Source organism: Burkholderia sp. SCN-KJ (assembly GCF_024656005.1).
In the GTDB taxonomy this organism is placed as follows: domain Bacteria; phylum Pseudomonadota; class Gammaproteobacteria; order Burkholderiales; family Burkholderiaceae; genus Burkholderia.
This window is the reverse complement of sequence record NZ_JANKOG010000040.1, coordinates 1-43,413: the sequence shown is the minus strand read 5'-3', so window position 1 is coordinate 43,413 and position 43,413 is coordinate 1. Positions and strand designations below refer to the sequence as shown.

General features: G+C 61.9%; 34 protein-coding genes and 8 pseudogenes. 19 read left to right on the top strand and 23 right to left on the bottom strand.

Going from position 1 to position 43,413, the window contains the following annotated elements; genetic code table 11:
• The 7 genes and pseudogenes from NQV17_RS35285 to NQV17_RS35255 all read right to left on the bottom strand — a co-directional run.
• Positions 1-224 (bottom strand): annotated as a pseudogene (locus NQV17_RS35285) (DDE-type integrase/transposase/recombinase); the annotation flags it as partial.
• Positions 225-568: 344 nt separating this feature from the next.
• On the bottom strand, positions 569-1,717 hold the full coding sequence (locus NQV17_RS35280; RefSeq protein ID WP_257775787.1) for a branched-chain amino acid ABC transporter substrate-binding protein: 1,149 nt from the start codon (positions 1,715-1,717) through the stop codon (positions 569-571).
• A 394-nt stretch (positions 1,718-2,111) separates the two neighbouring features.
• The gene (yddG, locus tag NQV17_RS35275) at positions 2,112-3,038 is read right to left on the bottom strand and encodes an aromatic amino acid DMT transporter YddG (protein ID WP_257775786.1); all 927 of its coding nucleotides are present in this window, start codon (positions 3,036-3,038) and stop codon (positions 2,112-2,114) included.
• A 125-nt stretch (positions 3,039-3,163) separates the two neighbouring features.
• A complete protein-coding gene (locus tag NQV17_RS35270) occupies positions 3,164-4,666 on the bottom strand; it encodes an aldehyde dehydrogenase (RefSeq protein ID WP_257775785.1) in 1,503 nt (500 codons plus the stop codon).
• Entirely contained in the window at positions 4,666-5,577 is a 912-nt protein-coding gene (locus tag NQV17_RS35265; RefSeq protein WP_257775784.1) for a dihydrodipicolinate synthase family protein, read from the bottom strand. The genes NQV17_RS35270 and NQV17_RS35265 overlap by 1 nt, the downstream gene beginning before the upstream one ends.
• 82 nt (positions 5,578-5,659) lie before the next feature.
• Entirely contained in the window at positions 5,660-6,991 is a 1,332-nt protein-coding gene (locus NQV17_RS35260; protein WP_257775783.1) for an MFS transporter, read from the bottom strand.
• A 120-nt stretch (positions 6,992-7,111) separates the two neighbouring features.
• The gene (locus NQV17_RS35255; protein WP_257775789.1) at positions 7,112-8,314 is read right to left on the bottom strand and encodes an FAD-binding oxidoreductase; all 1,203 of its coding nucleotides are present in this window, start codon (positions 8,312-8,314) and stop codon (positions 7,112-7,114) included.
• A 638-nt stretch (positions 8,315-8,952) separates the two neighbouring features.
• On the opposite strand from NQV17_RS35255, the gene NQV17_RS35250 reads away from it, so the two are divergent.
• Complete coding sequence (locus NQV17_RS35250) at positions 8,953-9,708, top strand: GntR family transcriptional regulator (protein ID WP_257775782.1); 756 nt, start codon at positions 8,953-8,955, stop codon at positions 9,706-9,708.
• A gap of 591 nt (positions 9,709-10,299) precedes the next feature.
• Here the strand turns inward: NQV17_RS35250 and NQV17_RS35245 are convergent.
• Positions 10,300-10,638 carry a DUF1932 domain-containing protein gene (locus tag NQV17_RS35245; protein ID WP_257775781.1) on the bottom strand — a complete coding sequence of 113 codons (339 nt, stop codon included), beginning with the start codon at positions 10,636-10,638 and terminating at the stop codon, positions 10,300-10,302.
• A gap of 81 nt (positions 10,639-10,719) precedes the next feature.
• On the opposite strand from NQV17_RS35245, the gene NQV17_RS35240 reads away from it, so the two are divergent.
• The 10 genes from NQV17_RS35240 (at position 10,720) to NQV17_RS35195 (ending at position 22,759) form a co-directional block, all read left to right on the top strand.
• On the top strand, positions 10,720-11,265 hold the full coding sequence (locus NQV17_RS35240; protein ID WP_257775780.1) for a hypothetical protein: 546 nt from the start codon (positions 10,720-10,722) through the stop codon (positions 11,263-11,265).
• A complete protein-coding gene (locus NQV17_RS35235) occupies positions 11,250-12,539 on the top strand; it encodes a glycine betaine/L-proline ABC transporter ATP-binding protein (protein WP_257775779.1) in 1,290 nt (429 codons plus the stop codon). The genes NQV17_RS35240 and NQV17_RS35235 overlap by 16 nt, the downstream gene beginning before the upstream one ends.
• Entirely contained in the window at positions 12,536-13,423 is an 888-nt protein-coding gene (locus NQV17_RS35230) for a proline/glycine betaine ABC transporter permease (protein ID WP_257775778.1), read from the top strand. The genes NQV17_RS35235 and NQV17_RS35230 overlap by 4 nt, the downstream gene beginning before the upstream one ends.
• 153 nt (positions 13,424-13,576) lie before the next feature.
• A complete protein-coding gene (locus NQV17_RS35225) occupies positions 13,577-14,458 on the top strand; it encodes a glycine betaine ABC transporter substrate-binding protein (RefSeq protein WP_257775777.1) in 882 nt (293 codons plus the stop codon).
• A gap of 153 nt (positions 14,459-14,611) precedes the next feature.
• Positions 14,612-15,907, top strand: coding sequence for a serine hydroxymethyltransferase (glyA, locus tag NQV17_RS35220; RefSeq protein WP_257775776.1), 1,296 nt, complete (start codon positions 14,612-14,614; stop codon positions 15,905-15,907).
• 161 nt (positions 15,908-16,068) lie between these two features.
• The gene (locus NQV17_RS35215) at positions 16,069-16,956 is read left to right on the top strand and encodes a dihydrodipicolinate synthase family protein (protein WP_257775775.1); all 888 of its coding nucleotides are present in this window, start codon (positions 16,069-16,071) and stop codon (positions 16,954-16,956) included.
• A 6-nt stretch (positions 16,957-16,962) separates the two neighbouring features.
• Positions 16,963-18,294, top strand: coding sequence for an FAD-binding oxidoreductase (locus NQV17_RS35210; protein ID WP_257775774.1), 1,332 nt, complete (start codon positions 16,963-16,965; stop codon positions 18,292-18,294).
• Positions 18,295-18,310: 16 nt separating this feature from the next.
• Positions 18,311-19,804 carry an aldehyde dehydrogenase gene (locus tag NQV17_RS35205; protein ID WP_257775773.1) on the top strand — a complete coding sequence of 498 codons (1,494 nt, stop codon included), beginning with the start codon at positions 18,311-18,313 and terminating at the stop codon, positions 19,802-19,804.
• Positions 19,805-20,634: 830 nt separating this feature from the next.
• Positions 20,635-21,642: a LysR substrate-binding domain-containing protein gene (locus NQV17_RS35200; RefSeq protein ID WP_257775772.1), complete on the top strand. Its 1,008-nt coding sequence runs from the start codon at positions 20,635-20,637 to the stop codon at positions 21,640-21,642.
• An 85-nt stretch (positions 21,643-21,727) separates the two neighbouring features.
• Positions 21,728-22,759, top strand: a complete 1,032-nt coding sequence (locus tag NQV17_RS35195) for a GlxA family transcriptional regulator (RefSeq protein ID WP_257775771.1) — start codon at positions 21,728-21,730, stop codon at positions 22,757-22,759.
• Between the two features lie 60 nt (positions 22,760-22,819).
• Here NQV17_RS35195 and NQV17_RS35190 read toward each other — a convergent pair.
• A pseudogene (locus tag NQV17_RS35190) lies at positions 22,820-22,912 on the bottom strand (hypothetical protein); the annotation flags it as partial.
• A 138-nt stretch (positions 22,913-23,050) separates the two neighbouring features.
• On the opposite strand from NQV17_RS35190, the gene NQV17_RS35185 reads away from it, so the two are divergent.
• Entirely contained in the window at positions 23,051-24,214 is a 1,164-nt protein-coding gene (locus NQV17_RS35185) for an IS3 family transposase (protein ID WP_257775770.1), read from the top strand.
• A gap of 7 nt (positions 24,215-24,221) precedes the next feature.
• Here NQV17_RS35185 and NQV17_RS37975 read toward each other — a convergent pair.
• From NQV17_RS37975 to NQV17_RS35175, 3 genes and pseudogenes are all read right to left on the bottom strand, one after another.
• Positions 24,222-24,311 (bottom strand): annotated as a pseudogene (locus NQV17_RS37975) (IS4 family transposase); the annotation flags it as partial.
• A gap of 44 nt (positions 24,312-24,355) precedes the next feature.
• Positions 24,356-24,739, bottom strand: coding sequence for a helix-turn-helix domain-containing protein (locus NQV17_RS35180; protein ID WP_257775788.1), 384 nt, complete (start codon positions 24,737-24,739; stop codon positions 24,356-24,358).
• A 15-nt stretch (positions 24,740-24,754) separates the two neighbouring features.
• The gene (locus tag NQV17_RS35175; RefSeq protein ID WP_257775769.1) at positions 24,755-25,282 is read right to left on the bottom strand and encodes a hypothetical protein; all 528 of its coding nucleotides are present in this window, start codon (positions 25,280-25,282) and stop codon (positions 24,755-24,757) included.
• A gap of 296 nt (positions 25,283-25,578) precedes the next feature.
• Between NQV17_RS35175 and NQV17_RS35170 the strand changes: the two genes are divergently transcribed.
• Positions 25,579-26,166 (top strand): FAD-binding protein, encoded by a 588-nt coding sequence (locus tag NQV17_RS35170; RefSeq protein WP_257775768.1) that lies wholly within the window; start codon positions 25,579-25,581, stop codon positions 26,164-26,166.
• Here the strand turns inward: NQV17_RS35170 and NQV17_RS37970 are convergent.
• Positions 26,060-27,235: pseudogene (locus NQV17_RS37970) on the bottom strand (M24 family metallopeptidase). The gene NQV17_RS35170 and the pseudogene NQV17_RS37970 overlap by 107 nt on opposite strands.
• Before the next feature lie 281 nt (positions 27,236-27,516).
• Entirely contained in the window at positions 27,517-28,437 is a 921-nt protein-coding gene (locus NQV17_RS35150; protein WP_257775764.1) for a LysR substrate-binding domain-containing protein, read from the bottom strand.
• A gap of 274 nt (positions 28,438-28,711) precedes the next feature.
• Here NQV17_RS35150 and NQV17_RS35145 point away from each other — a divergent pair, with 274 nt between their 5' ends.
• The 4 genes and pseudogenes from NQV17_RS35145 to NQV17_RS38225 all read left to right on the top strand — a co-directional run bounded on the left by NQV17_RS35145 (position 28,712) and on the right by NQV17_RS38225 (position 32,098).
• Complete coding sequence (locus tag NQV17_RS35145) at positions 28,712-29,971, top strand: aromatic ring-hydroxylating dioxygenase subunit alpha (RefSeq protein WP_257775763.1); 1,260 nt, start codon at positions 28,712-28,714, stop codon at positions 29,969-29,971.
• A gap of 8 nt (positions 29,972-29,979) precedes the next feature.
• Positions 29,980-31,131 carry a hybrid-cluster NAD(P)-dependent oxidoreductase gene (locus NQV17_RS35140; RefSeq protein ID WP_257775762.1) on the top strand — a complete coding sequence of 384 codons (1,152 nt, stop codon included), beginning with the start codon at positions 29,980-29,982 and terminating at the stop codon, positions 31,129-31,131.
• Positions 31,132-31,183: 52 nt separating this feature from the next.
• Positions 31,184-31,423: pseudogene (locus NQV17_RS38230) on the top strand (GlxA family transcriptional regulator); the annotation flags it as partial.
• A gap of 264 nt (positions 31,424-31,687) precedes the next feature.
• Positions 31,688-32,098 carry a hypothetical protein gene (locus NQV17_RS38225; RefSeq protein WP_374692797.1) on the top strand — a complete coding sequence of 137 codons (411 nt, stop codon included), beginning with the start codon at positions 31,688-31,690 and terminating at the stop codon, positions 32,096-32,098.
• On the opposite strand, the pseudogene NQV17_RS35130 reads toward NQV17_RS38225, so the two are convergent.
• Both NQV17_RS35130 and NQV17_RS35125 read right to left on the bottom strand, forming a co-directional pair.
• Positions 32,096-32,248, bottom strand: a pseudogene (locus tag NQV17_RS35130) (transposase); the annotation flags it as partial. The gene NQV17_RS38225 and the pseudogene NQV17_RS35130 overlap by 3 nt on opposite strands.
• A 772-nt stretch (positions 32,249-33,020) precedes the next feature.
• Positions 33,021-33,818, bottom strand: a complete 798-nt coding sequence (locus NQV17_RS35125; RefSeq protein ID WP_257775761.1) for a Crp/Fnr family transcriptional regulator — start codon at positions 33,816-33,818, stop codon at positions 33,021-33,023.
• A gap of 343 nt (positions 33,819-34,161) precedes the next feature.
• On the opposite strand from NQV17_RS35125, the gene NQV17_RS35120 reads away from it, so the two are divergent.
• On the top strand, positions 34,162-34,812 hold the full coding sequence (locus NQV17_RS35120) for a TetR/AcrR family transcriptional regulator (protein ID WP_257775760.1): 651 nt from the start codon (positions 34,162-34,164) through the stop codon (positions 34,810-34,812).
• A 219-nt stretch (positions 34,813-35,031) separates the two neighbouring features.
• Here the strand turns inward: NQV17_RS35120 and NQV17_RS35115 are convergent, their stop codons facing one another.
• Positions 35,032-36,729, bottom strand: coding sequence for a tannase/feruloyl esterase family alpha/beta hydrolase (locus NQV17_RS35115; protein WP_257775759.1), 1,698 nt, complete (start codon positions 36,727-36,729; stop codon positions 35,032-35,034).
• Positions 36,730-37,166: 437 nt separating this feature from the next.
• Positions 37,167-37,699: pseudogene (locus NQV17_RS35110) on the bottom strand (integrase core domain-containing protein); the annotation flags it as partial.
• A gap of 376 nt (positions 37,700-38,075) precedes the next feature.
• Between NQV17_RS35110 and tnpB the strand changes: the two are divergent.
• Entirely contained in the window at positions 38,076-38,216 is a 141-nt protein-coding gene (gene tnpB / locus NQV17_RS38220; protein ID WP_374692796.1) for an IS66 family insertion sequence element accessory protein TnpB, read from the top strand.
• A 431-nt stretch (positions 38,217-38,647) separates the two neighbouring features.
• Here tnpB and NQV17_RS35100 read toward each other — a convergent pair whose 3' ends face one another.
• From NQV17_RS35100 to NQV17_RS35080, 5 genes and pseudogenes are all read right to left on the bottom strand, one after another.
• A complete protein-coding gene (locus NQV17_RS35100; protein WP_257775758.1) occupies positions 38,648-39,670 on the bottom strand; it encodes an NAD(P)-dependent alcohol dehydrogenase in 1,023 nt (340 codons plus the stop codon).
• A gap of 201 nt (positions 39,671-39,871) precedes the next feature.
• Positions 39,872-40,885: a branched-chain amino acid ABC transporter permease gene (locus tag NQV17_RS35095; protein ID WP_257775757.1), complete on the bottom strand. Its 1,014-nt coding sequence runs from the start codon at positions 40,883-40,885 to the stop codon at positions 39,872-39,874.
• Positions 40,886-40,896: 11 nt separating this feature from the next.
• Positions 40,897-41,784 (bottom strand): branched-chain amino acid ABC transporter permease, encoded by an 888-nt coding sequence (locus NQV17_RS35090; protein WP_257775756.1) that lies wholly within the window; start codon positions 41,782-41,784, stop codon positions 40,897-40,899.
• 10 nt (positions 41,785-41,794) lie between these two features.
• Positions 41,795-42,424 (bottom strand): annotated as a pseudogene (locus NQV17_RS35085) (ABC transporter ATP-binding protein); the annotation flags it as partial.
• Between the two features lie 27 nt (positions 42,425-42,451).
• Positions 42,452-43,263 (bottom strand): IS5 family transposase gene (locus NQV17_RS35080; protein WP_257775755.1). Its coding sequence is split into 2 segments (ribosomal slippage): positions 42,452-42,924 and positions 42,924-43,263, totalling 813 coding nucleotides; the frame shifts between segments, so codons are not numbered across the junction.
• Between the last annotated feature and the right edge of the window lie 150 nt (positions 43,264-43,413).

Here is a 43,413-nt window from a genome sequence, read left to right as displayed (position 1 = left end):
TATCAAAGTCCCGTCGTCGCCCGGCTGGCGAGAGTACAACGCCTGCTCAAGTGCATCCAGAGCGAAGTCCGTGGTCATCGATGAACTGGCGCGCCAGCCACCGATGCGACGGGCGAACACGTCAATCACGAATGCCGCGTGCAGCCAGCCCTGCCACGCCAATACATGGCGAGATCCGACACCCACTGTCGATTTGGCCGCTCAGCCTTGAACCGCCGATCGACCCATCGAGCCTGACGCGTTGGCGTAAGCGCCCGGGCGAAGCGGGCGTTGAAGAATTGCTGGCCGAGACGATCGAAGCCGCAGCGCGGGATTCTGATATCGGCACTGGAATTGAATGGTGAAATTGCCCGGTGTCAACCTTCCGGAACACGGCCGGATGAACATCCACAAGTATGCCCTGCTCGCATTTGCGCGGTGCCTCTCGCGCGGTCGATCGCGGATGGCAGGGCGGAACTGCAGCCATCGTCGCGTACCGACATAACCGCCGTCAGAGGACGCTCATCAGTCAATGGCTGCGGTCACGTTCATCGGCAGACGCCCGGCTCAACCATAACCGCTTAGTGAGTCATTCTGCGCTGATAGTCGTCACAGGTTTCCACTTGGCGCCTTTCACCTGATAGAGCGTCGACGTCGGGTGTTTCAGGTCACCGTACGAATCGAATTCAATCTTCCCCGTGATGCCGTCGTACTGAATAGTTCGCAACGCAGGCATGAATACCTCCGTTTTTGCGGAATTCACCTGTTTCATCGCGTTGATAGCCACCCACGCACAGTCATAGGCGAATGGCGCGTAAGTCAATGTATCCGCACCAAATCTCTTTTTGAATTTTTCCGCAAACGCTTTGCCTTGGGGAAGGGACTCGACAGGCCGTCCATACTCCCACGCCATTGCGCCCTCTGCGGCACTGCCCGCAACTCCGAGGAAGATGCTGTCGGCAATGCCACCACTTCCTACGAACTGCGTCCGCATGCCGAGTTGTCTCATCCGCTTGGTCAGGAGCGCCGCCTGGTTATCAAGGCCGGCAAAGTACAGAAGATCTGCGTTCGCCGCCTTGATGTTAGTGAGCTGCGCGTTGAATTCGACGGCCTTGTCGTTGGTGTATTCCGATGCAACGATATGGCCGCCGGCCGCGATGACTGCTTTCTTGAATTCTTCCACGGCTCCCTGGCCAAATGCCGTGCGGTCGTCCATCACTGCAATGCGCTGCGCCTTGGTGACCGTTACTGCGTACTTTCCTGCATTGCCGGAGTTCTGTGCGTCGGTGGCGATAATACGAAAGACGTTCTTCAGCCCTTGCTTGGTTATGGCTGGGTTCGTGGCAGCCGGGTCTATCAACGGAATGCCCGCCTTGGCAAATATCGGCGAGGAGGGCAACGCAACTCCGGAGTTGTAGTAGCCCACCACGGCGACCACTCCGTCGTCGACGAGTTTCTGGGCTACTTGCACACCAATGCGCGGGTCGCCCTGATCATCGACGGAGTCCAGCTCGAAGCGCACCTCCTGCCCGCCCAGCTTTGTGTGCTGGGCGTTGGCTTCTTGGATGGCGAGGCGAACACCATTCTCGATGTCCTTTCCGTTGGCAGCTCCGGCGCCGGTCAGCGGGGCTGAAACGCCGATCTTCACGACCTGCTGCGCAATCGATTGGCTGCTTGCAAACAACATGGCGACGGCAGTCAGGCCAGTGGCAAAGCATTTTCTAGAGGGGTTAAGCATCACTACACTCCAGGATGTGACAAGAATCGGCGCGAGAGATCAAACACGCCCTGACAAAGCGATTCGACTGGTTACGTTTGTAGCATCCTGCAGCCTGGCAGCCTGCCCGAAAGTGCGATGTTCTCGCTCAAAGCAGTAACAGGAGACCTGGCATTGCAGCGTAGCAAGCCAAATTGACCGCTCAAGCTACATTTTCTGCGCACATTCCCATACCTTTGGTAATGCGAGGCGTTGTGTAGTGTAGTGTTCGCAGATTGGAATCCGAAAGGATGGGACCCGCGACACCATTATTGGCGCGGGTTTGCGGCCATAATGACCTCAATAGCTGGGCGTCAAAACCCTCCGACCCCTGATCGTCGAGGCTGGCTTCCTAGGGAATGTCCTATGGATGCCTTTACGTGCACTGCTCCGCCTGTGCCGACGCGGCGGCACGCGGCGCCCGCTTGCGCGTCGCCAGCCAGCACAGTATCGAGCCGCCGCACACGCAGAACGCACCGGTCCAGAAGCCGGACGAGAGCGATGCATTCAGCAGCAGGGCGGCGAGGCCGGCGGAAATGACCGGAATGAAGTACGACACACCGGCCAGGATCGCGACGTTGCCGCGCATGATGCCGATGTTCCAGGCCGAATAGCCGAAGCCCATTGCCGCAGACGCGAGCACGAAGCAGGCGAGCGCATTGAAGCTGAACACGATCGTGTGCTCGCCGTCGAGCAGGTATTTGATCCACAGCGACAGCGCGACGAGGATGAAGAACGGCGTGATGCCGTTCTTGCCCTTCGCGATCTTGATCGTGACCGTGCAATACGCGGCCCAGATCAGCGAGCCGGCGGAAGCAAGCCCGTAGCTGAGCGGGTTGTCGACGACATTGGCCACCATGCCGGCCGTATCGAAACCGTGCTCGCCGCCGAGCACCCAGCCGACGCCGGCCATCGCGAGGATCACGCCCGGCACGATCAGCAGGTTCGCGCGCTGCCGGAGAAAGAGGATCGCGAACACCATCGTGAAGGTCGGCCACAGGTAATTGACCATGCCGACCTCGATCGCCTGGCGCGCGGTGTGCGCGTTGCCGATCGACAGCGACAGGCACCATTCGTATGCGACGAACAGCACGCTGCCCCACAGCAGGTAGCGGCGCGGGAAATCGTCGAGCCGCGGCAGCCCGGTCGTCACGAGCAGCAGCGCCGCCGCCCCCGTGTAGATCATCGCGGCGCCGCCGGTTGCGCCGAAGCTGTCGCTGACACCGCGAATCAACCCTACCACCGAACTCCATAAAACGATTGCGACGAATCCGATCAGCGTCGCCCTGTTCCTGCTGTTCATGCCTGTTTCCTGCCAATACCGGGTGAATACGTTGCGCCGGGCCGATTGCCCGGCAGATGCGACAAACCGGCCGCGATCGCGCGTGGCGATCGCGGCCGGCATGCGGGTGCTGCGTGTCGATGAGATTATGCGGCGCGGGTCGGGACGTCGATCCAGATGGTCTTGATCTCGGTGTACTGGTCGTGTGCCCAGATCGACTTGTCGCGGCCGCCGAAGCCGGAAGCCTTGTAGCCGCCGAACGGGGTCGTGATGTCGCCTTCGCCGAAACAGTTTACCGTCACCACGCCGGCCTGTATCGACCGCGACAGGTGAATCGCGTTGTTCAGGTTGCTGGTGTAGACCGATGCCGCGAGGCCGTAGACCGAATCGTTCGCGAGCGCGATCGCCTCGTCGGTGTCCGTGAAGGTCGTGACGGCCAGCACCGGCCCGAACACTTCCTCCTGGAACAACGTGTGGTCACGGCTCACGCCGTCCACCACGGTCGGCTCGACGAAGATGCCGTTTTCGGTCGAGCCGCCGAACACCACGTCGAGCTTGTCCGAGCCGGCCTGGTCGAGGAACGAGCGGACCTTGTCGAAGTGCGCCTTGCTGATCAGCGAGCCGACGCGGTGCGCCGGATCGAGCGGGTCGCCCATCTTCCATTCGCGCATCTGCACGCCGATGCGCTCGAGCAGCGCCGATTTGATGTCGGCGTGCACGATCAGGCGCGACGACGCCGAGCAGTTCTCGCCCATGTTCCAGAACGCGCCGTTCACCACATGCTGCGCGACCGCGTCGAGGTCCGCGACGTCGCGCATCACGACGGCCGGGTTTTTGCCGCCGCATTCGAGCACGATGCGCTTCAGGTTCGATTCCGCCGCGTAGTGCAGGAAGCGCCGGCCGGTCGCGGTCGAGCCGGTGAAGCTGACCATCGCGACGTCCGGGTGGCGGCCCAGCGGCTCGCCGACGTCCTTGCCGCCGCCCGGCACCACGTTGAACACGCCGGCCGGCACGCCGGCTTCATGGGCGAGTTCGGCCACGCGCAGCGCGGTCAGCGTGGTTTCCGTCGCCGGCTTCACGACGATCGAGCAGCCCGCCGCGAGCGACGGGCCGATCTTCCACGCCAGCATCAGCAGTGGGAAGTTCCACGGCAGCACGAGGCCGACCACGCCGATCGGCTCGCGCACCACCAGCGCGAGCGCGTTCGAGCCGACCGGCGCGGTGTTGTCGTAGATCTTGTCGATCAGCTCCGCGTGCCAGCGGATCGTGTGGATCGTTTCCGGCACGTCGATGTTCTGGCATTCGCGGATCGGCTTGCCGCTGTCGAGGCTTTCCATCGTCGCCAGTTCGTGCGCGTGCTGTTCGAGCAGGTCCGCGAACTTCAGCAGGATGGACTTGCGCTGCGACGGCGGCAGCTGCCGCCAGCGGCCGTCGGCGAAGGCGGCCTTCGCGCGTGCCACCGCATCGTCCACGTCGCTGGCGTCGCACGCGGCGACATGCGCGAGCACCTGATCGGTGGCCGGGTTGACCGTCGCGAAGGTCTTGCCGGAGTTGGCGGGGCGGAACGCCCCGTCGACGAAGGCCTGAGTCGGCAGCTTCAGTCCGGCCGCGAGGGCCGCGTATTGCGACGCGCTGAGCAGTTCCGCCATCAGGCCTGGCCTCCGACGACCGCCGCGATCTCGCGCTTCACGTCGGCGACGATCTGTTTGAGGGTCGCCTTGTTCGCTTCGTCGAGCGGCTGCAGCGGTGCGCGCACGCCGCCGCTGCGCAGGCCGGCGAGTTCGCTGCCGTACTTGATCGACTGCACGAACTTGCCCGCGTCCTCGAGGAAATCCATCAGCGGCATCATCGCCGACATGATGCGGCGGCCCTTGCGGAAGTCGTTCTCGACCACGCACGCCTGGTGCAGCGCGACGTGTTCCGCCGGCAGGAAGTTCGAGCCCGCGCAAACCCAGCTGCTCGCACCCCACGCGAAGAATTCGAGCGCCTGGTCGTCCCAGCCGCACGACACGCTGATGTTCGGGAATTCGCGCGCGAGCATGTGCAGCTGGCTGGTGCTGCCCGAGCTTTCCTTGATCGCGACGAAGTTCTTCGACGCGGCGGTGACGGTGCGGAAGAACTCGCGGCCCATCGACACACCCATGCGCGCCGGGTAGTTGTAGAGCATCACCGGCAGGTCGGCGGCGCGGTCCACCGCGATTGCATGCGCGGCGTTTTCCTGCTCGGTCGGCAGCGCGTACGGCGGCGAGCCGACCAGGATCGCATCAGCCTTGATGTCCTTCGCCGATTTCGCGTATTCGATCGAATCCTCGGTGCGGATCGCGCCGGGGCCGATCACGAGCGGCACGCGCGTGCCGATCACCTGCTTCGCGTACGTGCCGAGCTCGATGCGCTCCTGCATCGTGTGCGCATAGTACTCGCCGGTCGAGCCGCCGATGATGATGCCGTGCACGCCGGCGCCGATCAGGTATTCGAGGACCTCGGCGAACGCCGCCTTGTCGATGCCGCCTTCGGCGGTCAGGGGCGTGATGGCCGGCGTGTAGATGCCGTTGAATTGCATGGTGTGCTCCCGCTGGAATGAAAGTAAGCGTTGCGTGGGTAATGCCGACGCCGCGACGGGCGCGGCGTGCGTGAAATGCGTGTCAATGACTGAGCGAGGCGGCTTCCTGCAGCGACAGCGATGCCGTTTCGGGTGCGAGCGCGACCGAGGCCAGCAGGCCGACGAACGACACGGCCGCCGCCGCGTACATCGTGTTGCCGATGCCGATGTTCTGCAGCGCGATCGGGACGAGCCACGTGCCGACCGCCGCGCCGATGCGCGACAGCGACGCGCCCATGCCGACCGCGAACGCGCGGATGTCGGTCGGGAAGATTTCGTTCGGATAGACGAGCTGCAGCACCTGCGCGCCGCCGATCAGCAACGCGTATGCACCGAACAGTACGAGGATCAGCAGGGCCGAGCCATTCGAGCACGCGCCGAGCGCCAGCAGCGCGAGCGCGGACCACAGGAAGCTGTGGATCACCAGCGCGCGGCGGCCGAGCGTATTGATGACGCGCGTGGCGAGCGCGCAGCCGACCACGAACAGCAGTGTGATGGCGACCGAACCGTACGCTTCCCAGTCGCCTTCGAGGTGCAGCGCCTGCAGCACACGCGGCGCGAACGAGTAGACCGCGAACACCGGGATCACCGAGCAGGTCCAGAACAGCACCACGAACAGCATCCGCTTGCCGTAGCCCGAGTGCAGCAGCGCGCCGAGCGAGATCTTCTGGTCGACCGGCTCTTCCGGCAGGTTGCGGATCGAGAACGACGGGCCGTACACCTTGCGGATCACCGCGTCGGCTTCCGCCTTGCGGCCCTTGTTGAGCAGCCAGCGCGGCGATTCCGGCGTGCCGATGCGCACCAGGAACAGCGCGACGCCGATCACGGCCGGGCTCGCCAGCACCCAGCGCCACGCGTCGGGGCCGCCTTGCGCGAGCAGGACGTTGCCGACGATGTACGCGAGCGCCGCGCCGAAGAACCAGATGATCGTCAGCAGCGCGAGGCGCGGGCCGCGGTACTTGCGCGGCATGAATTCGGTCAGCAGCGAGCCGGCCACCGGGTACTCGATGCCGACGCCAATGCCGGTGATGAAGCGCAGCACGAACAGCGCCTCGCCCGATTGCACCCAGAACTGCGCGATCGAACAGACGATGAATATCACGGGGCCGAAGAAGTAGGGCCGGCGGCGGCCCATCAGGTCGGTCAGCCAGCCGCCGAGGAAGCCGCCGACGAAGATGCCGAGCAACGCCGACGCGGCGATCATGCCTTCCCAGAAGCTGGTCAGGTGCAGCGCGGCCGAGAACTGCACCATGGCTACGCCGATGATGCTGAGCACGTAGCCGTCCATGAGCCAGCCGCCGCCCGAGCGCACGGTGAGCAGCTGGTGAAATCGGTTGAGGGGTACGTCTTCGATGGATACCGTCGTTTTTGCCATTGGCAGTCGTCTCCTTCCTTCCTGATGAAATGGGCGCGATCTCCGTGGGGCGCGCGGTGTTGGCGCGGTGCCCGATCGCTGAATCGTGGATTTGGGTGGGGGGCGTTCGGTGTGGCCGGTTCAGCTCTCCAGGCCCGCCTTGCGCTGGCCCCACCAGAGCGTCGCGTTGACGCCGGCCGACAGGAACGGCTCGGGCGGCGTGCGGTTCGGGCCCGACGTCGCCAGCAGGAAATCGGTCAGCGCATCGCGCTTGCCGGCCAGCCAGTCGGCGAGCAGCGTGCCCGTCACCGTGCCGCGCGTGATGCCGAGGCCGTTGCAGCAGAGCGCGCCATAGACGTTCGGCGCGAGCTGGCCGAAGAAGCCCTTGTGGTTCTGCGACAGCGCAAGCGAGCCGCTCCACGTGTAGTCGAACTCGACGTCCGGCAGCATCGGGAAGCGGCGCTCGAACGAGAGCCGGTGGCGCGCGAGCGCGCGTTCCCGATGACGGTCGTTCGGGCGGCCGTTCGGATTGAAGCTGAAGCTGTTGCGGATCAGGATGCGGTTGTCGTGGGTGCGGCGCACCGTGCTGCCGAAAGGGTCGGCCGGAATCACGCCCCAGAACGGCTGGCCGCCCAGTCGCGCCTGCTCGGCGCCGGTCAGCGGCCGCGTGAGGCTCGCGTACAGGAACACCGGCAGCATCGTGCGCTGGAGGAAGCCGAAGCGCATGCCGAACGCGTTGTTCGAGAGCACCAGCTTGTCGACGACGATGCGGCCGCCGGCATGCCCGAGCACGATCTTGTCGCCGTATTCGACGTCGGTGATCGGCGTGTGCTCGTGCAGCGTGACGTTCGGCGGCAGGCTGTCGGCCAGACCCTTCACCAGCGCCGACGGCTGCAGCAGCATCGTGCCGGGCGTGAACAGCCCCTTGCGGTAGAAGCCGGTGCCGATATGCGCGGGCAGATCCTTGCCTTCGATCACTTCGTACGGCTGGCCGAGCTTGTCGAGACCGCGCCGGTAAGCGTCGAGCACCGCGACGCCGCGCGGTTCGACGGCCGCCTGGTACTTGCCCGACGCGCGCAGGTGGCAATCGATCCCGTGCTCGTCGACCAGCGCGCGCAGGATCGACTGGCCGAGCAGGTTCAGTTGCAGGGTCGTCTTCGCCGTATCGATGTCGCCGATGTAGTCGTCCGCGCCGATGTCGTGTGGCAGGTCGATCGCGAAGCCCGCATTGCGCCCCGACGTGCCGAAGCCGACTTCCTGCGCATCGACCAGCACGACTTCGTCGTCCGGGAAGTTCAGCGCGAGCTGGCGCGCCGCGGCGAGCCCGGTGAAGCCGGCGCCGATCACGCCCCAGCGCGCCTTCGTGGTGCCGGTGTGGCACGGCCGCGGCACGCGCGGCGGGCTGGTGTGGTACCAGCCGCACGCCTCGTCGTCGGCAGGCAGCGCGCCGACCCTGACCTTGCGCGCATCGCGTTGAGGCTGCGCAACCGCTTCTACCGTCGGCGAAGTAACCCTAAGCATTCCTGAATCCAGTGTCTCGTTGATTGAAACGACACGTGCGTGCGAATGCGCCCGTGTCCTTATTGGTGATGTCAGCCCTTGGCCGTGCCGGTGATGGGGGCGATGGCGTCGGGCCGTCGGCGGCGGTGTCCTGGTGCGCCATCCGCCTGTCCGGAAAGAATTATGTTGCCGTGCGTCTAATAAACTATACTTAGTAGACAAACTATAGTCTAACAATCGGATCGCGGGAATTGAGGGTTAACCCGCGACACATCGAGACGCACGACTGACGATGGAGGGAGACGGAGAAGAGGGGGAGCCGGCCGCGCGACGCATCGGATGCGGTGGCGGCGAGTTCTTCAAAACGGGAAGGAGGAGGCGACGGCGCACGCATCGCGCGCGGGCCGTTGGGACAGGGGGCAGCGCTAGCCATGGCCCCGGGCGGGGCCGTATAGTACGCGCTTCAGATTGACGAGGGCGTTATGAAAGGAACGGGTGGGGAGTCGGCACCGGCGGACGTGGCACAAACGGTCGATCGCAAGTCGGCCTTGGGCGAGGCATTGCGGCGCCGGATCGTGAACATGGAGCTGGCGCCGGGCGCGCTGATCGACGAGGCGGCGCTGGCCGACGAGTTCGGCATGTCGCGGCCGCCGATTCGCGAGCTGATCCGGCAGATGGCCGCGGAAGGCTATATCGAGCTGGAGACGAATCGGGCGCCGCGCGTCACGTCGATGAATTTCCAGTCGCTGCGCAGCTTCTTCATTGCCGCGCCGGTCATCTATATCGCGACCACCCAGCTGGCGGCGCTGAACGCGACGCCCGACGACATCGCGCGGCTGCGGACGATACAGGCGCATTTTCGCGCCGCGATCGAAAGCGGCAACGTCGCGAACCGCGTGTTCTACAACGACGAATTCCATCTCGAGATCGGCCGAATCGCGCAGAACGATTACCTGATGCCGAGCCTGCGCCGCCTGCTGATCGATCACGCGCGGCTCGGGAAGATGTTCTACCGCTATCCGACGACGGACACGATGCAGCACACCCTCGAAAGTGCCGTCGTCCAGCACGACCAGATCATCGATGCGCTCGAGCGGCAGGACGCCGACGCGGCGGGGCAACTGGTCCGCGACCACTTCGAGCTGTCGCGCCGCCGGATGACCGAGTACGCCGCGCCGCAGGGAATGGCGGTTGCCGTGAACCTCAGCGATCCGGTGTTGGCGCAAGACAAGAGATAGCGCAAGAGGGGTCCATGGTGTCATGGTCGCCAATTAGCTGGCGGACCGGCAATCATCTGCGCTGCGAGCCGGCAGGCGACTTTGCAACGGAGGCCCGCTGGATTCACCGTACGACGCATCGCATCTTGTATTGGAGGCATTCCCCATTATCTCTTCCGATAATGGCGGCGCGGCGGGCGCTCTATCGAGAGTGGCGTCATCGCGACGCCGCTTCGACGCCGCCGTTGCTAGCCGTCAGTCTGACTCGCAAGCTGCAATATTCAAATAATTGAAAGGTTTGCGATGAGACGACCCGCGGGCAGCCGGTGGGGCTGCAGACGACGGGTTCGTCGACGCAGCGTACGACCTCAGTTTTGAGAGTGAATGCCATGTCGAAGAAGCAGCTATTTGCAGACAGACTCCTCGGGGTGACTTTGATTTCCACGCAAATTTCCGGTGTGGGGCACCTAAGCCTGGCGCGGACCTGCCTTGCGTCCCTTTATAAATTGCTTTTGCAATCAAACACCTGCTGACTACCCTGCGTGGCCAATTTGCAGATTGAACCGCCCCGGGTTTGGTGTAAGCGTCATTTCGTGACCGCATGGACAGAGCCTAAGGCGGTGTCCAAGGCTGGTCGTTCAGCAGGTCAAGCACCCGGGTCCAGTCGAACGGCAGCAGCGCTTCGTAGTCGAGAGCGCGCGCGGCCATGCTGTCGCCGAACCGATCCCGCACACGTGCACACGCGTCGCTCATCTCTGGCTCGACGCCGCCCTCGCGCAGCGTGTCGCACACTTCCCGCATCTCCGCCGCACGCCGGCGGCCGTGCTCGGCGACACGGCTGATGAACACGTGCGGTGCGAACGCGCGCGCGGCGGCGGGCAGTTTTTCCGACTGGAACAGTTCGCTGTCGATCCGGACGAAATCCGCGATGTGCTTCGGACGTTCATGCATGCTGCTTGCCGCTCCCTGAGTAACGTGGGCCAATCAGCGAAAGGCTAGGCAGAAACCTGCCGATGCGGGCAGCGAAAAAGCGTGACCGGCTTGGCATTGGCCGCCATCTGCGTGCCGCGGTTGCCGTTCGGCCCGCAGCCCGCCCGCGAACCGCGCGGTCTTCACGGGCACTGCCCCGCCCACGCCGGCGCGGCCGGCCGCGGTCATCACGTCCAAAGCCGCTCGCGCAATCGCGGGCCTGATTTCTCGGTAGTTTCCCTTAAGTCCTCGCGTCGGGATTTTCCCCTAGCGGACGCTGCCGCGCGCTGCACGCGCCGCCGGGCCGCCGTTCCCGAAAAATACCGCACAGCCGCGCCGGCATTGCGTTTCGCATTTTTCGCACCGTTTTGCGGCGATCACCCCTTTTCGCCCCGAAACGATGCATTACCAAAGGTATGGAAAAGCGCACAGAAAATGTATCTGGAGCGACGAAATTGGATTGATACGCTGCAATCACTGAATCAGCGCCGTCAACCACGCGATAGCGGCATCGACCTCGGCAGCAAACGGGCAATCGATGGCGACACGTGCGAAGTTCGCGGTTTCCGTTACCAGTTAGTCGGGATGACAGAATGGCCCCAAATCTGACGTTTGCACCGGGCGACGTACTTCCCCCCGGAGCAATCCACACCGACGGTGCGCCGTCGGTCGCCCGGTCGAGTACCGCGACCGGAACCGACATCCTGACCGTCAAGCACCTGTCGAAGATTTTCGGTCCGAAGCCCGAGCGTGCGATCGAGATGATGAAGCGCGGCATCGGGCGCAACGAGATCTTCGCCGAAACCGGCAACATGGTGGCGGTCGACGACGTGAGCCTGAGCGTGCGGGCCGGCGAGATCTTCGTGATCATGGGCCTGTCGGGCTCCGGCAAATCGACGCTGGTGCGACTGCTCAACCGCCTGATCGAACCGACGGCCGGGCAGGTGGTGCTCGAAGGCCGCGACATCGCACCGATGTCGACGCCGGAACTGCGCGACGTGCGGCGCCAGAAGATGGCGATGGTGTTCCAGTCGTTCGCACTGCTGCCGAACCGGACCGTGATCGACAACATCGCATACGGGCTCGAGGTCGCGGGGATCAAGAAGGCGCAGCGCTACGAAGTTGCGCGTGCCGCGCTGGAGCGCGTCGGCCTGGGTTCGTACGAGAAGCTGCTGCCGAGCGAGTTGTCCGGCGGCATGCAGCAGCGCGTGGGGCTGGCCCGCGCACTGGCGGTGAATCCGTCGGTGCTGCTGATGGACGAGGCATTCTCCGCGCTCGATCCGCTGATCCGCTTCGAAATGCAGAACGAACTGCTGCGCCTGCAGAAGGAGGAGCAGCGCACGATCGTGTTCATTTCCCACGACATCGAGGAAGCGGAGAAGATCGGCGGCCGCATCGGCATCATGAAGGACGGCTGCCTGATCCAGGTCGGCACGCCGGCCGAACTGATCCAGACACCGGCGGATGCGTACGTGCAGGACTTTTTCCGCAACGTCGACGTGTCGCGCTTCCTGAAGGCATCCAGCATGATGACGCAGGTCGAGCGCGGGCTGCTTCGATGCGATGCCGGCACGTCGTCCGACCGCTACCTGAACCAGCTGATCGACAGCGGCGCGGAATGCGGTTACGTGTGCGACGAGGCCGGCCACTATCTGGGCTGCGTCACGGCCGCCACGCTGCACCGGTCCGGCACGCGGCCGATCCGCGAGGCATTCATCGATGACGTCAACGCGGTGTCGATCGATACGGATCTTCACCAGCTCGCGTCGATCGCGCTGACCCAGGATCACGACGTGCCGGTGACGGACGCGGCGGGACAACTGGCGGGCGTCGTGTCCTGCCGGACGATACTCAAGCAGATGATGCAACGGAGGGCAGCATGAATTCGTCGGTGATCGGGAAGTTCGCGGAAAATTTCGTCAACTTTCTGTTTCTGCATTTCCGCGGTGGCTTCGACACCTTCTCGGCGGGGCTCGGCGCGGTCGTGAAGCTGCTCGAGGACGGGCTCGCCGCCGTGCCGTTCATCGCGATGGTCGTGATCCTGGTCGGACTCGCGCTGTGGCGCCGCGGCATCGTGTTCTCGATCTTCGTCGGCCTCGCGCTGCTTGTCATTCACTACATGGGCCTGTGGGCGCAGACGGTCTCGACCCTCGCGCTCGTTACCGCGGCGACGTTCTTCAGCCTCGTGATCGGTGTCCCGCTGGGCATCTGGGGGGCGCGCAACAACCGGATCGGCATGATCCTGCGCTCGCTGCTCGACTTCATGCAGACGATGCCCGCGTTCGTGTACCTGATCCCGGCCGTGATCCTGTTCGGCCTCGGACGCGTGCCGGCGGTGATCGCGACGATCGTGTTCGCGATGCCGCCCGTCGTGCGGCTGACGACGCTCGGTATCCGGCAGGTCCGCGAGGAACTGATCGAGGCCGGCCGCTCGTTCGGCAGCACCGACTGGCAGCTGCTCTGGAAGATCCAGCTGCCGAACGCGTTGCCGTCGATCATGGCCGGCGTGAACCAGACGATCATGATGGCGCTGTCGATGGTGGTGGTCGCATCGATGATCGGCGCGGGCGGCCTCGGCGAATACGTGCTGAGCGGGATCCAGCGTCTCGACATCGGGATTGGATTCGAAGGCGGGCTGGGCGTCGTGCTGCTCGCAATCGTGCTGGACCGCCTGACCGAGAGCTTCGGCGTGAAGGCGAAGAAGAAGGTGAAGAAGCCGATGGTGCGTGCCGGCAAGGCGGGCCCGCGTGGCGCCGCACGCACCTGACGGATGCGGCAGTCGGAGGCAATTGAAGGACGATGAAGCGCCGCGGCCACGGTGCCGCGGCGGAGCCGGTGTAGCAGTGCGTGGAGACCAGAAACGCCGATCGAAGGCGTTCCTCATCCTTGAAAGACTCGCGTGATTAAAAAGGAGTACTAGATGAATACCCATACGTTCAAGTCGCTTCTGGCGAAACTTGCGGTATCGACGGTGGTTGCCTGCAGCGCAGGTGTGGGCGCAGTGTCGGCTGCCGAGCCGGTCAAGATTGCGGTCACCAACTGGGCGGACGTGCTCGCGGTGGCCAACGTCGCGAAGTACGTGCTCGAGACGCAGCTCAAGCAGCCGGTGCAGTTCGTGCAGGCCGACATCGGCATCCAGTACCAAGGCGTCGCGCGCGGCGATCTCGACATCATGGTCGGCGGCTGGCTGCCGGTCACCCACGGCACGTACTACGCGAAGTACAAGAATGACCTGGATGACGTGGGCATCATCTACACCGGCGGCAAGAACGGCTGGGCCGTGCCGACCTACGTTCCGGAATCGGAGCTGTCGTCGATCGCCGACCTGAACAAGCCGGAAGTCAAGAGCAAGCTGAACGGCACGATCCAGGGCATCGAGCCGGGCGGTGGCCTGATGCAGGCGTCGGAGAAGACGATCAAGGCCTACAACCTGGAAGGCTACAACCTCCAGGCATCGAGCGAGGCCGGGATGCTGGCCAGCGTGTCGCGTGCGTACCAGTCGAAGCAATGGATCGTCGCGACGGTCTGGAGCCCGCACTGGCTGTTCCAGAAATGGCAGATGCGTTACCTGAAGGACCCGAAGGGCACGCTGGGCGGTGAAGAACAGGTCCACGCGTTCGCGTCGAAGAAGTTCGCCGGCAAGTTCCCGCGCGCCGACGTGTTCTTCAAGCACCTGAAGCTGACGCTGGCCGACGTCGAAGCCATCGAGTTCGAAGGCAACAGCACGAACGACTACGCGACCGCCGCGAAGAAGTTCGTCGACGCCCATCCGGACAAGCTGAAGGCCTGGCTGCAGCAGTAAGGCCACGCGCCGGTCATGCGGACGACGCGATCCGCGTCGGGCGCGCATGCCGGCCGATGCCGGCGGCCGGGGCCGTCACGACGGCGCCGGCCTTGCAATGTGCGGTACAGGCAATCCACACAGCACGTAACGAATCGCGTCGCGGAGTCACAAGTGAACGAGAACGCCCGATTTTTTGCCGAAACGCTCCAGAGCCGGGATCCGGTGATCGCATCGGAAATCGCATTGGAGCTGCGTCGCCAGCAGACGCAGATCGAACTGATCGCGTCCGAAAACATCGCATCCGCGGCGGTGCTGGAAGCACAGGGCACCGTGTTGACGAACAAGTACGCGGAAGGTTATCCGTCGCGCCGGTACTACGGCGGTTGCGACCATGTCGACCGGATCGAGGCGCTCGCGATCGATCGCGCGTGCGCGCTGTTCGACGCGAGCCACGCAAACGTGCAGCCGCATTCGGGCGCGCAGGCCAACGGCGCGGTGATGCTTGCGCTTGTCAAGCCGGGCGACACGGTGATGGGGATGTCGCTCGATGCAGGCGGCCACCTGACGCACGGCGCGCGTCCCGCGCTGTCGGGAAAGTGGTTCAACGCAGTGCAGTACGGCGTGAGCCCGGACACGCTGCGCATTGATTACGACGACGTGCGCCGGCTCGCGCAGCGTCATCGCCCGAAGCTGATCATCGCCGGCTACTCCGCATATCCGCGCGCGCTCGACTTCGCCGCGTTCCGCGAGATCGCGGACAGCGTCGATGCGAAGCTGATGGTCGACATGGCGCATATCGCCGGCATCGTCGCGGCCGGCCGGCATCAGAACCCGGTGCCGTTCGCCGACGTCGTGACGTCGACCACGCACAAGACGCTGCGCGGTCCGCGCGGCGGCTTCATCCTGACGAACCGAGCCGACGTCGCGAAGCAGATCAATTCGGCGGTCTTTCCGGGGCTGCAGGGCGGCCCGCTGATGCATGTCGTCGCCGGCAAGGCGGTGGCCTTCGCGGAAGCGCTGCGCCCGGAGTTCACCCGCTATATCGACCAGATGCTGCGCAACGCGCAGACGCTCGCGCAGGTGCTGACGGCCGGCGGCCTGACGCTCGTCACCGGCGGCACCGACAACCACCTGCTGCTGGTCGACCTGCGCGCGCGGCGCATAACCGGCATGCAGGCCGAGAAGGCGCTGGAGCGTGCCGGCATCACCTGCAACAAGAACGGGATTCCGTTCGATACGGAAAACCCGACCGTCACGTCCGGAATCAGGCTCGGCACACCGGCCGGCACGACGCGCGGCTTCGGCCCCGCGCAGTTCGAGCAGATCGGCGACATGATCCTCGCGGTCCTGGCGGCGCTCGAGCGCAATCCGGACGGCGACGAGGCCGTCGAGCGGTCGGTGCGGACCCGCGTGCGCGACCTGTGCAGCCAGTTTCCCATTTACGCGCATGCGGAGGCGTTCGCCTGATTCCTGAATCGGGCCGGGGCCGTGGCATTGTCCGGACAACGTAGTGAATCGATCGGCGTGGCTGCGCAGGCGCAGCGGCGTACCGACGACGTTTTGTCGAATTGCCGGTTGCCTGCCTGACGGCGGGAGCCCGGCGCAACCACTTGATTGAGGTATCGAAAATGAGCTTCGAGGGCGTACACACACCGCTGGTCACCCCGTTCGACGCGGACGGCGAAATCGATCACGCACTGCTGGGCCGCCATGCGGCCGATCTCGCGGGCCGGGTGTCCGGTCTCGGCATCGGCGGGACGACGGGCGAATACTACGCATTGAGCTTCGACGAGCGCGTGCGCACCTTCGATACGGTCGCGGCCGCGGCCGGCGGCAAGACGTTCCTGACCGCGGGTATCAACGCGACGACGACGAAGGAGGTGCTGCGCCTCGGCCGCGAGGCGAAACGTGCGGGGCTCGATGCGCTGCTGGTGGCGGCGCCGTACTACGCGCAGCCGACCCAGCAGGAATTGCTCGCGCATCTGCTCGCGGTTGACGACGCGCTCGACATGCCGATCATGCTGTACAACTTCCCGGCCCGCACGGGCACGGCAATCGGCGACGACATTCTCGAGACGCTGCTCGAGCGCAAGAACTTCGTCGCGATGAAGGAAAGCACCGGCGATATCGCGCATCTGCATCATCTGTCGACGCATTTCAGCGGCCGGCTCGTGCTGAGCTGCGGGATGGACGACCAGGCGCTCGAGTTTTTCGCATGGGGCGCGCGCAGCTGGGTCGGCGGCGCATCGAACTTCCTGCCGGAAGCGCACACCGACCTGTTCGACGCATGCGTGAAGCGCGGCGATTTCGCGACCGGCCGCACGCTGATGGCGCAACTGCTGCCGGTGCTCGAGCTGCTCGAGCGCAGCGGCAAGTTCATTCAGTACGTGCGCTACGGTTGCGAGCTGGCCGGCTTGCCGGTCGGGGTCGCGCGCGCGCCGCTCGGTGCGCTGTCGGACGACGAGCGCGACGCGTTCGCGAAGCTCGTGAAGCCGCTGCTGCGCGACGGCCGGTAATTCGTCATGGGCTCGAACCTGGAATTCGCGCGGTTTCCGGCACCGGACGGGATGAACGGATGGTGGGAGAGCCTGCCGCCCGCGCAGGACGCCCGCACCGTCACGTCCGACAGCCGGTTCGACTGGGTCGTCGTCGGCGGCGGCATCACCGGGCTGTGCGCGGCGCGCCGGCTCGCGGAGCTGGCGCCCGGCGCGTCCATCGCGCTCGTGGAGGCCGACCGGATCGGCCGCACGACGGCCGGACGCAATTCCGGATTCTTCGTCGACCTGCCGCACGACATCAGCAGCGAAAGCTACTCGCGCAGCATCGAGGAGGATCGTGCCGATGTGCGGTTTCAGCGGCACGGCATCGACTATGTGCGCGCGATCGTGCGGCGCTTCGGCATCGATTGCGACTGGCGCGACGACGGCAAATTCCACGCGTCGGTCAACAAGAAGGGCGCCGCCGCGCTCGCGCATTTCGCCGACGGCCTGACCCGCATCGGCGAAGCGTTCGAATGGCTCGACCAGGCCGCGATCAAGGCGGAGACCGGCACCGACTTCTACACGGGCGCGCTGTTCACGCCCGGCTGCAGCACGGTACAGCCGGCCGCGCTGATGCGCGGCCTGGCGGCGACGCAACCGGCGAACGTGACGGTGTTCGAACTCAGCCCGGTGACGCGGATCGAACCTCGCGGCGACACGCGTGTGCTGCATTTCGCGGGCGGCACGATCGCCGCGAAGCAGGTGATCCTGTGCACGAACGCGTACGCGGCGACCTTCGGCATGCATTCGAACGGCCTGCTGCCGGTGTATACGTTCGCCTCGCTCACGCGGCCGATGAACGCCGACGAAGTGGCGAAACTCGGCGGCACACGCTCGTGGTCGCTGATTCCGGCCGATCCGATGGGCACGACGGTGCGGCGCCTGATCACCGATCGCATTTGCGTGCGCAACCATTTCGCGTTCCGGCCGGACGTGAAGGTGTCGCAGGCCGATCTCGCGAAGTCGCGGCATCTGCATCAGCGCTCGTTCGAGCGCCGCTTTCCGATGCTCGGCGGCGTCGAGCTCGAATATACGTGGGGCGGGCCGCTGTGCCTGTCCGCCAACAACGGTGCGCTGTTCGGCAGGCGCGACGACGGCCTCTACCAGGCGATCGGCTGCAACGGCCTCGGCCTGAGCCGCGGGTCGGCCTCCGGCAAGCTGATCGCCGAATACGCGCTCGGCGAATCGAACAGCCTCGTGCAGCAGTTGCTGAAGCAGCCGCATCCGCGGCCGCTGCCGATTCGGCCGATCGTCGACCTGGCCGTGTCGGCGACGATCTGGGCCAAGGAGTTCTCGGCCGGTGCCGAGCTTTGATTATTGAGGAAACGACATGACGACCCATCAGGATTGGAAACAGAAGGCGAATGCGTTGTCGCTCGACGGTCGCGCGTTCATCGCGGGGCAACGCAGCGCGGCTGCGTCGGGCGAGACGTTCGCCACGCTCAACCCCGCATCCGGCAAGGTGCTCGCCGCCGTGGCGCGATGCAACGAGCGGGACGTCGAGCGGGCGGTCGTGGCCGCGCGTGACGCGTTCGAATCGGGTGTCTGGTCGAAGGCCGCGCCCGCGCATCGCAAGGCAGTGCTGCTGCGCGTCGCGCAGCTGATCGACGAGCACGCGGAGGAACTCGCGCTGCTCGAGGCGCTGGAAGCCGGCAAGCCGATCGGCGAATGCCTGGGGCTCGACATTCCCGAGTCGGCCGCATGCATTCGCTGGCACGCGGAAGTGACCGACAAGCGCTACGACGCGTTGTCGCCGTCCGGTGCGGGCGTCGTCAGCATGATCACGCGCGAGCCGATCGGCGTCGTCGGCGCCGTGCTGCCGTGGAATTTCCCGGCGCTGATGCTCGCATGGAAGATCGGCCCCGCGCTGTCGGTCGGTAACAGCGTAGTCGTGAAGCCGGCCGAGCAGACCTCGCTGTCGACGCTGCGCATCGCCGATCTCGCGTTGGAAGCCGGCGTGCCGCCGGGCGTGTTCAGCGTCGTCACCGGGTTCGGCAGCGAGGCCGGCGAGGCGATCGGCCGCCATCCGGACGTCGATCTCGTCGCGTTCACCGGCTCGACCGCAACCGGCAAGCGCTTCCTGCACTACTCGGCCGATACGAACCTGAAGCGCGTCGTGCTCGAATGCGGCGGCAAGAACCCGCAGGTGATCCTGCCGGACGTCGCGAACCTCGACGCGGTCGCCGAACAGGCGGTCGCGGCCGCATTCTGGAACATGGGCGAGAACTGCAGTGCCGGCTCGCGGATTCTGGTGCCGTCGAGCCGCAAGGCGGAACTGCTGGACAAGGTTCAGGGCGTGCTCGCCGGCTGGAAGACCGGCGACCCGCTCGACCCAGACGTGAAGCTCGGGGCGCTGATCGAGCAGAAGCATTACGAGAAGGTTCTCGGCCATATCGAGAAGGCGAAGGCGGAAGGCGCGCACGTGGTGTGCGGCGGGAACGCAATTCTCGCGGAAACCGGCGGGTGGTTCGTCGAACCGACGATCTTCGACCAAGTGACGCCCGAGATGAACATCGCGCGCGACGAGGTGTTTGGGCCGGTCGTGTGCTTCATCGAGTACGACGACGTCGACGACGCGGTGCGGATCGCGAACGATACGTGCTACGGGCTCGCAGCGTCGCTGTGGACCGACAACGTGAACAGTGCGCACAAGGTCGCCGCGCGGATTCGCGCGGGAACGGTCACGGTGAACTGCTTCGGCGAAGGCGACCTGTCGACGCCATTCGGCGGCTTCAAGCAGTCGGGGTTCGGTGGCCGCGACAAATCCGTGTACGCGCACGATCAATACTGCGAACTGAAGACCACCTGGCTGAAGCTCGACTGAGAGCCCCGGCAGCACCTTCGCATTTGTCCACCCAGATCAAATAGATGCGGGAGTGGTTGAAGTGGACGGAGGGTACTAGTCGGCATGAGCATCTATCGAAGCCCAGCGTGAGCGGAATGTGAACTGTCTCATGATTGTGCCGTAGACTCCTGACTAGCCTCGCTAGTGGGTTCCATTCTCGTTCTATGACGTTGCGGGAGCAGCCTTAAAACCACGATTCTGCTCGCGAAGGGCCAAGTATATTTACTTAACGACCGTGGTGACGCAGGCGATACAGATCTCCGCCATGGCAGAGTACAAAGGGTACGGTCAATCATCATCCGGCGGGAACCGCAACGGCGCTGCTTTCGTGATTGGAAAGATTGTTGGAGGCGGAGAGCAGCGATGGTTCGACCCGCTGTCATCCGGGAAGGAGATAATTGAGCCTGCTAAGGCAGTGCTGGAGGCCGACAAGGTACGACGGGCGACAAGCGCCGCGCTAGGATGGCATACATGAAATTTTGTCCAGCTAGTATGCAGAAATGAAGCGAACGAAGCAATCTCGTGCGTGGATACTCGGGCATTGCGTCTGTCGTGGCGATATCACTGAAGAATGCGTCTTGCGGTCTCCAAAATTGCTTCCGACAATTGGGCTTAGGCGTTCACAAGCTGAATGGCACCATCGTGACGCTGGTCCAGCGATGGGGCGTTTGCACGCGGGTAGGTGGGCTCGCAACCTGTAGCCTCCGGGTTCTGAAAGCGTCAGCGTACGATGAATGTCTCTGTCTATCGGAGCGAGGCGACCGGCTGGCCGCAACTGTACAACGAAGATCGGATTTTAGAGTGATGCCATGTTGAAAAAGCAGATGTTTTCAGACCGTCTCCTCGCGCAGATGCCGTCACTCCGAGCACTTCGGTGTTTCGTCACAGCGGCACGATACGAAAGCTTCACTCAGGCGGCCGAGGTGCTGTGTGTGACGCAGGCGGCGATTAGCCGACAAATTAAGGAACTCGAGGACTCGCTGGACGTCGCCCTATTCGAACGTACGGGCAGGCATATTGCTTTGACTGATGCCGGAAGAATCCTTTACAACGCGTCGTATCTGTCGATTATGAACATCGCGGAGGCGGCGGAGGCAGTGCGCCGGACCGACAAGCTCGCCTTGATGGTATGCGTGTCACACACATTCTCGGCGCTCTGGTTATCGCCTCGGCTTCCCGCGTTTCGCCAGAAGTATCCCGATTTCCGGCTGCATGTGATGGTGACGGAGCATTTTATGGAGTTGGACGGGCTCATCGAGCCCGATGTCATCATCACGAAAAATCCGCCGCGCGAGCCGGAATTCGAAGTCGAACCGTTGTTCCATGACATCGTTTATCCGGTTTGCAGCCCGTCCTTCCACGATAGGTATTTTCGAGGCCAGTCACTGAAGCCCTTAGACCTGCTTGCCAGCCCAACGCTGAATTTGTCACTCCTCGGTAGAGCGCAAGTATGTGAGCACGTGGATTGGCGAGTATGGCGAAACTGGTTCCAACAAGGGGATGGCACTGATGGGCAGTTCGAAAACAAGCACTTCGAGAGCAACGACTATCGGCTGCTCGTTGCCCAAGCCGAGGCTGGCGAGGGTACGCTGCTTGGTTGGCATCACTTGCTGCATCATCAAATTGACCAAGGCCGGCTAATTCGGCCGGTGCCCGACGTGCTGACGTTTCACGATCGTCATCATTATTTGATTACACATCGCAATTCACGAGCTCGGCCGGAGTATCACCAGTTTCGAAACTGGTTGAACGACGAAGTCGAGGCGATGATGCACGGTTGGCTCGACACAAGCGCGTCGTCTGGCGCTAGCAGTTGAACAAGTTGAATGAGAAGCGGACGAACCGGTTCGACAGGCACCGGAAATACTTGATTCTTTGGACGGCAATTACATAGGCAGTTCCATGGTTAGCCATTCCATCGACGCTAGAAGCGGAGATTCGAAGCAGATCCGTTTCGGAATCGTCTTACTACCCAATTTCACTCTGACCGCATTCTCCGGATTTGTCGATTTGCTGAGGTTGGCGAGCGATGAAGGTGATTTGAGTCGCCCAGTCCGTTGTTCCTGGACGATCATCGGCGAAAGTCTCGTGCCAGTGCGTGCGAGTTGCGGTATTCAAGTCGCCCCTTGGATGACTTTTGACCACGCTGTTGCGTTCGATTATGTCGTCATAGTCGGTGGGTTGTTGCATTCGGGGCCGCCAGCTGGTGACGCAACGCTTGCGTTCATCCGCGCAATGGCGGAAGCATCGGCCACGCTTGTGGGGATTTGTACCGGTGCGTTCGCACTGATGCGGGCCGGTACAATGAACGGACACCGTATCTGCGTCAGTTGGTTTCACTATTGGGATTTCGTCGAGCGTTTTCCGGGAGCTGACGAGCGCAATATCGTTGCAGATCGACTATTTGTGATCGATAGACGCCGCATTACGTGTTCGGGTGGACGTGCTTCGATTGACGTTGCGGCAGCTATTCTGTTGCGCCACGTCGACGCGACAATAGTACAAAAGGCTCTTCGCATTCTGCTCGTGGACGATGCACAGAAGGGTAATGCACCACAACCTCATCCCCCGGGCCTGGCGCCTGCGGCGCATCCGAAGGTCCGCCGTGCGGTCCTCCTGATGGAGCAACATATCGGCCAACCGCTTGGTCAATCGGAACTGGCACGCCGGCTTGAAGTGTCGGTTCGGCACCTCGAACGGCTATTCGTTATTGAAACCGGGAAGACGCCTCGTGCTTATTGGAGACATATCCGAATCCGGATGGCGTCGTGGCTACTGACGAGTTCCGATCGGACTATCGCGGATATTGCGATGTCGTGCGGATTTTCGGACGCGTCGCACTTCGGTAGGGAGTTTCGGAAAGAATTCGATGTGTCGCCGAACGTTTATCGTGCGACGCGGCTGGCAAACATTCAAACAACGCCCGACATTTAAGGCATTCTGTAGCTCAACCTCGCGAATATACCTGATGTCCGCAACGAAGCCGACGATTCGCTGCCTGCCTAGCCAGATGGTTTTGATACCAGGCTCACCATCGCCTTCGAGCGAGGAGGCCGCCGAGCGTGGCGACGAGCCGTACCACTTCATTCAACTGCGGCGGGTTGTCGGTCGGGCTCTTCTTGTTGAAGATTTAGGCCGCCTTCCATTCGTCGGGCTCAAACTGTAGTGGTCTAATGAAGCCGGACACTGATTTAGGCGAGAATGTTCGCCATGAAGAGGTGTCTGATGAGCAAGCAACGACGTACGTTTTCCCCGGAGTTCAAACAGCAAGTCGCCTGTCTGGTGCTCGACCAAGGCTATAGCCATATGGAAGCAAGCCGCTCGGTCGGCGTCGGCGAGACGGTGCTGCGCCGCTGGGTGCAGCAACTTCAGATGGAACGCCAGGGCATCACGCCGCAGGGCAAGGCAATCACGCCGGATCAACAACGTATTCAGGAACTCGAGGCGCGTATCGAACGCCTCGAGCGTGAGAAAGCCATTTTAAAAAAAGGCTACCGCGCTCTTGATGTCGGAAGGCATCGAACGTACGAAGTAATTGATCAGATTGGCGCAAGCGAATCGGTCGAGCTGATCTGCGCGGTATTCGACGTGTCGCGGTCCTACCTGTATGCAAACCGAGGGCGAGCCCGAGGCGTTGATGCCGAGCGCATGGCACTGCGTAGCCGGGTACACGAGTTGTTCATCGAGAGTCGAAGCTCTGCTGGCAGCCGCAGCATCATGGGCATGATGCGCGAGGAAGGTACAGCGATTGGCCGCTTCAAGGTCAGCCGCTTGATGGAAGAACTCGGGCTGATCTGCAAGCAGCCGGGCCGCCATGCCTACAAGCAGGTCACGGTCGAGCGGATCGATATCCCGAACCATCTCAATCGCGAATTCGAGGTTGGTTCGCCGAATCAGGTGTGGTGTGGTGACATCACGTATGTCTGGGCGCAGGGCCATTGGCATTATCTGGCCGTAGTACTCGACCTGTTCACGCGTCGGGTTGTTGGCTGGCCGTTCTCGACACGCCCTGATGCCGATCTGGTCGTGCAGGCGTTGGAGATGGCCTATGAGCAACGTGGTCGACCGCAAGGCTTGCTGTTTCACTCGGATCAAGGCGCCCAATATGCAAGCCGGAAATTCCGTCAGCGCCTCTGGCGCTATCGGATACAGCAGAGCATGAGCCGTCGAGGAAATTGTTGGGATAACTCCCCGATGGAGAGGCTGTTCCGCAGCTTCAAGACCGAATGGCTACCGTCAGTGGGCTACATGTCGGCGCAGGAGGCACACCGGGACATCAGCCACTACCTGATGCACCGGTACAACTGGATACGGCCGCATCAGTTCAATGACGGACTGGTGCCGGCGGTTGCGGAAGAAAAACTTAACGCAGTGTCCGGGATTAGTTGACCACTACAAACAGCAGTCCGGCAGCGAGGTCCGGGCAAGTGCGGCCTAATCTCAGGAGACGTAGAATGCGCCACGCCACCACCATGAACACGGCCAGAATCAGCAGGACGAGCGACCGTAGTAGGCTGGGCGGCGGCGGGGCTAGATCGCCCGGCGCGCGGCGTAGCGCTTCCCCGTGATCGACGGCAGCTCGCCGAACATCGCGCGATAGTCCTGCGCAAAACTGCTCAGGTGCCAGAAGCCCCATTTGGTGGCGGCAGACGTCACCGAGTCGCCGAGCCGGAGCTCGCGGCGCACGTGATTCAGCCGCACGGCAGGTAGGTACGCCATCGGGTTCAGGTTCAACGTATCCCGGAATGCGTACTGCGTGGTGCGCCGGCTGACGCCGAGTTCCACGCACAGTTCGGCGATCGACAGCGGGCAGGTCGATGCATCCTGCAGCCGCTCCCGCACCGCACTGACCAGCGACCAGTATTTCGTCGGGCGCACGATCCGTGCGCCGGCGTCCGGCGTGGCGGCCGTCATCACTTCCGAGATCGCCTACAGCACGGTGCGTTCGAGCAGTTCAATCCTGTCCTGCGTCGACACGTCGTCGACGCGTGTGGTTTTTACGGCGGCGACCAGCGTCTGGCGCAGCAGGTCGCGCAGATGGTCAGCCACACCGGTCGCCATCGGGATCACCGGCGCGTGGGTGCGAGCGCGCAGTGACTCGGCCACCGTGCGCAGCGGTGGCGTCGACAGTTTCTCCGGCTCGATTTCGACGTTCACGAGCAGATGGCGGTCAGGCGAATAGAACTCGAATTCCGGCTGGCTCGAGAACACGTGTAGGCTGTCGCGCCCGCTCTTCTCGCCGCACAGGCGCGCGTGGCCTTCCAGTTCCAGCGGCACGGCGACGGCGATCCGCACCAATGGCACCGCGCCTTGTTGCAGGATGACCTTGTCGAGATCCTCGACCAGCAGCTTGATGCCGCCCAGCGACATGATCGACGACGAGCCGTGAAACGGGCCGCCCGAGATCTGCGTGTAGTTCATGTTCCAGCCGTCGAACGCGCGCGCCTGGTCCTCCACGTCGGTGAACGCGCAGAACGCGACCGTTCGCGCGAACAGCGGGTCGCCGGAGAAATCGCTCGGGTGGGCAGACGGCGTAATCGAGGGGCGGGCCGGATCGATTCATTGTAGCCGCTCGCCGCGCCGGTCAAAAAAGCGCAGGCCCGGTGTTGCCTCGTCAAAAACCGGAGTTGCCAAGATCCGATAGTGGAAAACCTTCGGCACCCTATCTTTGGCACCAATACGACGCTGGAGAGACGGTGACGGAACTTCCCCGTGGCGGATTCTGGAGAAACTGCGTCGGCAATCAGTCGTGCGTGGCCGCGCACCTGGCGTCGCCGACCAGCGAGGCCGAAATCGCGGCGCTGGTGCATGCCACGACGCGGCGGGGCAAGCACGTGCGGTGCGCCGGGTCCGGGCACTCGTTCACGCCCGTCGTGGCCACCAGCGGCCTGCTGCTGTCGCTGCAAGATTACCAGGGCATCGTGGCGGTCGACGAAGCGCGCAAGCGCGTGACCGTGAAAGCCGGCACCAAAATCACTGCGGTGACGCGGCACGTGAAGAAACTCGGCCTGTCGCTCGTCAACCAGGGCGACATCGATTCGCAGGCGATCGCCAGCGCGTTGGCCACCGGCACGCACGGCACGGGGACGACGCTCAGCAACCTGTCGTCGCAGGTCGTCGGGATGCGCATCGTGCGCCCGGATGGCTCGATCATGAAGGTAAGCGACCGGCAGGACCGCGACCTGCTGCATGCGACGCAGGTGAACATCGGCATGTTCGGCGTGGTGTCGGAGATCACGCTGCAGGTGACCGATGCGTTCTGGCCCAGTCCGTTTCGAACGGAAACGTCGACATCGGCACGCAGCCGGTTTCAGTCAGCAGCACCTGCTGCTCGAGCTTGACTCCTTCGTCGCCGCCTTCCGCGCCGATATAGCTTTCGATGCACAACGTCATCCCGCTCTCGAACGTGCCGTCGTAGCCGGCGCTGTCCCAATCCATGTAGTACGCGACGGACGGATACTCGTCCACCATGCCGATGCCGTGCGCGAGGCAACTGTAGCGATTCTGTTGATACGCGTGTGGCATTTTCCAGCTGCGCTTCGCGAACTCACTGAATGCCATGCCGGACACAGCAAATCCATGTTGGTCATCAGCTGCGCGTACGCGGCGGCATAGAGCTGGCACTGGGCGTCGGTCGGGCGAACATGGCCGACCGTCCAGGTTCTGGAAATATCCGCGCAATAGCCGAACGGGCCGACCAGACCGGTATCGTCTCGATCCATTCCCCGCCAAGCCGGATATTCTCGTAGTGCAGGTGGGCCCGGAGATCCTATTCGCTCATTCCCGGCGTCAACAAGTTGCGCATGCGCCGGATGCCGGGCTCGCACACGTCGACGGCGGTCTTGATCAATTGCAGTTCGTCCGCAGATTTCACGGCGCGCGCGTGTTCCATCAGCGCCTGCCCGTCCGCGACGCGCACGCCTTCTTCCTGCCGCGCGCAAAAGCCTTCGGGCGTCGAGCCTGTCGACTGCGATGCGCATCTCCGACGGCGTGTGCTGGCGCAGCAGATCGGCAACTTCGCGCGCCCACTGTCGGGCCTTGTGCGCCGATTCCGGGCCCGCACTGAAAATTCCAGCACGTGGCGCCGCGCAGCTCGATGTCGAGCGTGCTGTCTTTCCACACGTGCTCGCAATTGTGGAACTCGAAGCCGATGACGGGCCCATGTGCAAACACGATCACGTAGCGCGTCGGATTACGCCCGGTCCAGACCTGCATGTTGGACGTATCGGTCGCATAGCGGATGTTGACCGAGTCGTACAGGACGATGGCCGGGCAGTCCCGCCGAACGAGTTCCTTCCTGACCCGATCGATGCGATACGCGCGCACGCGCTCCATCAGATCGTCCGGAACGCTCGCGGCCCCGTTCGTTTGCATCGTTGTCGCCGCATGAAGCGTGCTGACCGCTGACATTGCTCCTCGAGTTCGTCGTTATGGATCCGTCCGGACTCATGGCAGCGCCGCGCTTGCCGCTTCGTGCGCGGGCGGGATCCTTTGAATCAGTATCGAAACGCCGAAAGGGCCGGTCAACGCGCTATATTTTCATAATCACATTACATTAAATTATACGAAGGACGGTACTTGACGATGGCCGCGATGTCGTCGGGTTCGACAGCAGGCGACGCGAGCGAGCGGCATCATGCCGCTACCGTTCGAATCGGGATCGCCGGCGGCAACCGGGCCGGCGCGGCGCGTCACCGAACCGGAAGTTCCTCGCGTAACCAATCGATCAACTGCGTGACCGTGGGCGTCAACGAACGGCCGTGAGGCACGATGACGAAATAGGCATCGCTCGTCTTGCACGAACCGACCGGCATCCGGACCAGCTCACCGGTCGCCAGCAGGTCGTGCACGAGTCGGCTCCAGCCAAGCGCGACACCCTGCCCGTATCGGGCTGCCTGTACTGCATCCGTGTAGAGGCTGCAGCGCAGCGCGTAGTTCAGCTTGGCCGGACGGTGGCCGACCGAGCGGAACCACGCTTCCCAGCCCATCCAGCCTTCGGACGTCGAGTCGGATTCGATCAGCGGAAGCGCGCCGAGCGCCTCGACGGATGCCGGCATGCTGTTTTCCCCGATGAAGGCGGCCGAGCACACCGGAAACACTTCCTCGTCGAACAGCAGGATGGAGGTTCCGTCCGCCCACTTTCCGTCGCCATAGCGCACCGCGACGTCGACTTCCACTTGGCGGAGGTCCGCGGTAAACATCTGGGTCGTCAGCCGCAGCTTCAGTGACGGGTTCAGGTGCTTGAGCTTGGGCAGCCTCGGCAGCAGGCGGAACTGCGCGAACGATGCGGTCGACGCGAGCACGAGCTCCTGCTGGTCGGCGCCCGTCGACAGACGGTCGAATGCGCCGGCGATTCGCTGCATCGATTCGGCGACAGCGAGATAAAGCATTTCGCCTTCGTTCGTCAGCGAGATCGAGCGGTGTAGACGATGGAAGAGGCGCACATCGAGCGTTTCCTCGAGGAAGCGCACTTGCCGGCTGACCGCCGCCTGGGTCACGCCGAGTTCGGCCGCCGCGTGGGTGAAGCTGCCGAGGCGGGCGACTGCTTCGAATTCGACCAGTGCAGTCAGCGACGGCACGATCCGCCGGTATCCTTTTGTTCCTTTCGTCATTTGAGTCTGTTTTTCGTGCGGCCGGGGCGAATCGTGTGTCTCCAAATTGTACCGGTCAAGTCGCCGATGTTGCGATGCGGGCTCGTACCGACTCGCGCGTTTCCAACGCGCGGATTCGGGTTAACCAAGGGGCCGGCGGCGTGCGCGTTCTTGCATAACATAAAGTAATGCGACCGAGAAAATATAGCGCGTTGACGCGTGAAATTGCCCCTCCAATACTTCGCTCAAAGTTTGAAAAAAGCATAGCGAAAATCAACCCCATTGGAGGTGTACGATGTCTGCCGTTCCGCTCAAGACCCACCGTGAACTGCTCGACAGCCGCAAACCCGGGCACGGGCTGCCGGCCGGGCTTCTCGGCCGGCAGGATGTGTTCGAGACGGACGTCGAAGTGTTCTTCGAGAAGCTCTGGATCTTCGTCGCGGTGACGGCCGACGTGCCGGAGCCGGGCGACGTCTACGCGGTCGATATCGGCAAGTCGTCCATCCTGGTCGTGCGCGACGACGACGAGAACATCCGCGCGTACCGCAACGTATGCCGCCACCGCGGCGCGCGCCTGATGAAGAGCGCGACGAAGGCCACCGTCGGCATGCTGGTTTGCCCGTATCACCAGTGGACGTACGACCTAGACGGCAGCCTGAAGCACGCGACGCACATGGGCAGGGATTTCGACACGAAGTGCCGCAGCCTGATCCCGGTGCACGTAAAGGTGGTCGGCGCGCACGTGTTCGTCTGCCTTGCCGACGAAGCGCCGGAGGATTTCTCGAAGCTCGAGACGGTGATGGCGCCGCGATTCACGCCGCACGACATGCAGCGCACGAAGATCGCGCACGAGATGACCATCGTCGAGAACGGTAACTGGAAGCTCGTGATGGAGAACAACCGCGAGTGCTATCACTGCGGCGGTACGCACCCGGAGCTCACGCAATCGTTCCTTGCGCACGACTTCGGCTTCTGCCCGGATGGCCAGAGCGAGGAATCGCTACGCGACTACGACGCCTATCTCGCCCACAATGCCGCGCGCAAGAAGGAGTGGGAAGACGACGGCTATATCTGCGAGGCGTTCGAATCGGTCGAAGAGAGCGTCCAGACCAATTTCCGCACCCAGCGGCTCGTCATTGCCGGCGCCTGCGAATCGCAGACGATGGATACCAAGGTCGCGTGTACGAAGCTGCTCGGAGATCTGCCGCGCCGCGATCTCGGCGACGTGCATATGTGGACCCATCACTCGTGGACGCACGTGATGAGCGACCACGCGGTCGTCGCGTACACCCTGCCGACCGCACCCGACAGGACGGTCGTGCGCACGGTGTGGCTCGTGCATGCGGATGCGGTCGAAGGCGTCGACTACGACGTCAAGACGCTGACCGAAGTGTGGGTCGCCACGACCCGGCAGGACGCCGACCTCGTCGGGATCACGCATAGCGGGACGCAGGACCCCGCCTATGTCCCTGGCCCGTACTCGACGTATACCGAAGGCGCGCTCGAACAGTTCGCACGTTGGTACGACGCGCGCCTGAAGGCTCACGGCATCTGAGTATCGTCATGACTGTCAGAGATAACCTTTGCGTGGCCGATCCGGCCGCCGCCGCGACCAATCGTTTCTCGGATCCCGCTACCTGGGAACGCGCGGACGTCCAGTGGGACAGCAGCGAACAAAAGACGCTGGTGTGCTGTCGCGTGCGGGACGAGACGCACGACGTCCGTACCTTCGTGTTCAGCGCGAAGGACGGGCGTCCCTTCAGCTTCGAGCCCGGCCAGTTCATCACGGTGTCGGCCGACGTCGACGGCGTGCCGGTCAGCCGTTGCTATACGGTATCGTCGCCGCCGACGCGGCCGTACACGTTGTCGATCACGGTCAAGCGCGCGCCTGGCGGCGTGATGTCGAACTGGCTGCATGCGAACATGCGGCTCGGCGTCGAACTGCACGCGTTCGGCCCGTCCGGCATTTTCACGCCGGCGTCGGGGCCGGCCGCGAAGGTGCTTTACCTGTCCGCCGGCTCGGGCGTGACGCCGCTGATGTCGATGACGAGAGCGGCGATTGACCTCGGACTGAATCGCGACATCGTCTTCGTGCACAGCGCGAGAACGCCCGCCGACATCGTCTTTCGCGATGAGCTGGAGCGGTTGAGTGCGGAAGCCGACCGCCTCAAGGTGATCCATATCTGCGAGGCCCCGGGAACCGAGCCGGATTGGCGCGGACCGACCGGCCGGCTCAGCCTCGAACTGCTGCAACAGCACGTTCCGGACTATCGCGACCGCGAAGTCTTCACGTGCGGCCCGGCGGGCTACATGAACGCCGCTCAGGCACTGCTCGCGCAGGGTGGTCATGATCCCGCCCGCTATCACCAGGAAAGCTTCAACTTCGCCGAAACGGTCGAACCTGCCGCGGACGCGGTCGACGCGCCGCAACAGGGGGCCGAGGCGGGTGTCCGCACGTATACGGTTCGCCTCGCCAAGTCGGGCAAGACCTTTCCGATGAGTGGCGCGGAGACGGTGCTGTCGGCCGCGCGCAAGGCGGGCGTCGCGCTGCCGTCGTCGTGCAGCCAGGGCATTTGCGGAACATGCAAGACCGTGGTGCTCGACGGCACGGTCGACATGCAGCACAACGGCGGTATCCGTCAGCGGGAAATCGACAAGGGGCTGCGCCTGATGTGCTGCAGCCGTCCCACGTCGGATCTCGTGCTCGATCTGTAGCGGCCGTCGTCCCGACACCAGTCGACCCCGTCGTCCTTCCGGCGTTGCCACCGTGCCTGATACCCCGGCTTTCCTCACTTCACGCCCGCGCCATTTCGGCTTTCTCTCGCTGCCGTCGTATTCGATGATCGCGTTCTCGCATGCGATCGAAGCCCTTCGCGTGGCGAATTACGTGGACCGTACCGAACACTATCGCTGGACGGTGTTCTCCATCGACGGCCACCCAGTCGAAGCCAGCAACGGCATCGCGATGCGGCACGCGCATCCGCTCGTCGGCGCCGCGCCGCCGCCGAAGACTACCAAGGGCGCACGCCGCTCGTGATCGCTGCACGCAGCAAGGCATCGACTTGCCGGCGATCTTGTTGGCAGCCGGCGCTGACCCCACGATTGTGGACGCCAGCGGCGCTTCGGCGCTTTTCTACTCGTTCTTGCTCTCGCAAACCGACAAACGCCACACCGCGCTGCCGCGGTTGCGCCAGCTCGTGGCGCCCGGCGTGCCGCTCACGGCGGACCGCTTCGGCCGCACCCCGTTGAAGATGGCCGCCGCGATGCATCGATGGACGGGCGGCGACGCTCTAGCGGAGTGGATGCGCTCGATGGGCGCCGCGATCCCACGCAGCGCGACCATGAAGGGCGCACGGCGCTCATGTTCGCGGCCCACGCCCAGTCGCTGGCCTGCGTCGAGTTGCTCGCGCTGGCCAGCGACGTGGACGCCCACGACGCCGACGGCCACAGCTCGGCGCAGATTGCGGCCGAAGGTGGCGAACAGGTTCCGACCGTCTCGACGCGAAGGGACGTCTTCGTCGACTTCCTTTTCTGGGATTTCGCAGGGCCGTTCATGCGGGAGCATGACCCGTATTGGGGGGCGTCGTGCGTCCCGCGGATCGAGCAAGATGTGCTCCGGCGCGCGGCCGCCCGCGGCATGAACACGAGTCGCCTCTTTCGCGCTGAAAACGCAGGCAGCTAGCCGGGCGACCAGCCGGCGAACCTGCCGCGTTGTCAACTCCAGCCGTTCGGCCGCCTGGCCGGGCTTGAGCCGATACTCGGCTACCACCTCAATGACCTTGAACCGGTCCACTTCACGCATCGTCATGGTGATCGTCCCAGTCGCGTTCATCGCCGGCGCTCCCTGTGGGGTGTCGGCGATCAACCTACAGGCCAAAACACGACATTTTTATTTAGCGGAAACGCGACATCTGAACTTGGGACCTACATTTTTTCGATTGATAATACATATTATGTCAACGTAAGAGGCTGATTTCAGCGGCCGCTACTGGCTTTACCCGCCAAGACGTCGTCGATTCGTCGTGTGTGATTCGACCTCGTGAAGCAGTCGATGGTTTTTCGAATAGTAGAGCTGCCGGGTACGTAGACCCGCCTGCGGTCGCCTTGCGTCCGTAGCGTGTAGGCTCACGACTGCATGGCCGCCATTGTCGTAGCCCATTTATGCAGTTCTTCGAACATACCGGTCTCATCTAGGCGATTGGTTCACTCTGACGAAAAACGCCATCCTCACCGATGAATTTCATACAACGCCTTGAAAAGTGCTCGAAACCGCCGCTGTGCCTTATTGAATACGGTTCGAGAGGATTATTACATTGGCGTGATCTATGGGCGCGATTAGCAGTTTTGAAGGGCTTCAACACATGCTGTGGCTCGCAGTATCTCGGCCGCAAATGTATCTCGGCAGGAATTTCAGGGCCTCCGCGCCGATTGATCGCGGTCCAGACCGATATTGGCCTGCAGTCGAGCAAAGCCGTCACGTCACAGAACGATGGAGAAACTGTCTGAGGAGGAGGGCCAAAGAAGCATCCGTCAAAATTGCGCGAAACGCTGTGAGATGGGTAGGCAACTCAGGCCCCGCGCTACCGCACTGCGGTTGTGCCTCATTAGTCCCCGGAGCGTGCAAATTGTCGCAGTGCATCCAGATCCAGTATCTGAATCGACCCGTACTCAGCGACCACTAACCCTGCATCTTCCAATTCGTGGATGGCCCGATTAGTGTTCTGCCTCGACAGACCGCAAAGCCTCCCAATCTCTTCCTGCGAGAAGCCCAACGTCTTGTCCGTGGCTGGATAGAGCTGCTGATTGAAAAGCTCTGCCAAACAGAATGCCACCCGCGCAGATGCTTCATGCAGCCGCAGGTTGTGTACCAGCCCAACGTAGTAGCCACATCGCGCGTTGAGTTGATCGATCACGTATCTGCTGAAAGAGTGACTCCGCTCAAGGAGCCAAAGGAATGTCGACTTGGGTACGAATGCTAGGCGACTATGCCGGATCGCAACAACAGAATAGGGTCGTGGCTCGTCTTTCAACACAACACCCTCACCGAACCAGGAGCCGGCAGGGACGCCCGCAAATGTGATGGCCCGCCCCTCCCTCGAGGCGGTATCGACCTTCACGATCCCTTCCATCACCGCAAGCCAGTGGTCGGCAGGGTCTCCTCGATGGCACGCAACGGTACCAGCATCGTAGGATCGATCAAAGCTATCACGCAGCACTCGGGTCTTCGCCTCCACAGAGAGATTCGCGTACCACGGTGCTCGCAAGAGAAACGCCTCCAGAGTTAGATGGCCAGATTTGCTCGAGCCCTCATTGCGATCACAAAGCGATGAGTCGACCAAGCCGCTGGATTTTGACCGGACGACGGGCGGAACTCGCATCGTTTCCGCTCGTTTGGCTTGCATGCCGTTCACGTGGTTCATCATTTGGAGCCAGTATTGCGCAGTTGCATGATTTACCTTTGCGCGGAGCGCCCGAGCCGACGTGATACCGCGGGCATGTGGCAAGCTCCGTGCAAAACCCGCAGTCTTCCCGATTTCGGCCCAATTCCCGCTTCCGGCACCGCTCGAAACGGGATGAGGCGTGAATTTTCGTTAAGTGAAATATGCATTCGCTTTAGACTATGTCCCGTGAGAGAAGCTGTCAAGCAAAGCATGGGTAGGTGTTTGTACGTAGATGGCTATAATCTCTACTATTGGAATGATCGACGCACCGGTCAATTCTCGTCGAGAAGCAGGCATAACTGAAATGGAAATTCCACATATCCCTCCGCGCATCCGGATTCGTCGCCGGGGTGCCGACAAACATCCGCTGATCCTCAAGGCCGCACGAGATTTGGTGGCGGAGTCTGGGTTCCGAGAAGCCCAGATGTCGTTGATTGCGGAAGCCGCCGGCGTCGCGATCGGCACGTTGTACCGCTACTTTCCGTCCAAGACCGAGCTGTTGGTAGAACTCGTGAAGACGACGGCGCAACGGGAAGTCGACGTCGTAGCCGGCATCGCCATGCGTGATGGAGCAGCACTAGAACGCCTTGGCGCGGCTGCCTGGACTTTCGCGAGTCGCGCGTTGCGAGGCCGGCGCTTGGCCTACGCCCTAGTCGCTGAACCCGTTGAGCCGGATGTCGAAGCCGCTCGGCTCACTTATCATCGAGCACTGGCCCGGGTATTCAAGACGATCATCGAGCAGGGTATGGCGAATGGAGAGTTCCCCCCACAGGATGCCGCCGCATCGGCAGACTGCATAGTCGGCTGCCTGTTCGAAGGTCTAGTGGCGCCGCTCGCCAACAACGCTGCAGCGGATGCCGTCCAGACGGCCGCCCACGGCTCGGCCATCATCATGTTTTGTCTGAGAGGGGTTTCGGGCTTACAAGCGCCCGCCTTTAGGATTCCGACTGTGTAGTCGCTCCTCCAGGAATGAGCCGCTCTCTACCGGCGAGCCGAAGATGACGATTTTAACCCGCGACCGCGCCCTCTACCGGATTCTGTCGCGCCGACTACATCTAAGTCTTTTGCGCTGCGCGGATGTGCTGCCAGCTTCGTGTATTCGGCCGGCAGCACAAGAGGATTGAAGTTGTGAGGTGATTTGATTGCCCGCTGCAAAGTCGCCGCAGGCAGCGGATCAATTAGCGCAGGTATAGCTTGTGGCGACGTTCACGTCCCCGCTGACGTACTTCGGCCACTGGGGGTACTCGCACAGAGGCCGCGTGCGTCCCGCAGTGGGTGGGTTCAAGTCGGTAATGACGAGATTCTGCGGAGCCGTACCCTTCGTGACCCAGTTGTCCAAAGCAGTAAGCCCGTCATATGCCCCCTCAAACTGCCCCCCGAAGCCGTGCGCAGCGCCGGGAATCAAATAGAACTTGAGGAAGGAAGACAACGCATCCTGTCCGTAGTCTGCCAGCAATCGGTTGTAGTAGTCGATCGACATTTGGGCCGGAATGTATTGGTCTGATAGCCCGTGCTGGAGAATCACCTTCCCACCTCGGTTCTTGAAGCTGTCCAAATTGACGGTTGTGGAATCCACCATTTGACTCACTGTCTGGGTTCTTGCGGTGAGCGTCCCTGGATTGGCGAAGTTGAAGGACATCAGATCAAGCGAGGGATCCCTTGCAATGGCGTATCGCAAGAGGCTATTTGGGAAGGCATAGAAGAACGACCACTTATCCTCTGGACTTGTCGCGGGATCCAGTACGGCGTCGCCTTGAGAATCACCCAGCGGAAGCAATGGACCACCCCAGAAATCGGTGCCAGCGAGCACGTTGTATCCTGGGATGTTGTGAAGCCCGTTTGCGAAATCAAAGCTCGTATTCAGCGGCGTGGCCATGGTATTGACGGTGCGGATCTGAGCGTCTGACAGGCAAGTGTCGCCCGTGTCGGTGCCCCCTGGGCATCGGACCGTAGCCGGGTCGAACGCGCAAAGACTGGGGTTGCTGATCAGGCCATCTGCCACGCCGTCGAGGCTGTCACAGGCCGACATCACGGCCTTCTTGAGAACAGCGGCCTTGCCAGCGTTGATGAAGCCACCTGGCGCGAGCGAGGCCTGAGAGATTCGCCCCATCTGGAACGCCAGCCCCATGAGCCCGGACGCCGGATACGTCGCAATGATGCCGTCGTAGTCTGAGGCGTACTTCTGCGCAGCGATGAGCGCCTGACGACCGCCGCCAGAACCTCCAATGTAGTAGCTATGCGCGAACGTCGCCCCGTAGCGCTGCTTGGTCAAGAACAGAGCGACATCGTGCGTTTTCTTGATGTGGTCACCGGCATAGTTCGCTAACGCTTCATCGTTCTGAGCGAACCTGCCATCCCCAAAGCTTCCTTCGTGCCCACTATCGCTCGCAAGCGTCACATATCCGCGCGCCAGTGGGGTCAGGATGCCCTTCGGTTCGCCATAGAGTGTGAGGCTGGTGTTTGTGAAGCCTGTTGTGTCCGGAACAGTGCCATCAAGCCCGCCACCACCGAAGTGAACAGATTTCCCGTTCCAAGTGGATGGCAAATCCACTTCGAACTTGATGTCCGGTGCAGCCGGGTCCACGGGATGAATCCCTCCCACGACCTTGCAGAACTCGCCATTTGTATTGCCCGCTGCTGTCGCAGAAATTAGCGTTGCAGAAGAAATCGTGGCGCCAGTCGTTGGCAAACCAATCGCGGAGGCTGGTACGGCCGAACCCTGCAGCGCCGCGCACTGCTGCGCCGGTGTTAACTGAGGCGCGGCATCGGCTACGACAGAGTCGCTACCTCCTCCACAACCAACGACGAGCAAGGCTGATAGTGTTGCCACAGCAGGTGCAAGCCATTGCGGCCTGACTTTCGTGAACTTCATGACGTTGTCTCCTAGCAGACGCCGGGACTTCTAGTTGTCCACGCGTCGATATCGTTCAAGTAAATGATCTTTCGAGATACGCCGTCATTGACGACCTTGGCGACAGAGGATCTCGATACCGACCATACCGACCCGGCCTGCGGAGGATTGTCTTGTGCAAGACGATTTGAAATCTCGGGCCGTATTCGATCGAAGATGTAGAAGTAATCAGCTTGGCAGCTTCTCGTGCTTGACAGATATGACTTGGCCGTTGTGGGCGCTGCATTGCCGTTCCTCATAAAACAGATGGGGGTGGATGCAGCAACGGCCGGATTCATGGCCAGCTCGGTGCTGTTCGGCAGGCATTGTCAGGTTGCGTGACGGGTCGTATAAGATGGCGCGATGAAGAACTAGAAATCGCTGTATTACGATCACCTGTGCGATTCACCGACATCGCTTCACTTTTTAGCGCGCCGATGATGTTCGGCGAGGGTCTTATCGACGCCATTCGCGATGCCGAATTCGCTCTTTGGTTTCGTCGTGGGCGCCTCTCCCATTCGCCGCCAGAGGTGTGATATCGCTTGGCTCCGCGATACGATCGGCAGGCGTTTTGCCGCCAAATGAGTGGTGCGAGCGCCGCCAGTTGTAGTCGAACTGCCACTCCTTAATGCGTTGGTCGATCGCACTCTCGGTCGGCGGATGATACGACCGGAATTCGTTGCGGTTGGTGAGCTGTGAACGCTCCACCTTGCCATTGAGGTTTGGCGGGCGTGGCGGGATCGGTCGGAATTTGACGCATTCGCTCATTAGGCGCCGTTGTACCGACTCGGCGAAGAACTCGCCGCCTCGATCGGCCTGGATACGCTGGATTGTGAGCGGCATCTCCTCAATGACGCGATCAAGAATGCGCAGTGTATTTCGGGCGTTTCTGCGTGGGGCAGATTGCCAGTACCCGGGACCGAGAGAAGTCGTCGATCGCCGTGTACTGGTATCCGCTTTGACGATCTCGGAGATCCCAATGCTATTCCTATATCGACGACGCAGCGCTGTACCACCAGTTTTGTCCCAGGACTACGCGCTATCCAAGCGTACCGGTTTCTACGCACTGGGAGCGTTCCAGCGCGCGAACGGCCACACGCTCAGCACACCGACGTTCACGGCGGCAGGCGCGACGAACCGGCAGATCGATGCAACAGCATCAATAGGCGACGGCTTCCAGTCGACTCCGTCGTCCTCGAGCCGTATGTTCGCAGCAGGGTTAGGTATCGTCCACCGCTTCTAAGCACCGACGGGGTTTCCTTGCGACGGTCTACGGCACAACCGTGACTATCCGTCCCGGGGCTAACTGAAAGCGCAGAACCCGCCAAATGCACGCGGGGTTCTACTTTTGGCTCTGGTTGCCTGCAAAACCATTGGAGCAAGACCGTTTTATCTGGTCGCAGGCCGACGGCGGAAAGATTCCTCTGACGAGCGCCCAACTGTCGATGGTACTCAAGGGCATCGACTAGCAACATCCGCGACATCCTGCCGCTCTGTCGATGTTGTAAACCGCACCGAAGCCTCGTAAACTGCGACGCGTGTCCAAAGATACGCCGCTTTCGGCTATCGTCGCTGAGCTCAAGGCTCGGGTCCTCGCGCAGCAAGCATCGATCGCGAACATGGTACGGGGGATTCCCGGCACGCGTGCACACTGTGCCCCATTGTCCGGTAGCCACGCTGGCGCTTCTCTACATGCGCATCCAACCTCGCCATCTTAAACTTCATCTCGGCGTACACGCACAACCTGACTGTTTATTCGCATATCTATATTTCTTCACGAATCTCCAAATCCTACGGCATCGAATTCTTGAAGATGATACGTTTCCATCAAAACAAAGACGAAAGCTCGAATAATGGCAACAACCGCACTTGCAAATCAATTACTTCACTCCCCTTCTGCTCAGCCCGATGCATGTCGAATGCAGATCTTCCCGAAGTGTTGCGCACATGCCATGTAATCGAGTGCCAACCGCAACGATTCGAAATCAAATACCCGATCAATGACCGGACGTAGTTCATGTAGTGCGATTGCAGCTGCCATCGCTTCGAAATCGTCTCGATTTCCCACAGTAATGCCCTGCAGGCGGATATGGCGCGTCACAATTTGGCCGAGCGGGATCGTCGGCTCCGAACCTGCAAGCACGCCAATCATACTCAGCGAGCCACCGGTGCGAACCGCACGTAATGACTGTTCTAGTGTGCCGGCCCCGCCTACTTCAACAACATGATCGACACCGTGACCACCAGTGATTTCTCGCACGATCTTTCCCCACTGAGGATTCTCGCGATAGTTCACTGTTTCATCCGCCCCCAACGCACGCACTCGAGCGAGCTTTTCATCGCTGGATGAAATCACGATCGCGCGGGCACCGAGCAGTTTGGCAAACTGAAGAGCGAACAGGGATACACCGCCGGTTCCTTGTATGAGCACCGTTTCCCCCGGTCTGAGATTCCCCTCAGTGACCAACGAACGCCAGGCCGTGACCGCTGCCGTCGGCAGCGTTGCCGCTTCGACTTCGTCAAGATGTGCCGGTGCCTTACTTACCCCTTCGGCCGATAGGACGAGATAATCCGACATCGTACCGTCCTGCTCGCAGCCCAGGCTATATCGGAACCGCTCGTTACTGGGCGGCCCCCCCAGCCAACTTTGGTAGAACAGCGGACATACTCGGTCGCCAAGTTGAACTCGGGTAACTCCGGCACCGACCGCATCGACGATACCGAAGCCGTCACTTAGCATAATGAGCGGCAACTGCTGCATGCGCTTTCCATAGCCGCGGAATGGAATTAAAGAATCCCGATAATTCAGGGCTGCTGCCCGCATCCTGATGCGCACCTGCCCGTCGCGCGGCTCGGGAATTGGGCGCTCTCCAATGCGGAGATTGTCCATGGTCCATTCGTTTTCAACCTGATATACACGCATGATTTCTCCGGGCAATTAATCCACACAGCAATCGCCATATTCACAAAATACGAATTTTCTATCTACGGAGTAACTTACCCTCTTCACCTCTACGCCCGATTTGCGAGCATCGTTGATACGATGCACGACTTCCAAAAATATCACGTTCTAGTCGAGAAAGCTCATCATTCAATGCCAAAGAAAACTGATTCGTTAGGAAGATTAACCCGCGGTGTCCAACATTGCCTGCCGGGAATTTTCTGCCCGCCGCTTTTTCCGAAGCTGAAAGCGACCGGCAAACTCCCCTACTATGCCCTTCCGAAATAGAAGAACGCATACAATGAAGATGAGGCCCGTGACGATCGTGACGGATTCGCCAAGATCACGGAACCATTCGATTTGCGTCAGATTCGCCAGCCCGTCTCCAAAATCGCTCAATCGATTTTCCAACAAAATGATAACGAGTGTACCGACCACCGGCCCTGTCAACGTTCCCAGTCCGCCGACAAGCGTCATCAGGATGACGAGGCCCGACATGGTCCAATGTACGTCTCCCAATGTCACAAATCCAAGCACCACGGATTTTGTCGCACCGGCCAACCCTGCCAATGCAGCCGACAACACGAAGGCGAGCAACTTGTAACTGTCGACGTCGTAGCCAAGGGAGATAGCGCGAGGTTCGTTCTCCTTGATCGCCCTCAACACATGACCGAACGGTGATTGCACTATGCGCAGGATAGCGATATATCCCGCGACCGTGATGACGAGAACGACGTAGTACATCGTCATATCGTTGGCCAAATTGAACATGCCCAGCAACCATCCCCGAGGCACATCCTGCATGCCATCTTCACCGCCAGTGAAACGTGCCTGCAGGCAGTAGAAATACAGCATCTGCGCGAGGGCGAGCGTAATCATCGTAAAGTAGATGCCCTTTCGGCGGATTGCCAGCGCGCCCATCGCGAGACCCAGCACTGCCGCGCCGAGCGTTCCTGCAATCACCCCGATCTCAAACGGATAACCCATGTCACGCAAGACGTATCCGGCAATATAGCCCGCACCCCCGAAAAGCGCGGCGTGTCCGAATGAGAGCAACCCGGTGAAGCCGATCAGGAGATTGAAGGCGCAGGCAAACAGCGCGAAACAGAGCAACTTCATCAGCAGCACCGGATAGATGAAAGCTGGTGCGACCAGCATCGCGATCAGCGCGATCGAATAGCCGATTTTCTTGTTCACCTAGATACTCCTCAATTCCCTTTACCGAACAGCCCCGCCGGGCGAAACATCAGCACGACCGCCATGACAATGAAGACGACCGTCGCTGAAACTTCCGGGTAAAAGACGCGCGTCAATCCCTCGACGACACCCAATCCAAGGCCAGTGAGGATCGAACCCACAATCGAGCCCATTCCGCCGATGACTACGACAGCAAACACCGTGATGATCAGGTTCGTTCCCATCAACGGCGATACCTGAACTATTGGAGCGGCCAAGACGCCAGCCAGCGCCGCCAGTGCGGCACCGAAGGCGTAGGTTAGCGTGATCATCACCGGCACGTTGATGCCGAACGCTTCAACCAGCTTCGGATTCTCCGTTCCCGCGCGCAGATACGCGCCGAGCTTCGTCCGTTCGATCACATACCAGGTCGAAAAACAAACGACAAGGGAGAGAACGACGGCCCAGGCACGATAGGCAGGAAGCAGCATGAAACCGAGATTGAGCGTGCCGGCGAGCACACTTGGCGCTGAATAGGGTTGCCCCGATGCCCCGTAGATCGACCGAAACAGGCCCTCCACTACCAGCGTGATGCCAAATGTCAACAGCAGACCATAGATGTGGTCGACCTTGTAAAGCCAACGCAGCATGGTCTTTTCGAAAATGCCCCCCAATACGCCGACGACAATCGGTGCGGTGATCAACATGATCCAGTAGTTGAGCCCCAGGTAGCTCAGTCCCATCCAAGTCAGTAGTGCACCAAGCATGTACAGCATGCCGTGGGCAAAGTTGATGACGTTGAGCATCCCAAATATCACGGCAAGGCCGAGTGAAAGCAGTGCGTAAAACGAACCATTGACGAGACCGATCAACAACTGGCTCGTCAGTGCCGGCAGCGGAATTCCCAGTAGTTCTTCCATGTTTCCCTCACTACACACCAAGCAATTCGGTCAGAACAGGCTTCTTCTCGTCAAGTTCATCGGCCGTGAAGTGCTCGATCGCACGCCCATGCTCGACGACATAGAAGCGGTCTGCCAACGGCGCGGCGAACCGAAAATTCTGCTCCACCATCACGATGGTGTAGCCTTTCTCCTTTAGTTTGCTGATCATGCGTGCGAGTGCGCGCACGATGACTGGTGCGAGCCCTTCAGAAATCTCGTCGAGCAGAAGCAGCCTCGCGCCGGTACGCAGGATCCGCGCTACCGCGAGCATCTGTTGTTCTCCGCCCGATAGGCGCGTTCCCTGGCTGCGCCGGCGCTCGGCAAGATTAGGGAACAAGTCGTAGATTTCGTCGATCGACATGCCGCGATCCGTCTTAGATACCATCGGCGGCAACATCAAGTTCTCCTCGGTCGACAGCCCCGAGAAAATGCCGCGTTCCTCGGGACAATAACCGACACCCAAACGGGCAATCTTGCAGGTGGGCAGATGGATGGATTCCGTCTCGTTGATCTTGATGGATCCCCTTCTCGTACCCGTCAGCCCCATGATTCCGCGCAGCGTCGTCGTACGGCCGGAGCCATTGCGCCCAAGCAACGTGACGACCTCGCCCTTGCTAACCGAAAAGCTTAAGAAGCTGTTGCGAAATTAGTGAGCCAGAGGTTTGAGACGCGTCCAGCAAATCAAGGCGCAAGCCAAAGATAGGAAGGCCTCGTGGATATGAGCATAGCGTTCGTAGCGAATCTTCAGTCGTCGAAACGCGTGAAGCCATGCAATCGAACGTTCGACTGGCCAACGCGTTTTGCCAAGTCCGCTGCCATGCGGCTCGCAGATTTTTGCAAGTACCGGCGTGATGCCGCGCGCTCGCAAGCGCTGCCGATGTGGCTCGGAACTGTAGCCCCGGTCACCTTGAACGATTTGCGGTTTGTGCAGCGGACGACCCCGCTTGCCTCGAATGTGCGGAATGGCCTCGACCAGCGCGTCGAGCTGGGTAATGTCGTGGCGATTTGCTCCGGTCAGGATGACCGCGAGCGGGATGCCTTGCGCGTCGACGATGAGGTGGTGTTTGCTGCCGAGCTTGCGTCGGTCCGTGGGATTCGGGCCGGTTTTTTTCCCGCCAGCATGGCGCGAATCGACGAGCTGTCGACGAGAGCACGCGTCAAATCAATTTCGCCACGGCGACGCAGTTCCGCGAGCAGCGTCTCGTGGATACGTTGCCAGACGCCAGCTTGCTGCCACGCGACGAGTCGTCGCCAGCAGGCCGTGCCTGAGCCGCAACCCATCTCTTGCGGCAGGAGATTCCATGCGATGCCCGAGCGCAACACGAACACAATGCCAGTCAGTACCGCACGGTCGGGTGTCGGTTTGCGGCCTGCATACTGGCGATTGCGCGGTGCTCGCACGGGCAGAAGTGGTTCGATGAGTGACCACAATTCGTCGTCGATAAGCTCTTTAGGCATCGCTTCCCGTCAGGCAAAACAAGACAGGAAGTTAAGGAAGGTCTGCAGAAGTCGTTTTCGGAGCGACGATCTTCCACATCCATCGAGGCTTGAACGTAGGTAGCATTTTTGAGACCGAGATCGACTGGCACTGCAGCCTGTCAGGGGCAA

Coding starts and splice junctions, on each gene's coding strand:
- NQV17_RS35280 (WP_257775787.1), bottom strand. CDS start 1,717: ATGCTTAACCCCTCTAGAAAATGCTTTGCCACTGGCCTGACTGCCGTC.
- yddG (WP_257775786.1), bottom strand. CDS start 3,038: ATGAACAGCAGGAACAGGGCGACGCTGATCGGATTCGTCGCAATCGTT.
- NQV17_RS35270 (WP_257775785.1), bottom strand. CDS start 4,666: ATGGCGGAACTGCTCAGCGCGTCGCAATACGCGGCCCTCGCGGCCGGA.
- NQV17_RS35265 (WP_257775784.1), bottom strand. CDS start 5,577: ATGCAATTCAACGGCATCTACACGCCGGCCATCACGCCCCTGACCGCC.
- NQV17_RS35260 (WP_257775783.1), bottom strand. CDS start 6,991: ATGGCAAAAACGACGGTATCCATCGAAGACGTACCCCTCAACCGATTT.
- NQV17_RS35250 (WP_257775782.1), top strand. CDS start 8,953: ATGAAAGGAACGGGTGGGGAGTCGGCACCGGCGGACGTGGCACAAACG.
- NQV17_RS35245 (WP_257775781.1), bottom strand. CDS start 10,638: ATGCATGAACGTCCGAAGCACATCGCGGATTTCGTCCGGATCGACAGC.
- NQV17_RS35235 (WP_257775779.1), top strand. CDS start 11,250: ATGGCCCCAAATCTGACGTTTGCACCGGGCGACGTACTTCCCCCCGGA.
- NQV17_RS35230 (WP_257775778.1), top strand. CDS start 12,536: ATGAATTCGTCGGTGATCGGGAAGTTCGCGGAAAATTTCGTCAACTTT.
- NQV17_RS35225 (WP_257775777.1), top strand. CDS start 13,577: ATGAATACCCATACGTTCAAGTCGCTTCTGGCGAAACTTGCGGTATCG.
- NQV17_RS35215 (WP_257775775.1), top strand. CDS start 16,069: ATGAGCTTCGAGGGCGTACACACACCGCTGGTCACCCCGTTCGACGCG.
- NQV17_RS35210 (WP_257775774.1), top strand. CDS start 16,963: ATGGGCTCGAACCTGGAATTCGCGCGGTTTCCGGCACCGGACGGGATG.
- NQV17_RS35205 (WP_257775773.1), top strand. CDS start 18,311: ATGACGACCCATCAGGATTGGAAACAGAAGGCGAATGCGTTGTCGCTC.
- NQV17_RS35200 (WP_257775772.1), top strand. CDS start 20,635: ATGTTGAAAAAGCAGATGTTTTCAGACCGTCTCCTCGCGCAGATGCCG.
- NQV17_RS35195 (WP_257775771.1), top strand. CDS start 21,728: ATGGTTAGCCATTCCATCGACGCTAGAAGCGGAGATTCGAAGCAGATC.
- NQV17_RS35185 (WP_257775770.1), top strand. CDS start 23,051: ATGAGCAAGCAACGACGTACGTTTTCCCCGGAGTTCAAACAGCAAGTC.
- NQV17_RS35180 (WP_257775788.1), bottom strand. CDS start 24,739: ATGACGGCCGCCACGCCGGACGCCGGCGCACGGATCGTGCGCCCGACG.
- NQV17_RS35150 (WP_257775764.1), bottom strand. CDS start 28,437: ATGACGAAAGGAACAAAAGGATACCGGCGGATCGTGCCGTCGCTGACT.
- NQV17_RS35145 (WP_257775763.1), top strand. CDS start 28,712: ATGTCTGCCGTTCCGCTCAAGACCCACCGTGAACTGCTCGACAGCCGC.
- NQV17_RS35140 (WP_257775762.1), top strand. CDS start 29,980: ATGACTGTCAGAGATAACCTTTGCGTGGCCGATCCGGCCGCCGCCGCG.
- NQV17_RS38225 (WP_374692797.1), top strand. CDS start 31,688: ATGGACGGGCGGCGACGCTCTAGCGGAGTGGATGCGCTCGATGGGCGC.
- NQV17_RS35125 (WP_257775761.1), bottom strand. CDS start 33,818: ATGCAAGCCAAACGAGCGGAAACGATGCGAGTTCCGCCCGTCGTCCGG.
- NQV17_RS35120 (WP_257775760.1), top strand. CDS start 34,162: ATGGAAATTCCACATATCCCTCCGCGCATCCGGATTCGTCGCCGGGGT.
- NQV17_RS35115 (WP_257775759.1), bottom strand. CDS start 36,729: ATGAAGTTCACGAAAGTCAGGCCGCAATGGCTTGCACCTGCTGTGGCA.
- tnpB (WP_374692796.1), top strand. CDS start 38,076: ATGCACGCGGGGTTCTACTTTTGGCTCTGGTTGCCTGCAAAACCATTG.
- NQV17_RS35100 (WP_257775758.1), bottom strand. CDS start 39,670: ATGCGTGTATATCAGGTTGAAAACGAATGGACCATGGACAATCTCCGC.
- NQV17_RS35090 (WP_257775756.1), bottom strand. CDS start 41,784: ATGGAAGAACTACTGGGAATTCCGCTGCCGGCACTGACGAGCCAGTTG.